This window comes from Klenkia marina (assembly GCF_900101025.1).
GTDB lineage: Bacteria > Actinomycetota > Actinomycetes > Mycobacteriales > Geodermatophilaceae > Klenkia > Klenkia marina.
Map to the genome: position 1 here is coordinate 1 of NZ_FMUH01000009.1, position 55,008 is coordinate 55,008.

Consider the following 55,008-nt stretch of genomic DNA (forward strand, 5'->3'; position numbering starts at 1 on the left):
GAGATGATCCCGAAGAACGGCAACGCGATGATGTAGACCTCGGGATGGCCGAAGAACCAGAACAGGTGCTGCCACAGCATCGGCCCACCGTTGGCCGCGGAGAACACCAGCGCACCCAGGTGCCGGTCGGCCAGCAACGCCATCAACGCAGCGGTCAGGATCGGGAACGCCAGCAGGATCAAGATGCTGGTGACCAGCGAGGACCAGGCGAAGATCGACATCCGGAACATCGTCATCCCCGGCGCCCGCAGGCACACGATCGTGGCGATGAAGTTGACCCCACCCAGGATCGTGCCCAGCCCCGACACCGCCAGCCCGGCGATCCACAGGTCCCCACCGGCCCCGGGGGAGTTCGTCACGTCCGACAGCGGGGAGTAGGCATACCAGCCGAAGTCTGCGGCGCCACCGGGGGTGGCAAATCCCGAGATCATGATCAGGCCGCCGAACAGGAACAGCCAGTAGGAGAAGGCGTTCAGCCGCGGGAACGCCACATCCGGGGCACCCAGCTGCAACGGCAGGATCAGGTTCGCGAACGCGAAGAACAACGGCGTCGCAAAGAACAGCAACATCACCGTGCCGTGCATGGTGAACAACTGGTTGTACTGCTCGTTGGACAGGTATTGCAGGCCGGGCTGGGCGAGCTCGCCGCGCATGAGCATGGCCATCAGGCCACCCACCACGAACCAGGTGAACGAGGTGGCCAGGTACATCAGGCCGATGGTCTTATGGTCGGTGGTGCGCAGCAGCAGTGAGAGCCGGGAGCCCTTGCCAGCTGCCATGGGAGGGCTGGGGCGGCTCACGATGGGAGCTGGAGCGATGGTCACGGGACCTCTTCCTCGGGCTTGTGGGCCGGCGGTCTGCGGACCACACCCTTACCTGCTATCGGACTTAGTAGATGATGGCACGGCGACCGGGTGTCGGGTCGACCCACCGTCGGCACGGTCCCGGCACACTGTGTGGAGACCGCTGGATCAGTGGGACCCGGCAGTCCTGCTGCCGTGGACGACATCGAGCCGAGGAGGACGACGGTGGTCAGACCTTTCGGCGACCTGGAAGCCGCGGTCATGCAGGTGCTCTGGGACGGCGACCAGCCGGCCACGGTGCGCGACGTGCTGGGGCGACTGCAGACACCCAAGCCCCTGGCCTACACGACCGTGATGACCGTGTTGGACAACCTGCACCGCAAGGGCGAGGTCGTCCGCGAGATGCACGGGCGCGCCTGGAGCTATGCCCCGGTTCGCTCGCGAGCCCAGCACTCGGCGGCCTTGCTGCAGGACGTGTTGCAGCACGCCGGTGATTCCCAAGCGGTGCTGATGCATTTCGTGGCCGATCTGGGCCCCGATGAGGTCAGCCAGCTCCAGCAGGCCGTGCAGGCCGCTCAACGGTCGACCCCGTGACCGCGTCCTGGGTCCTCGTCGGGCTAGGAGTGGCCCTGCTGACCCTGGGCCCGCGGCTTCGGGGGATGGCCTGGATGGACAACTCCCCACGCCTGGGCATCGCGATGTGGCAGGCGCTGTGCCTGTCGGCGGTGACCGTTCCTGTACTGATCGGGCTGACCCTGCTGATTCCTGCGACTGCTTGGGTCGCCGGCCTGGCAGCGCTGATGCATGCGTGCGCTCTGAGCCTGCAGCAGGCCTACGGGTTCCACGGCGATGCTCTCGAGCCCACGCTCGGCTTGCTGCTGGTGGGCACGGTCGTGGCGTGGACGGCCACCCGGTTGGCCTACGACGCGTGGAGCACCCACCGTGAGCGCGATCGGATGCGGAACTCGCTGGCCAAGGTCAGCGCCGCCCACCCGACGCTAGGGGTGCACGTCGTGGATTCCCCGGCAGCGGCGGCGTTCTGCATTCCCGGCCGCTCTTCCCGGGTCCTGGTGACCGCTGGCGCCATGGCGGCACTGAGCCCGGAGGAGCTCGGCGGTGTGCTGGCCCATGAGCGTGCCCATCTCCGGGCTCACCACCACCTGGCGGTGTTCGTGGCCGGGTCGCTGTCCCGCGCTTTCCCCGGGGTGAGCCTGTTCGCCACCGCGGCGAGCCAGACTGCGCGCTTGGTAGAGCTGGCCGCCGACGACAGCGCCGCACGGACGGTGCCTCGCGTCGTCGTGGCCTCGGCCATCGTGCGGCTGGCCTCGATGCGGGCACCGAGCCCCGCTCTGGCCATGGCCGATTGCTCGACACCAGGGGTGACGGTCACCCGCGTGGGTCGCATGCTCAGCCCCGAACACCCGCTGCAGAGCCGCCGCCTGGGCCTGGCGGTCAGTGCGCTAATCCTGGTGCTGAGCACACCGGTCGCCGTGGCCATGGCGCCGGCGGCAGCCGCGGCCATCACCCACTTGTGCACCGGGGTCAGCTGAACCACCAGCTGCACCCTGTCCTACTGTGACTAGTAGAAACGGAATCGGTGGACAGGGGTTGGTGATGAGCCGCGTGGTGCTGACCCGAAGGTCCTGGTTGGCTGCGCTCGCGCTGGGTGCGCTGACCCCGGCACTGGGGGCATGCTCCGGTGGAGCTGACCGCTCGGCAGGCTCGCAGGCCGCCGGACGGACCACCCGAACCGCCGCGGTGAGCACCGCCCCCGATGGCACGCAGGACGTGGTGGTGACCGTCGGGGACGACTACGTGTTCCTGCCCGATGCCTTCACGGTGTCCCCTGGTCTGGTGCGCCTGACACTGGTCAGCCAGGCCGCCCAGCTGACGCACAACTTCGTGTTCAGCGAGGGTCAAGGGCCTCGAACCATCACCGAGCAGATCCCGATCCTGGCGCCCGGCGACGAGGCGACCATCGAGTTCACGGTCACCGATCCGGGCGAGTACGGGTACGAGTGCTCCTTCCATGTGGCCCTGGGCCAGGTCGGCGTGATGACGGTGACTGGATGAGCGGCGGGAGAACCGGACCGTCAGGCAGGTAGCTCGACCCCGCGTTCGGCGAGCCACAGTGCTGGGTCCAGCCGTGATCCGTTCATGCCACCCTCGTGGACCTCGAAGTGCAGGTGGGGGCCGGTGGACTGGCCACGGTTGCCCAGCAACGCGATCGGGTCTCCCGCCTCGACGATGTCGCCGGCTTGCACCTGGATGGAGTCCATGTGCCCGTAGACGGTCACGTCTCCGTTGTCGTGCTGGATGTAGACAGCCAGTCCGAATCCGCTGGCCGGGCCGGCGCGCAGCACGACCCCATCGGCGGCGGCGACTTCCTGGGTGAGCATGGGGGCAGCGAAGTCCAGCCCGTAGTGCCTGGTCCCCCACCGTGGGCCGAAGCTGCTGGTCAGACGCCCCTGGACCGGTAGGACGGCCTGGTTGGCCGCCTCGGCGCGGGCGGCCCGGGACGCAGCGACCGCCTGCAGCCGGGCGGCTGCTTCCGATTCGCTGATCTGCACCCTGGCCTCGGCCGGCGCTTCCTCGTCGACGTGCGCCAGAGCATCGGCGACAGCGCTGACGTCCTGGACCCGAGGTGGGGAACCAGCCGCGCCGGCGCCCAGGGTCAGGTTGGCCGCCACGGCGCCGGCGATGACGGCGACGAGCAGTGCTGCTGCTCGGTTGCCGGTCGGGGGGCGCGGGCCGGTACGCCGGGGGCGACCAGAACCGACCGACCGACGAGAACGACGGGGTCGCCGGTCTCCTGCGCTGGACGGTGCGGCCGGATTGGAGTCCCCGATCGCCATCCCGGCCCTCCCACCTTCTATCTACGATGTAGGTTAGGAGACTAGGGGCGTTGGCGGCCCAAGACGAGCACCTGCGGCTCGACACGCCACGAGACGGGGGTGCTGGTGGCCATGCCGACGGTCCCGGGCGTATCCGCGGCCCACACAAGGTCTCCTGGGCACCCGCGCGCTGCCCGGGGAAGGTGGCGCGGTACGTCGACGAGTCGCCTCTGGGCGTCAGCCGCGCCTGTGGTGCTGGCCGCCGCCGGCGGGGCACTGCTGTGGTTGGCCTTCCCCTCGTGGAACTTGTGGCCGCTGGCGGTGGTCGGGCCGGCATTGCTGTCCTTGGCGTGTCACGGGCGATCGCTGATCCGGGCCTCGGCTCTGGGCGGGGTGTTCGGGCTGACGTTCATGCTGCCGCTGCTGAGCTGGTCGGGGATCTTCGTCGGCAGCTGGCCCTGGATCGCGCTGTCGGTGTCCCAGGCGGTCTTCTACGCCGTCTTGGCGGCGGGGCTGGCCGCGGTGGGCAGCCTGCGGGCCGCCCCGCTGTGGTCGGCGGCGTTGTGGGTGGCCATGGAGGCCGGCCGGTCCCGGTGGCCGTTCGGTGGGCTGCCGTGGGGGCGGCTGGGGTTCAGCCAGGCCGACTCTCCCTTGGCGCAGCTGGCGGCTTTCGGTGGTGTGCCGCTGACCAGCTTCGCCGTCGCGGTCACCGGTTCACTGCTGGCCTCGGTCATCCTCCAGCGCCGGCGACCCCGTTGCGTTCCCGACGTCTCGGTGTGGCCGCGGGGAGGGCGAAGCGCCGTCCTGGCGACCCTGCCGTGGCTGGTGAGCACCCCCCTGTGGGCGGTGGCCGTCCTGCACGACCCGGCTTCGGGGGTCCGGCCGCAGGCCTCCTCGGTGGGCGTCGCGGTGATCCAGGGCAATGTCCCGCGGGCGGGGCTGGACTTCAATGCCCAACGTCGCGCCGTGCTGGACAACCACGTGCGGGCCACCGTGGACCTGGCGGCAGAGGTAGCGGCCGGACGGCAACCGGCCCCCCAGCTGGTGATCTGGCCGGAGAACAGCTCCGACATCGACCCCCTGGTCAACCCCGATGCCCGAGCCGAGATCGACCGGGCCGCCCAGGCGATCGGGGTGCCCATCCTCATCGGCGCCGTCCTGGAGGGCCCTGGCATCTTCCTGACCAACGCCGGCATCGTGTGGGACCCGGCCACCGGAGCTGGCCAGCAGTACGCCAAGCGACACCCGGTGCCCTTCGGTGAGTACATGCCGGCCCGGTCGTTCTTCCGGTTCTTCAGCGACCAGGTGGACTTGCTGCGCAGGGACTTCACCGCCGGTCAGGACCCTGGCGTGCTGGACGTGGGAGGCGTGACCGTCGGCGACGTCATCTGCTTCGAGGTGGCCTACGACGGGCTGGTCGCCGATGTGGTCCGCGGTGGCGCGGAGCTGATCGTGGTGCAGACCAACAACGCGACGTTCGGCTACACCGACGAGAGCCCACAGCAGTTGGCCATGGGCCGCCTGCGCGCCATCGAGTTCGACCGGACGGTCGTGGTGTCGGCAACCAGCGGTCTGTCGGCGGTCATCGACGCTGACGGGTCGGTTCGTGCCCGCTCGGACCTCTTCACCTCCTGGACGTTCAACGACACCGTCGCCCTGGGCGGCGGAACCACACTGGCCACCCGCGTGGGTGCGGTGCCCGAGTACGTCCTCAGCGCCCTGGGCGTGGGGGCTGTGGCGTGGTCGTTGGTTATTCGCCGCCGGCCAGCTGCTGCGCCCCCTCCGCCCCCGCCCCTCACGTCCTCGGTGAAGGCCGCGGGCACCGTTCCCCAGGAGATGACCGACCTGTGACCCCCGACGTCCTGGCTCAACTGTCCGATCGGCTGTTCACCACCGCAGTGGTGGCCTACGCCGTGGCCGCACTGGCTTTCGCCGCCGAGCTGGCGTTCGGCCATCGCCGGGCCGCGACTGAGGTGGAGGCAGTACCTGCGCGCTCGGCGGCACCGGTGGGGGTGGGGGTGGCTGCCGCAGCGCCGGCACCGGGCCACGGTGCATTCGGCGACGGCGACCGGGATGACCGTGGCGCCCATGGTGGCCCTAGCGATGCTGAGCCTGGCCATGATGACCCTGGCCAGGGTGGCGCTGGCCATGGTGGCACTGACGAGCGTCCCCAGCCAGCGGCCGCCTCCGTCCCACGGCATCGACGGTGGGCGTGGAGCAGTCTGGGGTTGGCGCTGAGCGCGCTGGGTGCGGTGCTGCAGATCGGGGTGCTGGGGCTGCGCGGGTTCGGGACCGGTCGTGCCCCCTGGGGCAACATGTACGAGTTCGGCACCGCGGCAGTGCTGATCGGGGTGCTGGCCTACCTGGTGACAGCGCTGCGGGTACCGGTGATGCGCCACATCGGCTTGTTCGTCATCGGACCGGTGATGGTCAGCCTGGTGCTCATCGGCTTCTTCCTGTACGCCGAGGCCGGGCCGCTGATCGCTGCGCTGCGATCGGACTGGCTGGTCGTGCACGTCTCGGCGGCCATCTTGTCCTTCGGGGTCTTCCTGGTCAGCGCGACCTCCAGTGCGCTGTTCTTGGTGCAGCGCCGACGCGAGAGCCGGCCGCCGCGGCCAGAGCCGGGGCTGTGGGACCGGATGCCCTCGGCGGTGGCGCTGGACCGCGTCGCCCACCGCGCCGCGGTGTTCGCCTTCCCCATCTGGACGTTCGCCGTCGTCGCTGGGGCCATCTGGGCCGAGAGTGCGTGGGGGCGGTTCTGGGGGTGGGACCCCAAGGAGACCTGGGCGTTCATCTCCTGGGTGGCCTACGCGGCCTACCTGCATGCTCGGAGCACCGCTGGGTGGCGGGGAGCTCCTGCGGCGTGGATCAACCTGGTCGGCTTCGGTTCCCTGGTGTTCAACCTGCTCTTCGTGAACCTGGTCTCCACCGGTCTGCACTCCTACGGCGGTGTGTGAGACCGACGGCGTCCCTGGCCGGCGCCGGCTGCATCCACGGCGCCTGGTTCGGGGTGCCGTCGCTGCCGGTGTGCTGGTCGCGGTGGGTGCCGTGGTGGCGCTGGCGGTGGTCGATTCCCACCCGGTGGCACCCCTGGGGCCCGGCGGAGGGCCGGCCGCGGGGGTGCCGGGCGGGTGGTCGGTCGGCTACGTGGTGGGGTGGTCGATCGCCGGTGTCGGGGCCGCCTTCGCGGTGGGCGTGGCGCTGCTGGCACGACGGTGGTGGCACCGCCGGCGGGAGCAGCAGGTGCGGCAGCTGCGGCGCTCGCCCATCGCACCGCCGGCGCCGCTGACGACCACCGCGTTGCACCTGGTACCGGGATGCGACATGGACACCGACCTCGATGAGGACGCGGCTGTCAGACGACCGAGGTCCCCAGGCCGGTCGTGGCCAGCCACGCACGGGCCCAGATCATGATCGCGTCCCAGGAGCCGGTCACCATCAGCAGGCCGAGAACGATGAGAACTGCTCCGCCCACCCGGGTGACGGTGCGGGCATGGGTGCGGGCGAACCGGGACAGGGTCAGTGCCCGGCGTGCGCCGCTGGCGATGAACAGGAACGGCATGCCCAGGCCTAGGCAGTAGGCCAGGGCCAAGATCGCGCCGCGGGTGGCCGATGCCTCGCTGTAGGCCAGCGCGTTGACCGCCGACAGTGTCGGCCCCAAGCACGGTGTCCAGCCCAGACCGAACACCATGCCCAGCAGCGGGGCGCCCGCAAGGCCCGCGGGCGGGCGGCGCTGCACTCGTCGCTCGCGCTGCAGCCAGCTCAGTCCACCCAGGAATGCCAGCCCCATGAGGATCGTGACCACGCCCATGGCGCGGGTGATGACCGGGGCCCATTCCAGCAGCAGGCGCCCCAGGCCCCCGAAGGCGGCACCGAAGGACATGAACACGACGGTGAAGCCGGCGACGAACAATGCGGCGCCGGTGAGGACTCGCCCCCTGCCCGGGCTGATCGGAGACCGGGGGCGGTGTCGTGGTGGTGCGACCTGGGCCACCGGGCTTCCCGCCGGCTGCGCCGGGGCCGCGGCCGCTGCCCGGTGCCCGGGATCGGTGGCCGCGGTGGCGTGGGTGCCACTGAGCCCGGCCACGTAGCCCAGGTAGCCCGGCACCAGGGGCAGCACGCACGGTGAGGCGAAGCTGATCACCCCGACGAGGGCCGCGACGGCCACGGCGACGACCAGTGAGCCGTCGGTGACCAGGTCGGCGAACACCGCACCGATGTCAGTCATCGGGGGCACTCGGGGTGGGGGTGGTTGGCGGAGCTTCCTCGAGCAGTTGCTGCAGGATCGCGCGCAGGTCTTCCTCGGTGACCGCGGACACGTAGACCCCGGCCACCCTGTTGTCCCGGTCGATGAGGATCGTGGTCGGGACGACGTTGGCGGGAAAGCCGCGGAAGGCCAGAGCTACTTCCCCGGAGGGGTCGAACAGCGAGGGGTAGGTGATGGCGAAGTCGGTGACGAAGGCCTGGGCGAGCTGGCGCTGGTCGCGGACGGCGACCCCCAGGAAGGCCACGCCGGCCTCGGCGACATCGGCGGAGACGGTCTGGAACTCCGGGGACTCGACTCGGCACGGGGCGCACCACGATCCCCAGAAGTTCAGCACCACGATGTCCCCGGCCACCGACGCCGAGGTGAAGTCGGTGCCATCGAGCAGTTCACCGGCGTAGGCCGGTGCGGTCTGCCGGGACTCGGCGGGGATAACCGCCCCTGCAGGGGTGGCGGCGGTGAAGTCGAAGTCACCACCTCCCCCGGCGCTAGAGGTATCGGTGTCGGTGGAGCACCCCGCCATCGCCACTACGGCGAGGGCTGCCGCTGCTGCCCTCAGCGCGGTACGGCGGGTCCAGCTGCGTGCACCGGGCTCAGCCAAGGGTGGTGCTCCAGAAGGTCCAGAACCGCACGGTGATCAGTGCGGCGATGCCCAGCAGCCACACGGTGACCACGATGGTCTGCCGCCGGTGCAAGGCGGCGACCACGGGCTGGATGGCTGGGGGCAGCCGGTGGGCGACTGCGGTGAGGTTGCGGGCGGTGACGGCGGTGAACAGGGCGATGACGACGACCCACACGACCACGCAGTAGGGGCACAGCGCCCCAATGCGGTAAAGGCTGGCCTCGATCAACCAGTGCACGAAGATGACGCCGGCGACCACGCCCAGCTGCAGCCCGGCCCAGAACCAGCTGGGCAGGGCTGCACCGCCGGTGAGGGCGGCGCCGACGACGAGGACGGCGGTGAAGCCGATGAGCCCCAGCAACGGGTTGGGGAAGCCGAACACTTCGGCTTGCGGGCTGCTCATCACCGACCCGCAAGACAGCACCGGGTTGATGCTGCAGGTGGGCACGTAGTCCGCTTCGGTGAGCAGGCGGAACTTCTCCACTGCCAGCACGAACGCCGCCAGCAGCCCTAGCGCACCACCCACGAGGAGGCCTGCCCCCAGCCGCCGGTCCCGCCCGGCCAGCACCTGCGCGGTCCCCTGAGGCTCGTCCCCGGGCAGGGCGGCGCCGGCGGCTCGGGTGTCGGTCCAGGCCGTCACCGGATCACTCGTTGACCGCGGCGTCGACGGCGGCGATCAGCTCATCGGCCGAGCCCACCGTCAGTTGCTCCCCGTTGAGGAAGAACGTGGGCGTTCCCTGCACGCCCAGTGCCAGACCGTCGTCCCGGTCGGCCAGAACCCGGTCCAACGTGGCGGGGTCGGCGACGGCGTCGTCGTAGGCATCCATGTCCAGCCCCAGGTCGCTGGCGAACTCCCGGAACAGCAGGGCTCGCGAGCTCTGTTGCTCCCCCCACTGCGGCTGGGTCGTATACATCCGCTGGTACATCGCCTCGAACTGGCCCTGCTGCGCTGCGGCCTCCACGGCGACGGCTGCGTTCTGGGCGTTGAAGTGCCCGTCAACCGGGAAGTACCGGGCGACGAACGTGACCTGGCCGGCGTAGTCCTCGCGCAGCTGCTCGACCACCGGGTAGGCCGCCAGGCACGACTCGCACTCGAAGTCCAGGAACTCCACCAGGGTGACGTCACCGCTGGTGGCGGTGTCCAGCCGGTGGCTGTCTGCGCGGACGACGCGACTGTCGGCATCGGCGGACGATGTGTCTGATCCGCTGCCGAAGATGAGTACTGCACCGGTGACGACGGCCGCGAAGACGGCTACCAGCAGGACCGAAATCTTCGTGTTGGACCGCAGGGTGACTCCTCCATCGGGAACGACCGCGCACCACGGCCAGCTTCTACTATGCAGGTTAGGAAATTGCCGATCAATACCCATGTGCCAACACATGTTGTTTTGTTGTAGCGTGCGGTGCATCCGGTCCGCCCTCCTCGGACCCGTTGAGAGGATTTGCCGATGTCCGCGGACCACTGCGATCTGCTGTGCATCGACCTCCCCCATGCCGAAGCCGTGCGGGCCGGGCTTCCTGACATCGAGCAGACCGAGGGCCCAGCCCTGCGCTTCAAGGCCCTGTCGGACCCCCAGCGGTTGCGGATCGCGGCAGCGCTGCAGGTCGGCGGGGAGTTGTGCGTGTGCGATCTGGCCTGGATCGCCGGGGCCAGCCAGAACCTGGTGTCCCACCACGTGCGGGTGCTGCGCACCGCAGGGCTCGCCGCCTCCCGCAAGGACGGCAAGCTGATGATGTACCGGCTGACCGACACCGGGCGCCAGTTGCTCGCCGTGGCCGGGCTGGGCGGCGACAACGGGTCGCTGGCGAGCTCGTCGGCCACCGGGTTCGCATCGTCCACGGCGCGTGGGCAGGTGCCCGGTGTCTGATTCGTGCTGCGGTGGCACCGGCGAGCAGCCGACAGGCGAGTCCACGCGACCAGGCACGGCCGAAACGGTCTGTGGTTCCGCCGCGACCTCGGCGACGGCGCTGCCGGTGGACGCCGGCTGCGGTGCCGACTGCGGGTGCTGCTCCCCCACACCTGACACCGGTCGGGCCGTGGTCAGCGTCGGGGATGGCTGCGGGGACCCCACGTGCTCCTCCCCGGCCAGCTCACCCGATGAGCCCGCCCAACCGCTGTGGCGGGCCCGGTCGGTGCAGCTGGCCGCTGCCGCCGGCGTGCTGTGGGCGGCGTCGACGATCACCGACTGGACCGGCGGATCCACCGTGGTGTCGTGGGTGTTGGCGCTGGGCGCCGTCGCCGCCGGCGGGGCCACCTTCGTCCCCGGCACGCTGCGTGCCCTGCGCCGCCGCCGGCTGGGTGTGGGCACCTTGATGACGGTGGCGATGGTCGGGGCGATCGCGCTGGGCGAGGTGCGCGAGGCCGCGATGCTGGCGTTCTTGTTCTCCCTGGCCGAAGCGCTCGAGGACTACGCCGTGGACCGCACCCGGCGGGGACTGCGGTCCCTTCTAGACCTGGTGCCCACCCGGGCTACCGTCCTGCGCCCGGGGCCCACCGGGCTCGTGGAGTCCGAGGTGGATCCGGCCGACCTGCGGGTCGGGGATGTGCTGGTCGTCCGTCCCGGGGAGCGGTTGGCCACCGATGGCACCGTGACCGAGGGTCGGTCGACCTTGGACACCTCGGCGGTGACCGGGGAGTCGGTGCCGGTGGAGGTGCAGCCCGGTACCGAGGTGTTCGCCGCCTCGGTCAACGGCGGCGGGGTCCTGCAGGTCACGGTCACCGCCACCGTCGCCGACAACTCCTTGGCACGCGTGGTGCACATCGTGGAGGAGGCCCAGGACCGCAAGGGCGCAGCCCAGCGCCTGGCCGCTCGTATCGCCGCACCGCTGGTGCCCGCGGTGTTCATCGCCGCCGCCGCGATCGCCGTCCTGGGTTCGGTGCTGGGTGACCCCGGGGTGTGGGTGGAGCGGGCACTGGTGGTGCTGGTCGCTGCGTCCCCGTGTGCGTTCGCGATCGCCGTCCCGGTCACCGTGGTGGCCGCCATCGGCGCAGCGACCCGTCAGGGCGTGCTGGTCAAGGGCGGTGCGGCCCTGGAGTCCCTGGGCTCGGTGCGCACCATCGCGCTGGACAAGACCGGCACCTTGACCCGCAACTCCCCCGCCGTCGTCGCCGTGCTGACCACCGACGGCCACGATGACGCCCAGGTGCTCCGTGTCGCCGCGGCGCTGGAGGCCCGCAGCGAGCACCCTCTCGCCACCGCCGTCCTGGCCACCTGGTCAGCCCAGCAGGGCCAGACTCCTGCCCCGGAGGCCATCGACGTGCAGGCGCTGGTCGGCCAGGGCCTCACCGGTCTGGTCGACGGGCGACCCGCCAGGTTGGGCAAGCCCGGCTTCATCGACCCGGGGCCGCTCCAGGAGCAGGTGGGCGTCCACCAGGACGCCGGCGCCACCGTCGTCCTGGTCGAGTACGACGGGAGGCTGTTGGGTGCGCTGGGCATCCGGGACGAGCTGCGTCCCGAGGCGGCCGAGGTCATCACCCGCCTGACGTCGATGGGGGTGCGCACGGCGATGTTGACCGGCGACAACGCCCGCACCGCAGCCCATCTGGCCCGCGCCGCCGGCATCACAGAGGTGCACGCCGAACTGCGCCCCGAGGACAAGGCCACTCTGATCGACACCTTGCGCGCCGGTCACCGAGGTGGGGTGGCGATGGTCGGGGACGGCATCAACGACGCCCCCGCGCTGGCCACCGCCGATGTCGGGATCGCCATGGGGGCCATGGGCGCCGACGTCGCGATCGAGACCGCCGACGTCGCCCTGATGGGCGAGAACCTGCACCAGCTGCCCGCCACGCTCGCCCATGCCCGGCGAGCCCGCCGGATCATGCTGCAGAGCCTGGCCCTGTCCGCGGCGATCCTCATCGTGCTGATCCCGCTGGCCGCACTGGGGGTCTTGTCCCTGGCGGCGGTGATCGTCACCCACGAGGTGGCCGAGGTCTTCGTGATCGCCAACGGGATCCGGGCTGGCCGGACCCGTCCGGCCCGTCAAGGCCTTCCCGCCCAGACGGCTACGGCCATCGACGAGCAGCGTGTGGGTGTCGGCGTGGGGTCATGAGTGTGCTGATCTCGGCGGCGCAGGCCGTCGGGTTGTTCCTGGTCACCAACATCGACGACATCATCGTGCTGTCGCTGTTCTTCGCCCGGGGAGCAGGCACCCGCCACCTCACCGCCAGGATCACAGCCGGGCAGTACCTCGGTTTCGGGGCGATCCTCGCGGTGTCCGCGCTCGTGGCCGCCGGCGCTTCCACCTTTCTGCCCACCGAGGCCATTCCTTACTTCGGACTCATCCCGCTGGTACTGGGGTTGTGGGCGGCGTTCCGGGGTGGCGACGACGACGATGACGACGACCGGACCGTGGGGGTGTTGGCCGTCGCGGCGGTCACCTTCGCCAACGGCGGGGACAACATCGGCGTCTACGTTCCCGTCTTCCTCACCGTCGGCACCGCCGGGATCATCGCCTACTCGATCGTCTTCCTGCTGCTGGTCGGACTGTTGGTCCTGGCAGCCCGGTTCATCGCCACCCGCGAGCCCGTGGCGAAGGTGTTGGAACGCTCGGAGCGCGTGCTGTTCCCCCTGGTACTGATCGTGCTGGGGATCGTGATCCTCATCGAGGGCGGAGCATTCGGACTGTGAACTCGACTCCCAGGCGACGGCTGGCCGTGGTGGCTGCGGCCGGCACGCTGGTTGGTGTCGACCTGGCCGCCAAGGGCGCGGTCGAGCGCTACCTCCCAGATGGTCAGACCCTCGACCTGGGCCTGGTGGACCTGCGGCTGGGATACAACACCGGGGCCGCGTTCAGCATGGGCAACGGCCTACCCGCCTGGGTGCTCGTCGCGGTCACCGCCGCCATCACCCTGGCCGTCGCCGGTTACGCCTGGCGCATCGCCGGGCGACCGGGCTCACCTGCGGCAGTGCTGGTCGGTCTGACCGCCGTGCTGGCCGGCGCGCTGGGCAACCTCATCGACCGCGCCGGCGACGGCCGGGTCACCGATTACCTGTACACGGGCTGGTTTGCCACCTTCAACCTCGCGGACGTGTCCATCACCCTGGGCGCCATCACCGTGGCCGGCGTCAGCCTCCTGGTTGCCGATCCCGGTCCCCAGTCCCACTCGACTGACTCACGGCCGACCCGGGCCCCTGAGGGGCCCCCACCCCCCAGCGGTGAGAAGTCCTCACCACTGGAAATTGCCGTCGTCGAACGTGGAGGACGACCAGACCGTCGGCGTCTTCGAGGCCCCGGGACACGAACCCCCAGGTACAACCGGGGTTCGCACCCGCTGTGACTCAACATAAGAACGCCTGTCGGTATGTCGGGAGATGGGCTGCTGGGCATTTCGGCTCACGACCGCACCAGAGACGGTGCCAGCTGCACCGGGGCTGGCAATGGGCACCCACCCGGGTGTCGGCCATCGTGGGCCCACCACGCGGGTCGACCCGCCACAGTGGTCGAGGAGGTCGACGTGGACATCACGCTGCAGTACTTCGACGGATGCCCTAACTGGCAGGTCGCTGACCGGCGGTTGCTGAAGGCCCTGGAGCTGGCCGGCCTCGGCGCTACGGCGGTGGACCGCCGGCTGGTCTCCACTCCCGAGGAAGCCGAGGCTGTCGGCTTCCGAGGCTCGCCGACGATGCTGATCGCTGGCGTCGATCCGTTCGCCGACCCAGACGCACCCGTCGGCCTGTCCTGCCGGGTCTACCGCACAGACACCGGGCCGGCCGGATCCCCCACCGTCGAGCAGCTGCTGGCGGTGCTGCGGTGATGTCTTCAGCTCCTGACACCCAACCAGAGCTCGTCACCTGCGGTTGCTGCGGCCGCAAGCGACCTCGCACGCGAGTCCACTACCTGGGGGCGACACCTGGCGTCGCTGTGTGCTGGCGCTGTGCGCTGTGGATGGGTATCCGAACCGTCCTCGGCCGCGGGTGACCTAGTCATCCTCGTGACTGCGAGGCGACGCTCTCCCCTCGCGTGCGAAAGCCGGTCCGCTCGTGCAGTGCACCAGCTGCAGACGGCCGATGGTGAACTGTGCGTACCCTCCTGGGGTATCCGAATCGGTGGTGGAGGTGTCGTGCGGGCTCGCCTGCTGTGGACGCTGCTGCTGCTGGCGGCCGTGTTCTCCATGCACGGTCTGAGCTGCGTAGCCGCCGACTCGGAGATGACGGGCATGTCGATGACCGGCATGTCGATGACCGGCCCCTCGGTCTCCGCTGGCGGGCCAGAGTCCGCTGCGGTGGGCATGGTGCTGGCGCTCGAGCACGGTGCACCCGCGGCCCTGTCCGATGCCGGGCACTCCACGGGCGCCCCCGACGGCACCGCGGCGCATGCCCTGATGGTGTGCCTGGCCGTGCTGGCCGGCGGGGTCGGTGTGGCGCTGGCGGCCCTGGCCGCCTGGTTGGCCCGACGTCGACTCCTGACCGTCTGCACCCGGGTGACCGGCGCTGTGCGGATCGTCGTCGACCGCGCCGTGGCCTGCGCGCCCACTCCTGAACTCAGTCGCCTCTGCGTGCTGAGGGTCTAGGCCGAACCACCTGACACCCGTGGCCCCCATGTGGGCCGGTGTCGCGTGCTCGACCATCCACGACCCCTCGCGTCCGCCTATGCCGGGCGCGGCACCCCTCAGGAGACCCTGTGCTCAACACGCGTGTCTTGACCCGCTCACCCCGCAGTTCTCATTCCACCCGCGCCGCCGGAATACTCGGCGCCCTCATCGCCGCCTCGGTAGCCCTGTCGGCCTGCTCAGGCAGTGAGGACACCGCAGCCCCGGGGTCCTCGACGTCGATCCCGGCCGATGCGACGTTCAACGCCGCCGACGTCACGTTCGCCCAGTCGATGATCCCGCACCACGAGCAGGCCGTCGAGATGGCCGACCTGGTCGCCGACCGCTCCACCGACCCCGACGTCCAAGACCTCGCTGCCCGCATCCAGGCCGCCCAGGAACCCGAGATCGACACCCTCAACGGCTGGCTGAACAGCTGGGGCGCCGACAGCGCCGACAGCGCCGACAGCGAGATTTCTGGCATGGATCACTCGGACATGGGCGGCATGATGAGCGAGGAGGACATGTCCTCCCTGGAGGACGCCAGCGGTGTGCAGTTCGACCGCCTGTGGCTTCAGATGATGCTCGAGCACCACACCGGCGCCGTCGGCATGGCCCAGACCGAGATCGACGACGGCGAGGACCCCGAGGCGATCGCCCTGGCAGAGCAGATCAAGTCCTCCCAGGGCACCGAGATCACCGAGATGGAACAGCTCCTGCAGAGCCTGGCCACCCAGTAGCCGCAGCGCGTGGGGCTGCGTCGAATCCGACGCAGCCCCACCCCTGCAGGGGCTCCGAGTAGGCCCGCGCAGCGGCGGTCGCCACTGACCCCCCGCCGCGCTGCCCACGGTCCCCGATGGGCGATCGACGCACAGCACCTCAGCGGCACTGCATCTGCGTGCAGACGTGATCTGTGTGCAGGCACGCCGCCCTTCTGCACTCAGCCGGCCTGGGCCGTTGGGCCTCTCGCGCCCAGCTGCTGTCCCGAAGACCCCGCACCTCACCCGGGCGGCTCACGACGAGCCGCCCCAACCCCCAGGGATGACAACGACATGGACATGAACACGATGGGCGCCGCACTGCCGGAGTGGCTGACGCCGCTGGCCTGGACCTACGGCGTCCTGGCGCTGCTGAGCGCGGCGGTGATCGCCACCGACGTGTGGGCCCGCGGCCACCGGCACCGCACCCTCACCGCCGAGATCAGCTGGGTCGCCTCAGCCCTTTTCCTGGCACCAGCCGCGCTCGTGCTCTACCGCCGCTACGGCCGACAGACCCAGACCAGCGGCGCAGGCACCGACACCAAGCCGATCGTCGTGGACAGCCTGCCCGGCGGGAGCGCCTCCGCCCTGGCCCACCTCGTCGGCGTCCCGCTGGTCATCGCCTCCGGACTCACCATCGCCGGCACCGACCTGTGGGTCATGATCGCCGTCATCGCGGTCCTAGCCATCGCCCTGCTCGCCGTCTACGAGCGCACCAATGACGGCACCAACACCCCGACCGCATTCACCCGCGCCACCGTCACCGTGCTCGCCTTCGACATCGGGATGGGCGGCTGGATGCTGCTGCTGCACTTCAACGACCTCATGCCCCCGGCCACCGACGTCCGGTTCTGGTTCCTCATGCAGATCGGCATCCTCGCCGGCCTGCTCACCGGCGCACCGGCCGTCGCCGCGCTGCGACGCACGGCACCCCGCCTCCCTGCCACGGCCGCCTGAGCCAGCCAGCACCGCGGCACTCAACCCGGGCACCGGCGCACCACCGATGTTCCACGGATTGCTTCGTATACCCCCGGGTGGTATCCATGACTCATGCAGGGGTACCCCCCGGGGGTATCAAAGCTATTCGTGAGGAGAGCTCGATGCCCGACCAGCCACTTGATCCCCCGACCCCGCAGGGCAGCAACGCCCCAGCTGGGATCACCACCCACGCCCACGACGGCGGGCAGGACATTCACCGCCAGCACGCCGATGACCGCTCGAGCCAGAGCCATCACGGGGGCCACGGCGAGGGGCACGGCGGGCACGGCGGGCACGGCGGGCACGGCGGGCACGGCGGGCACGTGGCGATGTTCCGGCGGCTGTTCTGGTGGAACCTGCTGCTCGCGGTGCCGACGGTGGCCGCCTCGGGCATGTTCGCCTCGATCCTGGGCTACCCGCTGCCCGACGTCGCCGGCCTGTCGTGGGTGTCCCCGGTGCTGGGGACGGTCATCTACCTGTGGGGCGGTCGGCCGTTCCTCACCGGCGCCGTGGACGAGATTGCCGCCCGCAAGCCCGGGATGATGCTGCTGGTCGCCCTGGCGATCACGGTGGCGTTCGCGTCGTCGTGGGCCTCGACGCTGGGGCTGGTCCCGCACGGGTTGGACTTCTGGTGGGAGCTGGCCCTGCTGGTGGTGATCATGCTGCTGGGCCACTGGGTGGAGATGCGGTCCCTGGCTCAGACGTCCTCGGCGCTGGACTCCCTGGCAGCGCTGCTGCCCGATGAGGCCGAGCGCGTCCAGGACGGCCAGATCGTTCCGGTGGCCCCGGCCGACCTGCAGGTCGGAGATGTCGTTGTCGTGCGGCCCGGTGGCCGGATCCCGGCCGACGGGCGGGTCACCGACGGGTCGGCCGCGGTGGACGAGTCGATGATCACCGGGGAGTCCGCGACCGTCACCCGCGGCGTCGGGGACCCGGTGGTGGCCGGCACCGTGGCCACCGACTCCGGGCTCCGCGTGCAGGTCACCGCTACCGGTGAAGACACCACCCTGGCTGGGATCGGCAAGCTCGTCGCCGACGCTCAGGCCTCGGGCTCCCGCGCCCAGCGGCTGGCCGACACCGCGGCGGGCTGGCTGTTCTGGTTCGCCCTGGGCGCCGGGATCCTCACCGCCATCGTGTGGTCGACCATCGGCGCACCGGAGGACGCGGTCATCCGGACCATCACCGTGCTGGTCATCGCCTGCCCGCACGCCCTGGGGTTGGCGATCCCGCTGGTCATCTCCATCGGCACCGAGCGCGCCGCCCGCGCCGGGGTGCTGATCAAGGACCGGGTGCAGATGGAGGCCATGCGCACCGTGGACACCGTGCTGTTCGACAAGACCGGCACCCTCACCGTCGGCCGGCCCACCCTCACCGACATCGGCATCGCCGACCACCCCACCGCCGACCCCGGCCAGACCTTTGACGCCGACCGGGTACTGGCGTTGGCCGCGGCCGCCGAGACCGATTCCGAGCACCCCCTGGCCCAAGCCATCGTCCGGGCCGCCGCCGATCGCGGCCTGACCATCCCCGCCGCCGAGGACTTCACTTCCTCCCCCGCCATCGGCGTGCGGGCCACCGTGGAAGGCCGCACCGTCGCCGTCGGCGGACCCGGCCTGCTCGACCAGGCCGGCGCGGCCGAGCTCCCGGTCGCCGACCAGTGGCGCCAGCAGGGGTCGATCATCCTGCACGTCCTGGCCGACGGGGTCGTGATCGGCGCCCTCGCCCTGGCCGACGAGATCCGACCCGAATCCCGGGCCGCGATCGACCAGCTCCGCGACCGCGGCGCCCAGGTCGTCATGATCACCGGTGACGCCGAAGCCGTCGCCGCCACTGTGGCCGCCCAACTGGGCATCGACCGGTACTTCGCCGGCGTCCGCCCCGAGGACAAGTCCGCCACCGTCGCCGACCTGCAGGCCGAAGGACGACGCGTCGCGATGGTCGGCGACGGCGTCAACGACGCCCCCGCCCTGGCCCAGGCCGACGTCGGCATCGCCATCGGCGCGGGCACCGACGTCGCGATCGCCTCCGCCGGCATCGTGCTGGCCTCAGCAGACCCCCGGTCGGTGGTGTCGGTGATCGACCTGTCAGCCGCGACCTACCGCAAGAGCGTGCAGAACCTGGCCTGGGGCGCCGGCTACAACCTGATCTCCGTGCCGCTGGCCGCCGGGGTCCTGGCCCCCATCGGGTTCGTCATGCCCATGTCCATCGGAGCGCTGCTGATGTCGGCGTCCACGATCGTCGTCGCCCTCAACGCCCAACTGCTGCGACGCCTCGACCTCCGGCCCGGGCCCTCGGACCCAGACCACCACCGCCCAGATACCGGCGTCTCTGCAGCGTCGGCCCACCGGAACGAGGTCAAGGCATGACCACTCCCAGCGAGTACCGCAACCAGGGCACCCACGAGCCACGCAGGGACGCGAGCGGGGCGCCTGACCACGACGGGATCGCCGGAGAGGCCCGAGCAGACGAACAACCCGCCCTCGAGCGCCCGACCGGGCTCGGGGCATTCGTCCGCGGACTCTTCCGGCCGCACGACCACAACTAGCCCGACTTCACCCGGCTGGTCCCGACGCTCGGCTCGTTCCTTCGGTGGCGGTGCGCACCCAAGCTGCGGGCCTTATCAATCACCGAAACTCACCGCCCGTCCTTTTTCGGAACGAGTTGTGGAACGAAATCCGTACATCCGTATATGGGGGTTTCTGAGTCGCACGACGGAGGGTCAGGCGGTCGCGTCAGCGCGGCGTGGATGCTCGGTCTCAAGTTGCGGGCTCAGGGTGGCAGGGCGGCACCGTCGACCCTCTCGACGGCGCCCTGCCAGACCCAGCAGCGCAGCTTGTCCTCCCCGACCTTGAGCTCGACGCCGACGGCGTCGGAGGTCCATCGCTTGACTTGCACGGTGCAGCGGATGTCGGTGTCACCGAACTTGAGCCACGCCAGGGCCCACATGGGTCCTCGTTCGGGGGCGATCGACACCACCCGGGTGGTCAGCTGCAGCTGCTCGTCGGTGAGGGTCGCCAGCTCACCGCGGCTGCGGGCCTCCTCCAGCCGGCGTTGCTGGGCACGCTGTGCGCCGGCCTCCGGGTAGCGACGGTTGGTGCCCATGCTTTCAGATTCGCACATACGTTCGATGTCCCCGTGTAGGACTCGGGTTGGGTCAGGGCAGCAGCGACAGGCCCAGGTACTTGTGGGCGTTGATGTCCATCGGATCGAGACCGAGCTCCTCGATGTGCTGGGCGATGCGGCGAAGGCGGTGCCGCCCTCACTGGCAGGACTACCCCCGTCGAAGGTGATGCTGACACTGGGCATGCGCCACGGCGGATGACTCCCTCCTCCGAGGGAAAGGCAGGGCAGGGCGGGCTGACGCTGGGCACGCTGTTCCGGTGACCACATCCGGCGACGCTGCTCGAGCTCTACCCGGGCGCTTGTCGGCCCTGCCGGGCCCGGTGCCGGTGGCGTTGTGCAAGGCCGTCGAGCAAGTGCCAGCACCGGACGCGCTGGCCGGTGGGTGTCTGTATGAGCCCAAGTGGGACGGGTTCCGACTGGTCATCGTTCGCGGCGCGACGACGACACTGTGGTCCCGGCAAGGCAAGGACCTCACCGCGCGGTTCCCCGACATCGCCCGTGCCGCGGCCGCGCAATTGCCTGCCGGGTCGGTAGTCGACGGTGAGGTGGTGATCTGGGCCGGCGACCGGTTGGACTTCGGTCTCCTGCAGCGTCGTCTGGTCACCGGGCTCGGTGGCATGCCGGCGTTGGTGCGGGCGCATCCGGCGTCGTTCGTGGCCTTCGATGTGCTCACCGACGCCCGCCGTGACGTGCGCCGCCTGCCGCTGGCTCAGCGCCGGCGACGGCTGAAGAGGTTGGCCGTGGACTGGTCACCGCCGATGCAGCTGTGCCCGCAGACTGGTGACCGCGACGAGGCGCTGTCCTGGATGGCCGACTTCCGGCCCGCCGGAGTGGAGGGCCTGGTGGTCAAGGCCGCCGGCGGTGCATACCTGCCCGGTCGCCGGGACTGGCTGAAGGTGAAGTCCCGGGAAACCACCGAGGTCATCGTCGGTGGGGTCATCGGCCCGCTGCACCGTCCCAGCCAGCTCGTGGCCGGCCGGATGCGGGACGGGGTCCTGCAGGTGGTGGGCCGCTCAACAGGTCTGAACCGGGAGCAGGCTGCCGAGCTCACTGCAGCACTGGTCCCGGCCGGACCCAACCACCCGTGGCCCGATCGGATCGGCAGCGGAGCGTTCGGCGGGAGCCGGCTATCGGTGCCGCTGACCCGCGTCGAGCCGATCGCGGTGGCTGAGGTGTCGGCCGACGCGGCGTTGACCGCGGGGGTGTTCCGCCACCCGCTCCGATTCCTGCGGCTACGCCCCGACCTCTCCCCCGCTGACGTCGACACCCTGTAGGGAACGTCGCCCCAGACTGCACGAGGGCGGGCGGTCGGCTGCCGACGACGCGGATGCGTTCAGTTACCTAACGGTCCAAAATTATCTCGCTCCCGTCAGCTCCCCCCGTGGCTGACGGGAGCCCATCGTTGCAGGTCACCCTCTCGAGCCCGCTTTGCCTGGAACGATCTATTCGGATAGCTATTCGGCTAGATAGGCGTCGAGGGCGGTCGCCACGAGTTCACTGCGGGAACGAGCGCCGTGCTGGGTGGCCAGGTCGTCGAGGGCGGCAATGCTGGTCTCGGTGAGCTTGATGGACACCTGCCGACGCCCTTCAGGACGCACCTGGACGGCGACCCGCTCACCGGCGAACAGGCCCTCAGCGCGGGCCTTGGGCCGCTGGGCAGCGAGCAGGTCCGGCAGCTGGTCGGCGGTGGCCTCGACGGCGTCCAGCGCGAGTTCCTTGTAGGTGACGCCCCGCTGGCGGGCGCTGTCCCGGAGACGATCGGCGGTGCTGTTGGGCAGCTGCAGAATGACCAACCGCGGCACCGGCGACGCAGTGCTGGTGGTCGAGCGGGCCGCTCGAGCGCGGGGCCGGCTGGCCGGCTGCGGCTTGGGCGCCGTTACCTCCGCTCCCCCACCGCTGTCGTCCTGGGACTCGCGAGCCTTTGGCGTCCTCAGCGAGGTCGGTACTGCTGCGGACCCGGTGGCGGGCGCCGGCTCAGTGACCTGGCTGGGCTGCTTGGACGGTTCAGGCGGCACGGCCGGGGCCGACCGGCGGCGGGGGGCGAGGCCGGTGAGCCCTTCGGTGCGATTGCCGAAGACGGCTCCCAGGTCCATGTCCGGGACGCGGCGGGCGGTGCTGTTGGGCTCGGTCACGACTGGGCTCCCTGGAGCTCGTCGATGAGCTCGTTCTCGGCGTCGACAATCATTTGCAGGACTTCCTTGGCCAGGGCGGCGTAGTCCCCGGCCAAGGAGCCGGCGCTGGCGGCCAGGGTGGTGGTCTTCTTGCCCTCGCCGTTGCGCCGGAGTTCGTACCAGCGGGGCTGGGCGGCGACGCTCTTCTCCAGCTCGTGGAGCAGCTGGCCGCGGTTACGGGCGTCGGTGGCGGCGGCCTCGACGTAGCGAATGGTGGCGTCCAGGACCGGGACGACGCCGTTGAGGTCACGGGCGAGGGCTTCGCGGGCCTGTCCGGTGACGCGGGTGGCGGAGATGTTGGTGCCGAACAGCACGACGCCCAAGAGGGCCAGGCCGGGGTTGTCGGCGCGGGCCTCGAGGTAGCGGCGGGCCACGTCGCGCAGGCCGATGCGGCTGGCGTCATCGGAGCGGGTGGGCACGATGACCCACTTGGCGGCGGTGAGGATGAGCCGCTGGAGCACGTCGCCGCCGGGGGGCGAGTCGATGAAGATGAGGTCGTAGTCCTCGGCGATCTGGGCCAGGGAGGCGGCCAAAGCCATGCCGGCGGTGTCGACGCTGCCGCGGCCGGTGCGGACCAGTTCGGACGCGAGGTCGTTGAGGAGATCGCCCCCAGGCAGCACGTCGAGGTTCTCCCGCACTCCCGCGAGCGGGACGGGCGCGGAGCTTTCGGTGATGGCCCTCAGCAGCTCCTGGCCGCTGTCCGAGCGTCCGTCGGCGAGGTAGCCCAGGTCGACTCCGAGGTTGCCCTGAGGGTCGCAGTCGAGGACGAGGACGCGGTAGCCGGCGGCGGCGTAGAGGCCCGCGAGGTTGGCCGTGATGGATGTCTTTCCGACTCCCCCCTTGCCGTTCATGACCGCGATGACTCGCTGCAGGACGCTGCGATCGACGTGCTTCATGGTGGTCGACTCCCTGGTGTGGCGTGAAGTCGAAACTAGAGTCGCCGGCCTTGTCGGCGGGCTAGGCGCGCCGGTGCACTAGTCGCTAGTTGGTACGACGTACAACAATCGGACCCGATCTCTAGTCGGACGCACGTCAACCCAGCTTGTGCCCAAGCTATGTGCTTGGAGCAACAGAAAGCTACCCATACTGATTGCTGCACGGCAGACTGTATGTCCGCCTTAATAAGTAGCCACATAGCTAGTCGGATATCAGGCTAGATAGCATCGCGTGCTGTGTTGTCGGCTGTCGGTCCACGGCGGGTGTGGACGGCGGGCGCGGGTGTTGAGCCGCGCCGGCGCGAAGGGCCGCGCCGGGCAGGGTTGGCAGGGAAGATCCGTCGTGGTCCGTGGTCACGGCTGGTTGCCGATGGCTGTGCGGCAGCTCGGGCAGGCCAGCAGACCACGCAGTGGGGAAGGTCTGTCGCCGGCTGGTGTGCCGTGCGGGCAGGGACGCCCGAACACCAGCAGTCGCTCGTAGATGCGCTGGGCTTCCTCGACCTGGGCCATGTGGGAATCCAGTTCACCCGGCCGGTCCTCGGGGTCCAGCGCCCGGAGCAAGGTGGCCAGGTAGGCCGCGGGCTGCTGGATGTCGCGGGGGAGTCGCCAGCCCCGGCTCGCAAGGGCGTCGGCGACGGCGCGCTCGACGTCACGGGGGGTCCAGCCGGCGGTAGCGAAGCGGTGCAGCGTGGGGGCCAAGCGGCGTGGGGAGGTGCCGCGCAGCCACCCGAGGCGGCGGGCGACGCTGTCGGCCAGCCGTCGGGTGCGTGGGTCGGGACCTGTTGCTCGCGGGGGAGGGCCCTCTGCGCCGGTTGGCAGCCCTGTCAGCCCCTCTGCCGGGGTGCGGACCACCCGAAGGCGCCGTTCAGCCTGATCTTGATCAACCCTCCGGGTGGGCGCAGGCCGCGGAGCGGCCTTCTTCTGTTCGGCTTTGGCTTGAAGATGAGTTGTTCTTAGGTGAGAAGACAAGCGCTCTGGAAGAGCGCTGGGTGGGGTGTCATCATCCACAAGATGCAACCGGCTACGTGATCTTGTAACTGGGCCTGTGGATGCGGCGGGGCGTCGGAAGGCGGCACGGCCGCCACCGGGACCGGTTGCCGTAGGACGCGCGCCTCGGGGTCGCAGGCGGCGGGAGCAAAGCGCGAACTCAGCGGCGATCTGGCGGTGGGATGAGCCCCGTCGCCAGGCGGCTAGGCGTTCGTTGCGGGTCATGATGGATCGGCCGGCGACCAGCTCGACGACCAGGCCGAGGGCCTTGAGAACGCGTCGGGCTCGGTGGACCGTCGACAGCGACACCCGCAGGTCGGCGACCAGGCGGGCGTTGGTAGGACGGCAGTCTCGGCCGGTGTTGAAGTCGGCGTAGGCAGCCATGCCGCGGGCAACGGCCAAGGCGGTGTCGGCCTCGACGTGATGGGCACGGCAGACGTCCCGGTGCTCAGCGAGTGCGTCGCGAACCTCGGATTCGACCCAGTCAGTGGCGCCCCACCAGGCCGGGAGGCCAGCAGTGGCACCGGCGGTCGGGCGGATGCCGACGGACACCCGCCGGGAGGAAACCGGGGGTGGGGGAGGGGTCGCTGAGGTGTGAAGGGCAGCAGTCAGCACCTAAGCCCGGTGAAATCACCGGGCTTGGGCGTGTCGCCACGTAGGAAGGCTGGCCCAAATCTGGACAGCGTCCTACAGTGGGCAGGCAGCACAAAGCCTCCCAATAGCCAGGGTGGGGATGTGTCGCCGGGAGACCAGGTGTTAGCGCACCTGCCCGGCTCTAGCGGTAAGGGCGGTCCCCCTTGGGGGGCCGCCCTCTCGCGTTTAGGCGGTCCTGCCGAGCGGCAGCACCTCCTGGCCATCGGGCTGGGGGAGGTCCGGTGCGTACTGCTCTAGCTGCAGGGCTCGTGCGAGAAGCAGGGCAACGTAGTCGCTCTGCGAGACGCCGGCCGCCTCAGAATCCTGCTTGAGCCGGTCGGCGATGACCCGGTGCGGTCGGGCGTACACGACCACGCGGTCGCCCTTGTGCGGTCGCCCCCGCTTGCTAATCGCAGCCATGTAACTCACCCAACCGGGTGGCTTTCAGAAAAGCAATGGCTGACCCGGGTGTGTCGACATGTTTCTGAAAGAGCTTGGCTGCCACCGGCGCTGGAGGCGACCCAGTGGGGACCCCGCGGTGGGCCGGCCGTGGGGCACACCGCAAGCCACCATCCCGGACCTCAAGGCCATGGTTCTGACGGACGGCCGTCATTGTCGCCCTCCATACTGGGCAGCGTGTAAGCCCCTGAGCTGCAGCGGAGTGGGGCGGCCTTACATAACGATGGTTATCGGCGGCTTCCAGACCCCGTCGTCATGACCTCCTCGGCCCGACCCTCACCCGTCCTCGTAGGAATCACCGGAACAGGGGGAACAACGTCCCTGCTACGAGGGCGCCCATGGCGCCACCGGCAATGACCTGCGCCCAGGTGTGGGCGTCGAGCACGATGCGGGACCAGGCAACGGCGGCCAGCACGGGCAGCCCGAGGAGTGCCCAGGGCCCGAAGAGGACGACCAGGGTGCCTAGGAAACCGCCGGCGACTGCGGTGTGGATCGAGATCTTCCACCAGTGGCTGACGACGAGGACCACGACGAGCCCGGCCAGCTGGGCCAGCACGAGGGCGATCAGGTCACGGGGCGCATTCACCAGCACGAGCAGGACTGCCGCGACCGCGACGGAGGCGGAGGCGATGAGCAGCGGCACCGCGCGTTGGGTGCGTTCGGCGATGTGGTGGTCGGACCACTTGCCGGCCTTGACCCCCTTGGCGACGTAGGCCAGCGGGATCCCGGTGACCAGCAGGGCTGCGAACCCACCCCAGGCGGCTCCTGCGCCGCTACCGGCGCTGTGGATGGCAACCACCAGCAGCCCCGCAACAGCCAGGATGGCCGGCGCGGTGGTCTCGGTGACGACCCGGGCGACCCTGACTCGCGTCGGGTCGGGTGGGGCGGTGGGCGAATTGGTGGGGGCGCTCACGCGGCGGCTCCTGACGTGGTGGGGGTCGTCCGATTCCCGGCGGTCCGGTAGTCGTCGGCCAGGGCATGGATGAAGCGCCGTTCCTCGGCAGTACTGGGGGTAGCAGGCAGGAGCTCGGAGGCCAGAACACCTCGTGGTGTCTGCCAGGTGGTGCGGCTGACCAGCAGCGCGCGGGCGAGTCCGCTGACCGCGTCCGACTCAGTCGGGATCGGGCCGTGGACATGGGCCCGGGCCAGACCTTCGGCGACCTCGAGCAGACGCCGGTGGTAGCGAATCTCGGCTCGGTGGACGGTGGTCGGCGAGCTGGTCGACAGCGTGATGTCTGGGAAAGCGTGCGCGAGGTCGCGCCACAGCGGGTCCAGGCGGTGGGTGGCGGTGACTGCGGTCCGCCAGCGCTGCACGGCGCGCACGCTGCGGGGGGCGAGGATGCCCAGCGCGATGCCGGAGGAGCCGATCAGCGCCGCGGCGGAGCCCGCGGTGTGGATGGCGGTCGGTTCTGGAACGAGAGTCAGGTCGACCAGGACGTAGAGGAGCCGGCTGGCCGAGTAGATCAGGCCCACTGCGCAGCCCCACCCGATCAGGAGCAGGTTCATCTTCCGGCCGGCGTCGTCGAAGCTCCGGCTGTAGCGGATGACCAGCTGCAGGCTCTCGACCAGGGCGACCGACAGGTAGCCGTGGAAGGCCACCCGGTAGATGACGTCGGCGGCTGTCGCGGGGTCCAGCACGTAGGTCGTGGCCATCACGGCGAGCACCACCGCGGCGGTGAGGACACGGGCAGCGATGGCCCGCGGCTGCGGGCGACCGGTGCGCAGCGAGAGCAGGAGGAGCTGGGTGGCCAGCGCGGCCACCACCAGCAGCATGTGCTCGAAGAGGTCGCCCTGCGCAGAGGGCCCTGAGGCGGCGCCGCTGGTGACCTTCCAGGTACAGGCCAGCGCGATCGCGGCGGTCGAGACCACGAACGCCCCGTTGGTGAAGGTGGCCGACTTCCGCCAGGCGTGCAGCCGGAACGCCGCGGCCGACCACAGCAGGGCCACGACGATGGCCACCACCAGGACCCGGATCAGCGGAGCACCTCCACCAGCCGCCCCAGCTCGCCGTCCTCGGGCGGGTCGTCGGTGCTGGCGCCCAGGCGGGCCAGGCTGGTCCCGAACAGCTCGGCCGCGGCCTCGTGGGCGTCGTCGTACCCGGTCCGCCCCAGAGCCAGCACCCGGCGTGCCAGAGCCGGACTGACGTCTGGGGCCAGGGCTTCCAGGAGTCCGTCGGGGGCGTCCTGCAGCTGCGGGGTGTGCCCGAGGAGCAGGTGGCCGAGCTCGTGGCCGACGATCTGCTCGCGCCGCGACGGCGAGGCCGCGGCGTCGATGAAGAGGTAGTCCGTGGTGCCGCTGGGCAGGAACATGCCCGAGCTCGGGTTGCCGCTGCCGGCGAAGTCCCACGGCACCACTGCGATCGGGCGGCCGCGCCGCTCGGCGAGGCGTCCGACGAAGACGTCGATGTCCCACGGGACCGGCAGCAGCTCCTGGATCGCGCCCAGGGCGGCTCGCACGTCGCGACGGGCCTTGCCCCTCATCGCGTGGTCCTCCCTGCTTCGGTGTCGACCGAGCTTAGAGCGAGCCCATCGGCGCAGCTACAGCTAGCTTTGCTGCTCAGCGCCGGTGGCGCCCTCGTCGGCGAGACCTTCTTGCTGGCGGATGTACTCGACCATGCCGGCCACGCCGGACAGGCCCCCGGCCGAGAGGCCCTTGGCGCGGAGCGCGATCTTGCTGATCGCGGAGTCGCGCATGGTCCCGAGAAGCTCGAGCTGCTCGTCGATCCGGGCGGTGACCTCAGGGTCGAAGAAGTAGTCGACGGGGACCTCGAAGAACCGGGCGATGGCCGCGAGGTGGCGGGCCGAGGGGTTGTTCCGCTTCCCCGTCCGCAGCTGGCTGAGGTAGGCGCCAGACAGGTAGACCCCAGACCCGTTGATCGCGGCGGCCGCATCGTCGTTGGTCCACAGCCCGCCCTCAGGGCGCGGCACGGTGGCGAAGAGGTGGTTGAGCCGACCGGCCAGGTCTGGCATCCCCTCGTTCTGCTTCACCAACCGAAGGTCTCCTCACCGGCCCGTCCGTGACCTTCAGACCATAGCCAGTCCTCCGGCGCAATCGAACGATCCTTGACAGCGAATTAGCCAGCGGCATACGTTCCCGCCGTTAGATTTAGCTATGGTTAAACCGTCGGGTGATCCCCCTACTGCCGCATGTCAGTGGCACGCCCCGCCCCGCACCTGTCCGGCCACCGCGCACTGAGGAGGACCGATGCCCACTCGACCGCACCGCCTGCTCGTGACCGCGGCAGCCGCTGCGGCGTTGCTGGCCGGCTGCAGCGCACCCGAGACCCCGCCGGTGGCGTCGAGCGCGACGCTGCCCACCGGTCCCAACGACGTGCAAGCCGACCTCCCCCCGGCAGCCCCCTCGCCGACCGACGACGCCGCGAGCCAGGCGGCAGCCGAGGCCGCGGCCACCGCCACCATGACGTCCTTCATCCAGGTGCAGCTCGGGGCGACCCAGTGGCTCGCCGAGCTCTCCAAGCACCTGACCGCGGCCGCTCATGAGGCCTACGTCGGGACCGACCCCCTCGAGGTGCCCGCCCGGCAGCTCACCGGCCCAGCTCGCTACGCCGGGTCTACCAGCGCCTACCTGGCCACCGTCACCGTCCCCACCGACGTCGGTGACTACCAGCTGCTGCTGGTCCGCGAGGGTCAGGGAGCCCCGTGGCTGGCCGAGACGCTGACCCCGCCAGAGGGCCTGCGGTGATGTCGGCACTGCAGTGGCGACTAGCCGCTGTCCTCGCGGCTCCGCTGGCCCTCGGCCTGCTTCTGATCGGCGTCCTGGTGCTCGCCGACACCGCCCACCAGCCCGTCGCCAACCCGTGCGGTGCGGCCGGTGGCGTCACCGTCGACCCGGCCGCGGTGCCGGGCGAGGTCGCCGGCTACAGCGGCACCCAGCTGGTCAACGCCGCCCTCATCGTCAACGCCGGCCAGGCCCTGGGCGTGTCGGTCCGAGGCCAGACCATCGGGGTGATGACCGCGATGGGGGAATCGTCGCTGACCGTCATCGACTACGGCGACGCCGCCGGACCGGACTCCCGCGGGCTGTTTCAGCAGCGGGACAACGGGGCGTGGGGGTCCTACGCCGACCGGATGGACCCGACCACCTCGGCCACCAACTTCTTCCGAGCCCTCCTAGCCGTCCCCGGCTGGGAAACCCTGGCGCCGACCATCGCCGCGCACCGCACTCAGCGCAACGCCAACCCCGACCACTACACGCGCTACTGGGACCCGGCCGTGGCCGTGGTCAACTCCCTGGCCGGGGTGCCCGTGGTGCCCGGCAGTGGCGGCGGGGCACTGGCCTGCCAGGCCGACCAACCAGCCAACCTCGGTCTCCCGTCGGGCACCTGGACCCGACCGGCCATCGGCCCGCAGACCTCCGGGTTCGGCATGCGGTGGGGCCGGATGCACAACGGGCTAGACATCGCCCCGCCCTGCGGGGACCCGATCTACGCCGCAGCCGACGGCACCGTCGTGCGGGCCGGCCCATCCTCGGGCTACGGCAACCTCATCGTGGTCGACCACGGCGGCGGCGTCGTCTCCCGCTACGCCCACATGTACCCCGGCGACGTCCTGGTCGCTGTCGGCCAGACCGTCGCCGTCGGCACCCAGATCGGCCGGGTCGGCTCCTACGGCGACTCCACCGGCTGCCACCTGCACTTCGAGATCCAAACCAACGGCGCCTTCACCGACCCCGCCCCGTTCATGACCAGCCGGGGCGTGCCCCTGTGACCGACCTCGGAGGCACCACATGAGCGCACCGACCACCCAGGGACCCACGATCGAGACGACCGCGCCAGCAGTGGCCCCGCCCGGGCCGCACGCGCCACAGCCGGGCCTGCCGCCGGTGAGCGGACCCCGGATGTCGACCTTCCCGGCCTCGACCGGTCACCTCTACGTGGTGGGCGCCCACGGTGGCGCCGGGGAGACCACCATCGCCGCCTGGACCGGCGCCCGGGCCAGCAGCGGCCGCTGGCCGGTGTCGGCTTCCTGGCCACCCGGCGGGCAGCCCCGGCCCGACGGCGGGCAGCTCGACGTCGTCCTGGTGGCCCGCACCCACGCGGCAGGCCTGACCGCCGCCGGCTCCGTGCTGACCCAGTGGGCCTCTGGCCGTCTCCCGGCCAACCGGCTGCACGGCCTGGTCCTCGTACCCGACGCCCCAGGACGGCTGCCCAAGCCGCTGGCCGACCTCGCCCTCGTCGTCGCCGGCGGCGCACCGCGGTCCTGGCTCCTGCCCTGGCTGGACCCGCTGCGCCTGCTCGCTGACCCCAGCGACGCCACCAGCGCGGGGATGAAGCTGCCCCGCCCCGTACTGCGGTTCACCCGTGACCTGCAGGGCCTGTCCGCCACCACCACCCCAACCACGTGAGGACCACCATGTTCACCGCCCTGAGCGCCATCACCTCCACCGCCGCCACCGTGCTGGCCGCCGTCCCCGACCCCGGCACCGGCACCGAGCCCCCCGGCGCCGCCGCGATCCTCACCGTCCTCGGCTGGCTGGCCTGGGCGGTGTTCGCCGCCTGCGTGGCCGGCGTGCTGATCGTCGGCATCAAGCTGGCCCTGGCCTTCCAGCGCGGTGAAGGCGGACAGGCCGTCGGCCAGCTCGGCTGGGTCCTCGGCGGGGCCATCCTCGGCTCCTCCGCGGCCGCCGTCGTCGGGCTGGTCCTGGCATGAGCGACCAGCTGCCACCAGCCGGCGGACCCGACCCGGGTTCAGACCCCAGCCCGTTCACCCGTCCAGGCTTCCTGGCCGCCGCCGGCGTCGCCCTAGTGCTCATCGTCCTGGCGGGGTTCCTGGTCTTCACCGGCGGCGACGACGACGACCGGCAAGCTGACCCGGCACCGACGTCGGGCGCAGGCTCGTCCAGCGCAACCGCCGCCACAGCGACGCCGTCCGCCAGTGACTGCGACCTGCCCGGCGGGGACCAGACGGTCCCCGTGACCGCCCCGGAAACCGAGTGGACTCTGGTCGGCACAGTTGCGGCACCCAGCTCAGACGACGCCGGCCCCGCAGTCATCGACCCGGCCACCGGGGTGCGCAGCTGCTACGCCCAGACACCTACCGGCGCTCTGTTCGCCGCAGCGAACTTCCTCGCCGCTATCACCGACCCGGACGCACTGGTCGCTGCGGTCGAGGAGCTGACCGCCGACGGCCCAGGCCGAAACACTCTCCTGGAGCAGGTACGCACTGACCCGGCATCGGCGATCGGCACCGGGACGCGCTACCAGGTCGCGGGCTTCACCTACCTGTCCGCCCAGGACGACGTGGTCACCGTCAGCCTTGCGATCGCCACCACCGGCGGCATGGCGGGCATCCCGCTGACCGTCGTGCGGGAGGACGGCGACTGGAAAGTCGACATCCCGGCCGACGGCAACGTGTCCGCTCAAGCGCAGCCCATCGCCAGCCTGTCCGGCTATGTCCCCTGGGCAGGCGCTTGATGGCCGATGACGGCACAGGAGGCGGCCTACCCTCCGCCGGCGTCATCCGCGAGGAGTGCGGGACCCTCGACCTTGGCTGTCAGGCCGGGCAGGCGGTCGATGACGCCATCGTCGACCTGGCCGAGAAGATCGTCGCCGCCGTCGGTGACCTGACCACCACGCTGGCCACCTTCTGGATCGACACCCCCTCACCGGACGTCGCAACGTCCTCGGCGGTGTCGTTCGTGCAGGGCACGCTGACCTGGTTCGTGCTGGCCATCGCGGTGCTGTCGGTGCTGGTCGCTGCCCTGAAGATGGCGTGGGAGCGCCGGGCGCAGCCCGGTAGCGACCTCGCCCGGTCCCTGGTGCAGCTGCTGATCGTCTCCGGCGCCGGGCTGACCGGCATCGGGTTGCTCGTCACTGCCGCGGACGCCTCGGCCGCCTGGATCATCGACCGGTCGACCGACGACTTCGGCGCCGACCTCGTCCGGCTGCTCAACCTCACCGACGGCGACGTGGCGGTCCTCGCCGTCATCGTGATCATCGTCGTGGGCCTGATCGCGCTGCTGGCCTCGATCGTGCAGATCGCGCTGCTCATTGTCCGCAACGGGTTCCTGGTCGTGCTCGCCGGCATTCTGCCGCTGTCGGCCGCCGCGACGAACACCGCCGCCGGCCGGCAGTGGTTCGGCAAGGCCTGCTCCTGGCTGCTGGCCTTCATCCTCTACAAGCCCGCCGCGGCCATCGTCTACGCCACCGCGTTCCAGCTGATCGGTGAGAACGCCAGCGACGACCGGCTCACCACCGCCCTCACCGGCCTGGTGCTGATGATCCTGGCGCTGCTCACCCTGCCGGCCCTCATGCGGTTCCTGACCCCGCTGGTCGGCGCCGCAGCCGGCGGCGGGGGCGGCGGGGCGGCCGCGGTCGGCGCGGTGGCCACCGGCGCCATCGCCATGCGGACCGCGAAGGGCGCGACCGGGGCGGCAGCAGCCGGCGGCGGGCGCTCTGCAGGAGCTGGCGCTGCAGGTGCCGGCGGCCCCGCCGGTGCCGGCACCGGCGGGCCCACGGGCCCCGGGGGCGGGCGCGGGCCCGGCGGCAGCGGAGGACCTGCCTCACCACCTCCGCCCACCCGTGGCAGCGCGGCCGGCAGCGCAGGGACCACCGCCGGCTCCGGTGGCGGCGGGGTGGCTACGGCGACCCGAACGGCAGCCGCCACGCAGACGGCGGCCAGGGGCGCCGCCCGCTCGGCCGACGGCGGCAACGACCAGACCAGCAACGACACCAGCGACGACGGAGGGGGACCCAGTGGCAACCGCTGAGGCCACGAGGCCGCACCGCACCTACGGCAACTGGCGACGCCCGACGTCCCCAGGTGTGGGCAACCTGGGCCTGCTGTCCACGGTGCTGCTGTTCGCCGGCTTCCTGGCCGTGATCGTCACCCTGTTCTTCGGCGGGATCATCCCCGCCGTTGCCGTCGCCGCCGTCCTGGGCGTGCTGTTCGCCGGGCTGAACACCCGGGACCGCCACCACCGCACCACCCTGCAGCGCGTCGCCACGCGAGGTGCGTTCCTCCGTTCCCGGATGCGGGGCACCCACCTCTACCGATCCGGGCCGATCGGGTGGACCCCGACCGCCCGGCACACCCTGCCCGGGCTGGCCGCCGGCTCGGAGATCTCCGAGGCCGAGGACGCCTACGGACGCCGGTTCGCCTTGCTGCGACTGCCCTCGCGCAACGACTACGCCGTGACGTTCTCCTGCGAGCCCGACGGCGCCTCCCTCGTCGACGCCGAGCAGGTCGACTCCTGGGTCGCCCACTGGGGCACCTGGCTCGCCGGCCTCGCCGACGAGCCCGGCCTGGTCGGCGCGCAGGTGACGGTGGAGACCGCCCCGGACTTCGGCACCCGGCTGCGCCGGGAGGTCGAGGCCAACCTGGACCCCGACGCCCCCGCCGTCGCCCAGGCGATGCTCCGCGACGTTGTGGAGTCCTACCCCGTCGGATCGGCCTCGGTGCGGGCCTTCGTCACCCTCACCTTCACCGGCACCCTGCGCGGCACCCGCCGCGACCCCGCCGTCATGGCCCGCGACCTGGCCGTGCGCCTGCCCGCACTGTCCGAGGGCCTGCACGCCACCGGCGCCGGAGCAGCCCGGCCCGTCACCGCCCGCGAGCTCGCCGAGCTCGTCCGCACCGCCTACGACCCGGCCGCGGCCCGCGCCTTCGACGCCGCCCGCGCCGCCGGGGACACCGTCGCCGTCGACTGGGCCGACGTCGGCCCCACCGCAGCCCAGGCCGCCTGGGACCACTACCGGCACGACTCCGGGATCTCGGTCACCTGGGGCATGACCGAGGCCCCCCGCGGTGAGGTCCTGGACTCCGTCCTGGCCGCCCTGCTGGCACCGCACCCCGACATCGACCGCAAGCGGGTGGCCCTGCTCTACCGGCCGCTGGCCGCCGGCGCCGCCGCGGACGCCGTCGTGGCCGACGTCAACGCCGCCACCTTCCGGGCCCAGTCCTCCCGCCCGGGCAACGCCCGCGCCGCCACCGACCTGCGCAAGGCCGAGCGCTCCGCCCTCGAGGAAGCCCAGGGCGCCGGCGTCACCAACTTCTCCCTGCTGGTGACCGCCACCGTGGCCACGGCCGCGCAGCTGCCGCTGGCCACCGCCGCCATCGACGCCCTGGCCCCCACCGCCCGGGTCCGGCTGCGCGTGCTGCACGGCTCCCAGGACTCCGCGTTCACCGCCGCCCTGCCCTTGGGCGTCGTCGTCCCCCGACACCTGAGGGTGCCCGCCGAGCTGAGGAACGCCCTGTGACCACCCGACCCACCAAGACGCCCCGCCCCGGCGCACGCGGGTTCGGCGGCCGCGGCCGCGGCGCCGTGGACTACCTGCAGCCAGCTGATGAGTACCGCGGCACCACCGTGCAGGTGTGCGGGCTGTGGCCCTTCTCCGCCGGCACCGGCTCCCCGATGGTCGGGGTACCGCTGGGCCGCAACATGATCTCCGGCGCCACGCTGTGCTGCGACCCGGTGTCGTGGTTCCAGCGCGCCAACTTGATCAGCAACCCCTCCGAATTCGTCCTGGGCCTGCCCGGGCGGGGTAAGAGCTCCCTGGTCCGCAGGCAGGCCCTGGGCCTGCTGGGGTACGGCACCCTGCCCCTGGTCCTGGGCGACCTCAAGCCCGACTACGTCGACCTCATCCGCGCCGTCGGCGGCCAGGTCGTCCCCCTGGGCCCGGGCCGCGGGTCGATCAACGTGCTGGACCCCGGCGAGGCCACCGCCGCGGCCGCACGGCTGTCCGGACGGGCCCGCACCGAGGTCCTCGCCGACGCCCACGCCCGCCGCACCACGATGGTCGCGGCACTGCTCACGATCCTGCGCAGCGCACCGCCGACCGACCGGGAGGAGGCGATCGTCGACCGCGCCCTGGCGGTCCTGGACGAGCGGCACACCGGCGTGCCGGTGCTGCCCGACCTGCTGCAAGTGATCCGCGAGGCCCCCGACGCCGTCCGGGCCGTCGCCATCGACCGCGGCGACCGCACCCGCTACGACGAGCTCACCGAGGGCCTGGAGGCCTCCCTGGTCACCCTGTGCACCGGAGGTCGCCTCGGCACCATGTTCGCCCAGCAGAGCACCGCCCCGATGCGCCGGGACACCCCGGTCGTGTTCGACGTGTCCTCCATCGACGACGGCCAGACCGACCTGCAGGCCGCGGCCTTGCTCGCCTGCTGGTCCACCGGCTTCGGCACCGTCAACGTCGCCAACGCCCTCGCCGACGCCGGCCTCGAACCCCGCCGGCTCTACTTCATCGTCCTGGACGAGCTGTGGCGGGCGCTGCGCGCCGGCCGAGGCATGGTCGACCGCGTCGACGCCCTCACCCGGCTGAACCGGAACAAGGGCGTCGGGCAGGCGATGGTCTCCCACACCATGAGCGACCTGGCCGCCCTCCCCACCGAGGAGGACCGGATGAAGGCCCGCGGGTTCGTCGAGCGCGCCGGCATGGTCATCTGCGGTGGCCTGCCCGCAGCAGAGATGCCGCTGCTGCGCACCGCCGTGCGGGTCTCCCGCGCCGAGGAGGCCATGCTGGCCTCCTGGTCCGACCCGCCGGCCTGGGACCCCGAAACCCTGACCGAGACCGCCCCGCCCGGGCAGGGCAAGTTCCTGGTCAAGGTCGGCGGCCGACCCGGCATCCCCGTCCAGGTCCGCCTGTCCGAAGTTGAGCGGTCCCTGCACGACACCAACAAGCTCTGGCACCAGGTATCGAGGATCGGCCAGGTCTCCGACCTCCCACCGGTCGACGCCGACCCCAGGCTGCACGACCTCGCCCACGACGCCGCTCTCGACCTCGGTGGGGTGGCGGCGGCCGCCGACGTCCCGGCATGAGCGCAGTCGACAAGCCCAGCGGCAGCGGGCTGGCCGGCCTGCTGGCGTTGCTGGGCGGCCTGCTCGTGGTCGGCCTCGGGGTCGGGGCCCTCCGGCTGGCAGCAGCGATCGACGGGGTTCAGCCGCTGCCCCTGCACCCCATCCAGGCCCTCGTCGCGCTCCGGCAGGGCGCGGGCATCCCGCCCTCCACCGTGCCGGTCCTGGGCACCGCGGCCGGGGTCCTCGCGCTGCTGGCCGCGTTAGCCGGCTGGGTGGTGCACCGTCACCGGTCCAGGCGCAGCCGGGTCGACCGGGCCGCGGCGAAGATGGGCCGCGGCCGCGACATCGCCCGCCTGGGCCACCGCGGCGGCACCGACACCTCCCGCCGGCTCGGCGTCGACGGGCCCGGCCTACCGATCGGGCGGGCCGTCGCCGGTGGGCAGCGGCTGTTCTCCTCCTACGAGGACGTCTGCATCGACATCTGGGGACCCCGCACCGGCAAGACCACCTCCCGGGCCATCCCCGTCATCCTGGCCGCCCCCGGCACCGTCATCGCCACCTCCAACAAGCGCGACCTACTCGACGCCACCCGCGACCCCCGCGCCGAACGCGGCCCGGTGTGGGTGTTCGACCCCCAGGGCATCGCCGACACCCAACCCACCTGGTGGTGGAACCCGCTGACCTTCGTCACCGACGAGGTCAAGGCCCGCCAGCTCGCCCGGCTGCTGCATTCGGCGGCACGGGACGCCGGCGCCAAGACCGACGCCTACTTCGACCCCGCCGGCATCGCGCTGCTCGGGAACCTGCTCCTCGCCGCCGCCTGCGGCGGCCGGGACCTGGCCCAGGTCTACCTGTGGCTCACCGACTCCACCGACGACACCCCCGCCCTGCTGCTCGAGCAGGCCGGCTACCGGCTCAATGCCGCCAACGTCCGACAGGTGCTGCGGTTCCAGTACAAGCAGCGCGACGGCATCTACGGCACCGCCGAGATCACCGTGTCCTTCCTGACCTCGCGCGCCGCGACCGCCTGGGTGTGCCCCACCGGCCCCGGCGACCGCCGGCCCCAGCTCGACGTCGCCGACTTCGTCACCAGCGGCGGCACCCTCTACCTGCTGTCCAAGGAGGGTGAGGGCTCCACCGGGCCCCTGGTGACCGCTCTGACCAACGCCCTCACCGAGGCCGCCGAGACCATCGCCCGCGAACTGCCCGGCGGCCGGCTGGCCGTGCCGATGGTCGTCGTCCTGGACGAGGCCGCCAACATCTGCCGCTGGTACAACCTGCCCGACCTCTACTCCCACTACGGGTCCCGCGGCATCCCGGTCTTCACGATCCTGCAGTCCTGGTCCCAGGGTGTCGCCGTGTGGGGGCGCGACGGCATGCGCAAGCTGTGGTCGGCCTCCACCGTGCGCGTCTACGGCGGCGGCGTCGCCGAGACCGACTTCCTCCGCGAGCTGTCCACCCTGGTCGGGCAGTACCGGCGCCCCACCGTCAGCACCTCCACCGCCAAGGGCGGACGCAGCACGTCCCGGTCTCAGACCCACGAGCTCGTCCTGGACATCGACGACCTGGCCGACCTCCCCCGCGGTCGCGCCGTCGTCTTCTCCTCCGGCAACCCGGCCACCCTGATCCGCACCGAGCCGTGGCACACCGGGCCGCACGCGGCCGCCGTGGCCGCATCCCAGGCAGCCCACGACCCCGCAGCGCGCATCGACCGCCCCGCCATCGGGCGGCAGGACCCGCTCCCGGATGTGCCCACGCCTATGCAGCTGCGTGAGGACTGGGCAGGGCCCGGCACCCGACGATGACCGCCGACGTCAACGAGTGGGACGAGGACACCTCTGCCCCCAGCTCGGCCGCGGCTGCGGCCGAGGACGATCCCGAGCTCCTGCCGTTGGCCTACCCGACCCTGGTCGCCTGGGTCGAGGGACTGCTGGCGCCGATGTACCGCCGGGCCGTCGACGGCCGGGCCACCACCTGGTGCCCGGACTGGTGGCGTCACGCCGAGGCCATCACCCGTCTGGAGGCGATCTGGCGGGCCTGGGAGCACCTACGCCTGGACCCGGCCACCGGGATCAGCGTCTGGTTCACCATGCACGCCGACCCGAACATGGCCGTCTTGCTGGACCCCGCGGGCCCCTTCTCTGGCTGCACCCCCTCGCGGGGTCACCGCCCGGACAACCTGGCTGCCCTGCCCACCGCCGCGCCACCGGCAGCCCTCTTCACCGCACTGTGAGCGCTCCCGGTCAGCGTGAGGGGCTCTGCACCTCGACGCCGGCCCCGCGACCCCGCGCACGGCGCCGAGCCTTGGGCGCCGCGGCCGGCCGCTGGGCGGCAGCAGCCACGGGCGTCGGATGCGACTGGGCGGCCAGCGCCCGAGCCTGAGCGACGTCGGCTTCCACGCCCGCGTCCTCCAGGTGCGCAGTCAGGGCCGCGACCCGGGAACCCGCGCCATCGGTCCGGGCTTCGCGGTCGGTCACCGATCGCGCGTCGTCCCGGCCGAGGACGGCCACCGCCGTCGGCACATCCCGCGAGGCGCGGTCCCCGGCCACCGCATCAGCCGGCGAACCGGGGTCGACCCCGAACCGGCGGTCGGCCAGGTCCCGGATCCGGTCCCGCTCGGCGGACATGGCCGGGTCGTCCCAGCTCGCCGCCCGCTGCCATGCCTCGGCGAGCTCGTCGAGGTCAACGCTGTCGCCCCGCCGCACGACGTCCTGCACGCTGCGCAGCGCGAGCTGCCGCTCCACGTCCAGCTGAGCCTGCACCGTCGCGGCCCGGGCGTCGGACTCTCGAGCTGCCTCCCGCAACCTGGCCTCCCGCTGCCGAGCGGCCTGCTCGGCGAGCTGCCCGGCGGCGGTCAGCGCGACCCGCACGGTCGTGGCCACGACCTCGCCGGCGTTGTCCTCGGACTCGCTCATCAGCTGCTCCTGTCCCGATCGGGTGCTGCCTCATCTGGTGGGTGCCTCGCGGTCGCGACCGGCACCCGGGGCCGTCGTCGACGCCCGCCCTGGCAGGCGCGAAGGTGCAGGGGCCGACGGCAGGACAGGGCCGACGGCGCGCACCGGCGCCGACGGGGCCCTGACCGTGACGGCCGCCGGCTCAGGTAGCTGACGGCGGACCTGCTCGAGCTGCGTCCGGACGACGGCCTCGATCTCGGCTGCGCGCCGTAGGTCACCCGCGGCCAGGTGCGCGTCGTGGATGGCCTTCGAGGTGTTGGCCAGCTGCCGGAACAGCGCAGCGGTGGCAACCGGCCCGGCGCCGCCATGGCCGATCGAGGCCAGCAGCAGCGCCGCCCCACGGGCGGTGGGTCCCGAGCTGCGGTACGTGGGCCGACGAACTTGGGCCGAGGCGCCCAGCACCTTGGCCGCCGCAGCCAGCGGGCCCGGGGTGGTCTCCGTCTGCCGGGACCAGGCCGCGAACGCACCGGCAGTCTCCGCCGACACCCGCGTCCAGGTGGCGGTGTCCCCGGGCTGCACGCCGCGCAGGTACTCCCGCAGGTCGCGGACGTCGGCGGTCACCGCAGCCCAGTCGGCGGCGGTGAGCTCCACCAGCTCGCGACCTGGTGCGGCCGGTGGCCGGCCCCTGCCCGCGGCGACCCACTCCGCGGCCGCGGCGCTGGCCGCGGCCGGGCTGTCGGGCCACGCCTCGCGCAGCCGAGGCAGGGTGAGGTCTTGGGCCAGGCGGCCGCCACCGAACCACACCGGCCCGCGGCCGGCGGCCCGGTCGGCCGCGGTGGGCTTCATCGCCACCGAGAACCCGACGACGACGTCGGACGTCCCGGTCGCCAGGCGCGGGCGCACGAGCGCGCCGTCGCCGCGCAGCCGGCGGACGAACTCGGCCTCATCGACCGCGGCGGTCGCTGCGGCCCGGACCTGCCGCTCGAGCAGGACCCGGGCGGGCTCCTCCGCCCCTTCGCGCTTGGCGCGCTGCAGCTCCGCCGGCTTCACACCTCGGGTGCCTCGGTCGAGCTCGCGGGACTGCAGGACGTCCAGGCCGTGCTTGTGCTCGAGCTGGTTGGCCAGCTTCTGCACCCGCCAGAAGTCGTGGCTGACGCGGGCCTTCGTCCCGTCCTCCCGGACCAGGGACACCGCGATGTGGATGTGGTCGTTGCCTCCCTTGGAGGCGCCGTGGTGCACCGCGACCCATCGGCAGGGCGCCCGCCCCTCATCGGCGGTGCCCGCGGCCCCGGAGAAGCCCATGCCGTCGACCAGGTCCTGGGCGATGGCCGCCCACCGCTGGTCACCGATCTGCCCTTCCTCGGGGCGCAGGGACAGCGAGCAGTGCCACACGTCCCCGCCGCCGACCTCGACGCCCAGCGAGGCGCGGGGGTGGTCCAGGGTGCGGCCGACCGCCAGTGCCGCGGCCGGGCTGAGCTCGTCGTCGCTGAACCACGCCATGACCGCTGAGTCCCCGGCCACCAGGTGGGGCTCGGTGTGCTCGTTGGCCCGCCCGGGGCCGGCCAGGTAGGCCAGCAGCCCGCGCATGTTGGACCCGCGGGTCACATTCGGCATCATCGCTGATCGCCCTCGTCGGGCTCGGCCAGCGTGCTGGACCAGTCCGTCTCCGGCGCGCTCTCGGGCGTCGCACCCGCCCGCGCCGCCTCCAGGATCTCCCTGGCCCGGACCGGCTCGGCCAGCGCGTCCACGGCGCCGTCGATCCGGGGCACCAGTCGGCGCACCGCGGCCAGCACCGCGGCCGCGTCGGCGGGGAAGTCCTCGGTCGCGTTCGCGTGCCGGGCGACCTGGTTGACGTTGTTGGACACCGCGGCCAGCAGCCGGCGGACGGCGAAGAGCTCCACGATCGCGTCGCGGCGGGCCGAGGCCGTCTCCCGGTCGCCGGCCAGAGCGGACTCCACCAGCAGCCGCGGCACCGTGACGCCCTGCTGCTCAGCCAGCTGCGCCAGCAGGTCACCCTCGGCCGGGGCCACGTAGACGACGTGCCGGCGAGACCGGCCGCCGGAGAAGTTCGCCCGCCGACGGCGGAACTTGCCGGGCGGCGTCGGCTCGTTGGTCATGCCCTTGCCCTCCCGCTCTCGGCCCAGCGCAGCGACCCCGGAACCAGGGACCCGACACCCGTCAGGGTGCGGCACGTTCCGCCCTCTGTCCAGAGGGCGGAGCGGGTTACAGCACGTAAGTGCATAGCTTGCTCCATCGGCCACTGCTTTGGAGGGCCGCTGACGGACCGCATCGGGAAGGGGCGCACGACGGCCTACCGGCCCGGCTACGCCGGAAGAGAGAAGGACTGGCTGCGCCAGCCAATCGATGTCTGGGCCCTCAGCTTCCCGGCGCCCGTCTCCCCGTCCAGGGACGCCAACCATCTTCGAGCGCGGTCGCTGCGCTCCCTTGTTTCGCTCCAAGATCGTTGGCTCTTCGCCCTGGACAGCGAGCCTCGCGGGCGCCTCACCGGCGCTGGCGCGGGCAGGCGGAACTACACCGCCCGCCCCACCACACCGGGCCCCGACCACCACCCGCGCACCGCACCCCCGCGCACCCACAGACACGGGTCGACGGCTCCGCCGCGGTCGTGGACGCCGCCACCACCATCGGGCGATGACCTATCGCAGCGCTGCTCCGCGTGGGTGTCAGGTGCGCAGCAGGTGCACGGCCGCGCCCATCGCGTACCGGGTGGCCAGGAGCTGCAACACGTCCTCGGTAGTCCACTGCTGGCCGATGCGCCCGGAGCGATCGGCGATGGCCTGCACCGCTCGGCGGGCGGCCGCGGGATCGGCGCTCACGATGGCCAGGGCGAACGCCGCCGGGGGCAGCACCTGCAGGCCCGCCGGTAGCGCTGTGGGCGGGAAGTCCTTCAGGTTGGCCGTCACGATCACCGCCGCGCGGGCGGTGACCGCCGCGGCCGCGACGTGCTCGTCGTCGGGGTCGGGCAGCCCGAACGTGCCCTCCAGCGGCTCCCATTCGGTGACCATGGCGTCACCGAAGCCCATCATCATGATCGCGATCAGTCGGGTGGCGCGCTGGGCGGCGTCGGCCGGGTCGGTGCCGCGGGTGACGAGCTTGGCGGCTTCGTGGAACTCCAGCTCGGCCAGTACCGCCTTGCTCCACACCGGCCGGTAGGTGCCCTCGATGGCCAGGGACAGCAGGAAGTCCCGCTGCAGGCTGGGCCACAGCACCGAGGTGTCGAGCATGGCCGTCAGCACGCCGAGCAGTCTCCCGCCCCTACCCGCGCTTCCTGCGCCGACCGGGGCCGGGGTGCCTCAGCTCGTGGTGGTGGCCCGGCGGCGCGCGGCAACGGCCCGGCGGGCAGTGCGCAGCTGGTCGAGCACCACCTCGGGGTCGTCCTCCTCCGCGGTGGCCAGCGCCTCCAGAGCTGCGTACTGCTGGGTCCGGCGGCGTTCGCGGTAGGCCAGCACGTCGTGCAGCAGGATCCGCCGGCGGTTGCCGGCCCGCTCGAACGGCATCTCCCCGTCCTCAAGCAGCTTGATCACCGTCGGGCGGCTAACACCCAGCAGGTCCGCGGCCTGCTGGGTGGTCAGCGTCTTGGACTGCGGGACCACCGTGACCGCCAGGCCCTGATGCATCGCCTCGATCACCTGCCGCAACGCCCGCAGCGTCTCCAGGGGAACCGGCACCTGCTCCCCCGTACCCGTGACCAGGTATTGCTGGTCAGAGCCGGCTGCAGGCACGGCGAGGGCGTCGTGCAGCGGCCCGACCTCGGCGTCGGGCAGGTAGGTCTGCGGGTGCAGCGGCGTCGCGGCCATGACCCTCCTTTATTCGCAATAATCGTAAGCCGGTTGCGGATAGAGCGCTAGGGGCCTTCTGGTGTGTTCGCGCGTCCAGGACGGAGCCGGTAGTGGATGGAGGAGGGCGCGACCCCGGCGGCGCGGGCGATGTCGGAGACCGGGTGGCCGGCGGCCGCGGCGAGCTTGATCAGGTGGACCCAGCGGGCAGTGGCCGTGGCGAAGGCCCGCCGTCGGTCACCCACGTCGAGGCCCGAGTCGTGGTCGGTGCCGTCGGGTTCGGCGACGGCGTCGGCGACGGCGTCGGCGACCCGGATGCGTGCCGCGCGGCGGACGGCCGCCGCAGCCTGCAGCTCGCGGAGCACGCTGCCGGGGGCCAGCTGGGGTCGGGGCGGGTAGGACACGGGCTCGGTCAGTCCCGGGGTGGCCAGGGCGCTAGCGGGGGCAGCGGGTCGCTGGGGAACCCGTCGCTGTCGATGTCGCGGTGCTCGTGGCTGCCGCCGGCGTGGGAGATCGCGGCGAGCAGCAGCTGCAGGTGACGCCGGTCGAGGCCGGAGGCGACGTCGCCCAGGTCGAGGGGCTGGCCGTCGGCGATCGACGCCGCGGCGCGCAGGATCCGTAGCTGGCCGCTGCTGCCTTCGATCCGGCTGGCGCGCAGGGCTGCGTCGAGGTCGGTCCAGGTGATGGCCGCCCAGCCGACCCCGGGAACCTCGCCGGTGGGGGGTGCGGTGGGGTCCTCGTCGGATTCCACCGCGATGAGGTCGGCGGCGGCCAGGGCGGGCAGCCAGTGGCCGGCGTTGGCCAGCAGGAGGATCGCGGCCTCGGCGGTGTAGTCACCGACCGCGGTGCGCAGCAGCGCCGATTCCAGGTCGACCGGGTCCAGGTCGGCGGCGCGGGGTTCGAAAAGCACGGTCCTGGTCCTCCTCGAGACGGCGGCGCGCGGGTGCTGTGTGCGGGGTGGAGTGTGCCCCTCGGCGGGCGGCACCCGGACTGATGTTCACCCCGTGGGGTGGCCGGCCATGGTCGGCGGCCGGGGTTCGTGTCGTGAGCGCGTCGGACCGTCAGGTCCTCCGGACGCGCAGCGGACGGACCGGCGCGCCAGCGACGGGTGCGCGCGACCCCCACCGCCGGCATGCGAACCCGGACCAGGTGGGTTGTGCTGGTCGGGGTGGGTCCCGCCGGGTGCTGCCGGCTGGACCCACCCCTACCCGATCAGACCTCCTCGCCGCCCCCGCTCCCGGTGCGGTCGGGAACGGGCTGGCCGCAGGCGCGCAGCTCGACATCGGCCAGGGCGTAACCCGATGCCTGCAGGTGGGTCAGGTAGCGACCGGTGGCCGGGCGCAGGGTGCGCCAGTCGTCGCGGCTGGTGCGGGCTTCGTAGGCGGCCAGCACCAGGACCAGGGTCAGCAGCAGAGCCCGGGCGTCCCCGGCTCGCTCGATCAGGTCGACCAGGCCACGGGAGCGGCCGTAGGCGCCGGCCTCGACGCCGAGCAGGTCGGCGGCCAGGTGGTTGCCGCCGATGTCGGCCAGCAGGTCGGCGTCGTGGGCGAGGGCGGCGGCCACGAACATGGCGGTGCCCTTGGGGGCGGTCTTGCGGGTCGCCAGTCCCCGCAGCCAGTCCCGGCGCACGGTCTCAGCGCTCCCCCAGGCCTTGTTGGAGTCGATGACGTCGCGGCGCGCGGCGCGGGCGGCGTCCCGCTGCGTGTCGGTCATGTCGGCGGCCGGTGTGCGGTCGTTGCTGGTGCCGCTGGCCCACAGGTCGCGGTGGCAGTGGGCGGCGGGGTCGGTGCAGACCCAGCGGGCGGCGGGCCAGCTGCGCCAGTCCCGCTCCCCCGGCCCGGGCCGCTCGGCGTCATCCTCGTCGGCGTCCTCACCGTCGTCGTCCTGGCCGTCGTCGCTGTCGGGGGTCGGCTGGCCGTCGGCGTCGACGAGCACCCAGCCGTGCTCCTGCCCGACGTAGGCGGCGTGCCCGGGGCATCCGGCGTGGCTGGTCTCGGTGAACCGGGTGCCTTCGGCGTCGGCCAGGCGGTGCAGCTCGCGCGCGCGGTCCTGGGAGGCCGGTGCGTCGATGACGGTCACCCCGTCGGCGCGCAGCCGGTCGGCGACGACGGTGCGGGCGGCCCGGTCGGTGCGCTCGTCGCGCAACCGTTGCGCGACGTGGTCGAACCGGCCGTCCCGGGCCGCGACGACCAGGGCCGTGACGGCGTCGGGGTCGGCGTCGAAGTCGGCCACGACGGCGGCCTGGGCGAGGTCCAGGAACTCGTAGCGGGCGGTGGCGGCGCGGGCGAGCTGGGAGCTGGTGACGGCCAGCGCGGCGGTTACCTCGGCGCGAGTGGCGCGGGTTCGGCGGGCGATCTGGGTGGGCGCGATCCCGAAGGCGGACAGTTGGCCGATGACGTCGGCGCGCTCGGCGGTGGTCAGCCCGGCGCGGTGCTCGTTCTCCGCCCACTGGGTGACCAGCCGCTCGACCTCGGCGGCATTACTTCCGCCAGGGCCGGCGGCCTCGTCGGCGGCCACGACCACCGGCACCGTCGGGCGCCCGGCGGCGACGGCGGCCAGGGTGCGGCGGTGCCCGAACCGGACCCGCAGCGCCCCGTCGGCGGTGCGCACGGCGACGATCGGGACGAGCACGCCGTGGTCGGCGATGCTGGCGCAGAAGTCGTCGTCCAGGCGGGCGTCGTGGCGGATGTTGACGTCGACGGCGAGGGTGGCCGGGTCGACCTGCACCAGCTCGTGCCCACCGGTGCGGGGCTGCCCGGCCCCTGCGCCGGTCGTTGTCTCGGGCTGGGTGGTGGCGTGCACGGTGGTGGCGGCGGCGGTCCCGGCGCTCACCTCGATGTTCTCGGTAGTCGGCTGGGTCTGGGCGGCGGCGGGGCGGGTGCGGGTGCTGGTCATGGCGGGCTCCTGACGGTGGGGGCTGGTTGGGTGAGGGGGGCGGCGGCCCCCGCATGTCGGGTGCGGGGGACGCCGCCTGCGTGCTGCTGGGTGCCGTGTTGCTGGGTGGCGTGCGGCTCAGTGGGTGGGGGTGAGCCCGGCGGTGGGGTCCAGCGCGGTGGCCAGGGCCGGGGGCGCGTCGACGGCGACGATGAGCAGGTCGGTGCCTCGGTCCACGGCGTAGATCCGCACCCGGTAGCCGGCGTGCACGGCGTCGATCCCGTACAGCCCGTAGAGGCCGGCGGCGTGCTCGACGTCGTCGCGGACGTCGACGGCGCCGTTCCAGGCCAGCGCGGTGACCTGGCCCAGCCGCATCTCGGTGATGAGGGTCTTGATGGCTTCGCCGGGGCTGAACGGGGCGCTCAGCGTGCCGTCGGCGGGCAGGGTCTGCCAGGTCAGGGTGTCGATGGCGGTGGTGACGGCGTCGGGGCCGGTGGCGTAGTTGTGGCCTTCACGGGTGGCCCGCTCGCGGTCGAACAGCTGCGCCCCGGTCGACGTCCACGCCCGCAGCAGCCCGGCGGGGTCGGCGGCCGGGACGGACCGGTCCGGTCCGTTGTCGGCCGGGGCGGTGGTCGCGCTGCTGGGCTGGTTGGTGCTGGTCATCGGTGTTCTCCCTGGGTGGCTACGGAGCCGGAGCGGGAGGACGCGAGGTGGGTGGCTGCGGAACTTGTCCCTCAACCGTTCCCCCGGCCCGTCCGGCAGAGAGCTCTGCTCAGGGGCCTGGAGGGTCGGCGGGGGACGAGCGGATCACGATGCTTTGCCGGCGGAGCGCAGCGGAGCCACTCGGGCAAAGGATCCTGATCCGGTCGGGAGGAGGCGGCCTGGAAGGTCCCTACGCTGAGCTGCCGGACGGGCCGGGGGCGCAGTTTGGTGGTCAGCCCGCCGGAGGCGGACACCGGGCGGCGCAGCCGACCCGCGCGCAGCGCGGCCCGTCAGGGCAGAAGGTCCCTGGCCCTGGCTGGGGTGTGACGGTTGTGTCAGACCCCGCCGGGATGGTGCCGTTCATGAGGTTCGGGGAGCAGTGCGAGACGATGTCCTGCACGCAGCGGGGTGCGACGGCGGTGCCGGTCGGTGACGGGGAGCGGCGCTGGGACTTCCTGCTCTGTACCGAGCACGAGGACCAGGTCGAGGCCGGCGACCAGACCCATGTCCTGCGCACCGGCGGCCGCCCGGTGCTGGTCGTCGGTTCGGTGCTGATGTGCGGCGGCGGTGCCTGACCTGGGTCCCTTCGATCCGCCCCGCCCGGCGTGGGTGCGGGTGCCCGCTGCTGGCCGGGAGCGCGCTGACCGGGAGATCGCCGGCTGGGTGCACCAGTGGAAGCGCGGCATGGAGTGGGGGCTGCCGGTGTGGGAGGCCCGGGTGTCCACCGTCGAGCGGGAGCCGTACTGGACGACGTCGGGCAACGTCCGGCCCCGGATCTGACCTGTGGCGTTCGAGGCTGACGGGCGGTCTAGGGCCAGGAGTGGACGTCGGTGGGGTCACCGCTCAGCGGCGTCAGCCCACGGGTGCAGCCTTCGGCCTTGCCCGTCGCCAGGTCGATGAGCTCGACGTTGACGTACTCCAGGGGCCCGGGCGGGTTCGGTCCGATGAGCTCGGCCAGGCTCAGGTTGGCCATGGCCTCGACCCCGCAGGGGCCGCTGCAGTGGGTGCTGATGACGCTGCTGTCGTGCACTCGCCGGAGCTGGTGGGTGGCCCGGATGAAGAACTCGACCTCGGCCGGCGCCGGGGACGAGGCGTCGGCGGGGCGGTCGGGGGTGGGGGTGGTGTCGTCCATGCGGTCACCTTCTCCCCCGACAGGGCCTCCGAACGGCCATCCAGCAGATCTGTGGACAGCCGACGTTGTTGGGGACAACTCCCGGGGGCGACCGCATGGGCCGCCCCCGGGACTCCGGTCAGCGCCGCGGTGCCCGGCTGGGCTGCACCGGCAGCTGCAGGTCGGCGTCCTCGTCGGGCCACAGCACGTCCGCCGCACGGGCCGCTGTTGCCGCGACCTGCTCGAGCGCGGCCAGCGCCAGCTGGTCCCGCAGCACCAGCGTCAGCCCGCCCACCCGCACCGCGACGAATGCTCCCCCGTCCTGGCTGGAGGTCGTGGTGGCCGCGTGCGGTCGCCCGATGTCCTGGGCACCGTGGAGCCGAAGCACGATGCTGGCGTCCTGCCCGTCCCCGACCCGCGCGAGGGCCGGTAGCGGCCTCACTTGCTGGTCGCCGAACGTCTGGGCGCCCAGGGCGCCGGCTTCGCCGGCCGCGATCGCGAACCCGGCGATCGCTGCCCGGTCCAGGAAGTACAGGAGCACTCCGCCCATCCTGGCCATGACGTGTCCGATGCCGGTCCAGCTGGCGTGCGCGGTCTCGAACTCGACGGCACCGGCCAGGTGCACGGTGGCCGAGACGAACTGCTGCCCGCCGGCCGCGGCCGGGCTGACGTCCTTCGTGGTGGTGCTCATGGGGGTCTCCTCCCGCCTGCCCGCCGCTGTGTGCGGCGGGTCGGGAGACCCGGGGGTGAGGGGGTGAGGGTGGGCGGTCCAGGCTCGGGCGCAGCCCGACCGCGCAGCGGCGCCGCAGGCGGCCTTGACCGGTCGGGCCCCCACCCCCTCAGACTGGGTCGACCCGCCGCACCCCCTCACCCGACCACCGCGGCGAAGCCCCAGCCGCAGGCTGGCCACCACCCCGCCAGCGCAGCAGGCCTCGTGCCCACCTCGCCAAGCAGTCGCTGGGGCGCAGGTCATATACCGAGGGCGCCACGACCGGTCACATCGGGCGCGGTCTCGTGCACAATCCCGCCGTGCCCGACCCATCACCGGCGCCCCACGACGAGACCGGCCCGCTGTCACCCGCGATGGCGCACCGCATCACCACGGTCGTCGAGCTGCCCTTCGACAACCTGGAGCAGGCAACGGTCGCGCTGCAGGGACATCTGCGGCACATGCTGACCGAGCGACTCAACATCCCGGCCGGTCAGCCCATGCAGGTCATGGACTGGGACACCCTCACCGTCGACGGTCCCACCCAGCAGACCGACCCCGGCGGCCGCACCTGGTTCACCTACACCGGAACCGCCAGCAGCCGGCTTCTGCGCCCGGTAGACCCAGTCGACACCGGGCAACAGCCGCAGCCCTGACCCAAGGGCCGTCTTGGCCTAGTTCGGGTCTGCCGGTGTCAGTGGGCGGCGTCGTAGGCCTCCACGACAGCACCGGCGATCCGGCCCCGCTCGGACACCTCGTGCCCGTTGGCCTTCGCCCACTCCCGGATCGCCGCCAGATCGGTCCGCCCGCCACCGCTGGCCCGCTTGGGCGCTCCCCCGCTGCCGGCCTGGCGCCGGCCAGACGTGGTGACCTTCCGCGCGGCCGCGGTGTACCGGGACAGCGCCTCACGCATCTCGGCGGCGTTGTCATCGGACAGGTCGATCTCATACGAGGTGCCGTCCAGGGCGAAGGTGACGGTATCACCAGCGCCGTCCTCCAGCGCTTCGCCGGTCAAGTCGTCCTCAAGCATGATCTGCATCTTGCGAGCCACGGAAGTTCTCATTTCGGTTGGTGGTTGCGTCGTTCTTGGCGAACTACAGTAACAATTCACTAACCGTGAGGCGTCCGATAAACATTGCCGGCCCTCGGTTTTGCGGTTAGGGTGAGCTATGCACGACCGGGAATTGACTGAACCGCAGCTGCAGTGGGCTATCGAGCAGCAGCAACTGGTGGTCGAGTCCGCTGATGCCAAGCTGCGGTGGGCCGAGCGGATGCTTGCCCAAGCCAGCACCGAACGCGCTGCGGTCGAGGCGCACAACCGAGCCGACGAAGCGCTTCTCGACGTCGAGATGGCTGAGGAACGCCTGCGCTACCTGGAGCGCCAGATGGCCGCTGTCAGCGCTACCGCACCTCGGACGACCGGCCGTTCCCGCCGCTCCATGCCCGGACAAGCGCCACTGTTCGACGCTGGCTGATCCCTACTCGCCAACGCCCGCACCGACAGTCGACCCGGGGTCATCGCTTCGGCGGCTGAACCAGATCATCACGCACAGCCGAGGCGGCGAGCACTCGGCGCGGAGTCCAGGTGAGCACGGCCTGCCGCAGGCCGTCCCGGTTGGCCTCAAGCCGATAGCCGGTCTTCTTCGTTGGTGTGCTGCCGGACTTGGCCCGATCGACGGTGTCGGCCTCGCCATCGTCCGTCGCGGTGAACTCCTCGAGCGGACCGCGATGGTCGGCGATCAGCCGATAAGGAGGCACCCAGTCAAAGCTAGGGGCACACCCGGCACACAGCCCGGTGATGGCCTACCCCTAGCTGGTCCAGCCGGCTCGGCGGGCGCGCTTGACCACCAGCTCATCGAGGGCGCCATGCAGCAGGCAAGTCAGCCGAACGACGTCGCCCTTGTGCTAGTACTTAGTGGAGTTCGCGGCGCGTTCTCGAGGTACAATGGCGCGGACTAAAATGTCCAGGCAATGCCCGCGCCATCTCCGGAACTTCGGTTTCTTCGGGCTATTTCTGGAAACGTTCACACCAAGCGCGGACGAACCGTGGATACATAGGGTGCAACCCATCTAGGCAGTGTATTAGACGCTGTGGATTAGACTGAGCACGTGACCGACCTCGCTCCCCAGGGCAACCCCACTGGTGTCGCCGTCGCCGATGTACGCAGCGACCTGCAGCGCTTCGAGATCGTCGTCCTCGAACAGCTACGACAAGCCGGGCTCCCCCACGAAGGGATCTTCGTGGAGGTAGGAGAGCGGCACATGTTGCTGAGCAACGTGCAGCCGATCTTGGACGGACTGAGTCCGACCGTGCTCGGCCGGTCGATCTACGTCAGTAAGATGATCGCTGCGGCCAGCGTTGGGCTTTTCGACGCAGCATTGAACTACCTGTGGGACGAACTCGTCCACGAGCTGCGCCGCCGAGTGACCGGCTTCGACCTTAACTACTTCTTCGACGTTGCTGCTGGCGGCAGCGACCTACGCAAACACCTGAAGTCGGAGGAGGACCTCTCCCGCATTGATGACGCCAACCTGTTGCGCGCAGCCAGGGAGATCGGTCTGCTCACCGCCGTAGGCTTTCAGCGGCTGGACCATGTTCGATACATGCGCAATCACGCCAGCGCCGCGCACCCGAACCAGGTTGAACTCACCGGCCTGGATCTCGCGCAGTGGTTGCAGGTATGCATCAACCAGGTAATCACAACCCCACCGGACCACGTCGCAGCCGAGACCGGCCGACTCCTGGGCAACCTCAAGAAGGCACTTCTCGACGGCGACGCAGTTCGCGACGCTGCCTTGTTCTTCGGAGGCCTCGAGTCTCGCGCGGACACCCTTGCCCGCGGCTTCTTCGGCCTTTATCTCGATTCGCAACGAACGCCGACAGTCGCCGACAACGTCCGGCAGTTGTGGCCACCGCTTTGGGAGCACGTCAGCGAGGACGCACGCGGCCGGTTCGGCGTCCAGTACGCCCGACTGCGAGCGAGCGCTGATACTGGGCCAGCCGAAGCTGCTCGGGAGCTACTCGACCTGGTAGGTGGCACCTCCTATCTTCCGCCGGAGATGCGCGCCGCAGAACTGGACGCTGCACTCGACAACCTGATGGCGGTTCATAATGGCTGGAACAACTTCTTCCTGGAAGGCGCGCCAGCGACTGTCGTTGAGCGTTTAGTCGGTCCACAGGGCGACGTCCCGAAGCAGCTAGAACAGAAGTATGTACGCGCCATCGTGGAGTTGTTCCTCGGAAATGGATATGGCGTCGCGTTCAGCGCCGAGGATACTTACCAGCGCCTGGTCGAGAAGTTCACCGTACACATGGCCCGTCGCGCATTGCGTGCTTTCACTAGCGAGAGCATCTCGTCGTTGCTCACATCCACAAGCGCCCGACGCCAATGGAGCCTCCTGGTTGATCTTCTCGAACCTAAGGTCATTTCCAGTAGCGACCGCGAACTAGTTGCCGCGCTGCGCGGATTCTCAGGGACTCCTGATCAGCTGCACCTCGATAGCCAGGTCACCCGACTGGCTAAGGCCCCGGCCTCGACCTGACGACAACTTGCCGACTCAGCGCGGGTCATCCATCTGCATCGGCCACGTCAAGCCTCACCACACGCACCGGGTCGACCGAGGAGCCGGTTGGACGGCGGATGCCCGCGACCTTGGCCGGACACATGCTCGACGGCGAATCCGCATAGGCCGCCAATAGTGCAGGCTATCTGCGGATCGAGTCGTGTGTCGGTTCGAGGCGGAACGTGTCCGGTACAGCCTGCCTCGCAGGGCGAGCCATGGTTTTTCAGTCCGCACGGTCGGCGCTGCCCCGGTACCTACTCGTCGAAAGCACGTTCAAGACGAAATGCTCGTCCGCGAAGAGGAGCTAGTCCGGTGAGGCGGAGGAGGGGTAAGTCGGCAATGCCGCTAGCGCGTCTGTCGGCGCCCCCTCCTCATAATCGACACGCTTGCCTGCCTGCCGGGCGACGTAGTCAAAGCCGTTACGGTCCAGGCTCGTTGTTCCCAGGATCCCTCTCGTCGGAAGACCACGGACGTACTCGTGAAAGTGCGGTCGTTCTCCGCTGAGCTCTGCGATGTACTGCACGAGCAATCGGGCTGCGATCGGCGCAGCGGGATGCAGCAAGGGAGACAGACAGGCGTGCAGCGCTTGAACCTCGGCGAACGCATCCTCGCCGAGTTGGAACAGCTCTATTTCCTCGTCCGACTCGCGAACGTCCCGGCGGACAGCGGCGTTCGCGCGACTCGCTGCAAAGACGTCCTTTTCGAGATACGCGGAGGCTTCCGACTCCGGCCTTGCGTTGGAGCCCTCGGCCAGCCTTGCTGTCATCCGTAGTGACACCAGCCCACGCACTCCATGCTGGAATGCGTTGCGCATCGAGTAGATGATTCGATACCCGAAGCTGCGGTCGTAAACTCTCGAGAAGGCGGCCGCCACCTGAGCCTTTAGGTTGTCATCGCCTGTGCGATTAACCTGCGCTGTCACGTACTCGTGGTACAGCTTGAGCGCCGTGCTGTAGTTGATAATCCGATACTCGATAATCTGTGGCATCCACTCGTTAGGCCTGGGTTGTTCACGCAGTTGTCGCAGCAACTCCTCGCGCGCGTTACGAAGATCGCCCCAGGCGAACGACGGGAAACCGTCGAGTCCACGGGTGAAGCGGTAGATATCACGATGGGCTGCAATTGCCTCATCCCATTCATCGGCGCTCAGCTCGCGGACCTCTATCCATCTCATCTGGCCCGGCTCAGTCCACTCATGCCGGTAGAGGGCACGCACGATCTCCACCTGCGGCTGCCCCTCGCTGTTGGTGGGCAGCATGGCGCGGAAATCAGCCGGCAACTGGGCTAAGGCCTCCGCAAGTGCTGCCGGGACCTCAGCAAGCTCACCGTCGCCGTTCATCCAGCCAGCGTGACATCGGTCGGTGGACAACTGAGCTCGGCGCGTCGACAGCTGGTCCCTGGGGGGTCTACGCGTAGAGCGATCGACCTCGGTAGGCGACGCTCGCCACCGGGCGTCTGGGATAGCTGCCGGCTTGGCAGGGATGCAACATAAAAGACGTTATGTTGTACTCATGGACATCGCGTGGGCGCTCGATGAGCTTGGGATCTTTGAGCGGATGACTGTGCTCACTAACAACAGCCGAGGCGGGTTCGTCACCAGTAGCAGCTCGACCGCCAGTCCCGATGGGGACGTCGCCGCCGCGGCCGCGGTGGTCGAGCAGATCCTCGACCGCGTCATCGCCGACTGGCGGACCACGATCGAGCTCCGGTCGTCGAACCGATGGACCCGACACCGCGAGGCGACCCTTCGTGCCATCACGATCTTGCGCCGCCAGGAGGAGCTTCGCGAGAAGCTCGGGGACAACGCGCCCACCCTGGACGCCAGCCGCCTGCACCCGTGGGCCTGGGACGGTGCCCGCTCGATGTGGGGCAGCCGGCAGTACGCCCAGGCAGTGGTCGACGCTCTGAAGAAGGTCAACGCCGAGGCTCAGCTGAAGGTCGGCCGCCGCGACGTCAGCGAGACCGACCTGTTCAACCAGCTGTTCAGCCTGGACGCCCCGAAAGCGGACAGGCCGCGGCTGCGCCTGATGCCTGATGACGGCAGCGACACCTACTCCAGCGTGCACCGCGGCGCCCGGTCGCTGGCCGAGGGCCTGTTTGCCGGCGTCCGCAACCGGCTCAGCCACGAGGTCACCGAGAGCCCCGCCGAGGAGCAGCACGCCCTGGAGCAGCTGGCCGCGGTCAGCGTGCTGGCCCGCTGGGTCGACGACGCAGAGGTGGTGACGGCGCCGTGAGCGCTGAACTGGCCCCGGCGTTCTCCTCCGCGGTGGTCGTCGCACCGCGTGCAGCTCCGGTGCCGGTCACCCCCGCCGAGGCGACCCGGCTGTCGACGGTCGATGACCTGGTGCGGGGGTTCTTGCTGTCCAAGCGATCGGCCACCACCCGCGCCGCCTACACCGCCGACCTGGCCTCCTGGCTGCACTGGTGCACCCAGCTCGAGCTCGACCCGCTGCGCGCCGGCATCCACCACGCCGACGCCTACCTCCGAATGCTCACCGAGGTCGGCGACCCCCGCACCGGCCACACCCTCGCCGCCGCCTCCGTCGCTCGGCGCACCTCAGCCGTCCACGGCTTCTATCGCTACGCCGCCCGCCACAGTGCTGTCGCCGGCTCGCCGTTCACCGGCATCACCCGGCCCGCGGTCGACGAGGAATCCATGACTTCCGGGCTTACCCGCGACGAGGTCCATGCCCTGTTCGCCGCTGCCCGCGCCCACTCCCCCCGCTCCGAGGCCCTGATCAAGCTGCTCGTGCTCAACGGGCTGCGAGTGTCCGAGGCTTTGGGCGCACGAGTGGAAGACCTGGACCACGACCAGGGGCACCGGGTGCTGCGGATTCGCCGCAAGGGCGGCCGCCGAGCCCGAGTGCCGCTGACCCCCGACGTGCAGCACGCCCTCGCCGGCGCCATCGGCGAGCGCACCGCCGGCCCACTGTTCGCCACCAGCAGCGGCCGCGCCCTGGACCGCACCGCAGCCTGGAGACTGCTGCGCCGGCTCGCAGCCGACGCCGGCCTACCGGCCGCCGGCCGGATCAGCCCACACTCTGCCCGGCACACCTATGCCACCACCGCCCTAGACGCCGGCGTCGCCCTTCGGGACGTGCAGGACTCCATGGGCCACCGAGACCCCCGCACCACCCGGCTCTACGACCGGACCCGCGCCAACCACACCCGCAATGCCACCTACGCCGTCGCCGCCGCACTCGCGGACTAGCCGTGATCTGTCTGGTAGGAAACACGCAGGGCCCCCCGCAATTGAGGTGCGGGGGGCCCTGCTGTTCAGGTGGCGAGGCGGGGCTAGCCCTGCTCGGTCACGCTGGTGCTGGGGTGCCGGGCTGCAGCGGCGCTGGAGATGAAGTGCCCGGTGATGGCGCTGCGGTGGTGGGTGCCGCTGCTGCGGTTGGCCCCGGATCCGCTCTCGGTGACCGAGGTGCGGGGATGCCGGGCGGCAGCGGCGCTGGAGATGTAGCGCCCGGAGATGGCGCTGCGGTGGTGGC

General features: G+C 71.3%; 62 protein-coding genes (1 of these 62 only partly in view). 32 read left to right on the forward strand and 30 right to left on the reverse strand.

Going from position 1 to position 55,008, the window contains the following annotated elements:
* A partial coding sequence (locus BLP29_RS19710) for a cbb3-type cytochrome c oxidase subunit I (RefSeq protein WP_243470122.1) occupies window positions 1–824 on the reverse strand: 824 nt, incomplete at its 3' end.
* A 174-nt stretch (window positions 825–998) separates the two neighbouring features.
* On the opposite strand from BLP29_RS19710, the gene BLP29_RS19715 reads away from it, so the two are divergent.
* From BLP29_RS19715 to BLP29_RS19725, 3 genes are all read left to right on the forward strand, one after another.
* Complete coding sequence (locus tag BLP29_RS19715; protein WP_243470123.1) at window positions 999–1,397, forward strand: BlaI/MecI/CopY family transcriptional regulator; 399 nt, start codon at window positions 999–1,001, stop codon at window positions 1,395–1,397.
* A complete protein-coding gene (locus BLP29_RS19720) occupies window positions 1,394–2,353 on the forward strand; it encodes a M56 family metallopeptidase (RefSeq protein ID WP_092807806.1) in 960 nt (319 codons plus the stop codon). Before BLP29_RS19715 ends, BLP29_RS19720 begins: the two co-directional genes overlap by 4 nt.
* 64 nt (window positions 2,354–2,417) lie before the next feature.
* Window positions 2,418–2,876, forward strand: coding sequence for a plastocyanin/azurin family copper-binding protein (locus BLP29_RS19725; protein ID WP_092807941.1), 459 nt, complete (start codon window positions 2,418–2,420; stop codon window positions 2,874–2,876).
* 20 nt (window positions 2,877–2,896) lie between these two features.
* Here BLP29_RS19725 and BLP29_RS19730 read toward each other — a convergent pair whose 3' ends face one another.
* Window positions 2,897–3,493: a M23 family metallopeptidase gene (locus BLP29_RS19730; RefSeq protein ID WP_243470124.1), complete on the reverse strand. Its 597-nt coding sequence runs from the start codon at window positions 3,491–3,493 to the stop codon at window positions 2,897–2,899.
* A 276-nt stretch (window positions 3,494–3,769) separates the two neighbouring features.
* Here BLP29_RS19730 and lnt point away from each other — a divergent pair, with 276 nt between their 5' ends.
* Together lnt and ccsB are read left to right on the forward strand one after the other, a co-directional pair.
* Complete coding sequence (lnt, locus tag BLP29_RS19735) at window positions 3,770–5,488, forward strand: apolipoprotein N-acyltransferase (RefSeq protein ID WP_092807943.1); 1,719 nt, start codon at window positions 3,770–3,772, stop codon at window positions 5,486–5,488.
* Between the two features lie 377 nt (window positions 5,489–5,865).
* A complete protein-coding gene (ccsB, locus tag BLP29_RS19740; protein WP_243470125.1) occupies window positions 5,866–6,594 on the forward strand; it encodes a c-type cytochrome biogenesis protein CcsB in 729 nt (242 codons plus the stop codon).
* Between the two features lie 398 nt (window positions 6,595–6,992).
* Here ccsB and BLP29_RS19745 read toward each other — a convergent pair whose 3' ends face one another.
* From BLP29_RS19745 to BLP29_RS19760, 4 genes are all read right to left on the reverse strand, one after another.
* Window positions 6,993–7,865 (reverse strand): cytochrome c biogenesis CcdA family protein, encoded by an 873-nt coding sequence (locus tag BLP29_RS19745; RefSeq protein WP_092807947.1) that lies wholly within the window; start codon window positions 7,863–7,865, stop codon window positions 6,993–6,995.
* Entirely contained in the window at window positions 7,858–8,424 is a 567-nt protein-coding gene (locus BLP29_RS19750) for a TlpA family protein disulfide reductase (protein WP_092807949.1), read from the reverse strand. The genes BLP29_RS19745 and BLP29_RS19750 overlap by 8 nt, the downstream gene beginning before the upstream one ends.
* Before the next feature lie 70 nt (window positions 8,425–8,494).
* Window positions 8,495–9,163, reverse strand: a complete 669-nt coding sequence (locus BLP29_RS19755; RefSeq protein ID WP_207798621.1) for a vitamin K epoxide reductase family protein — start codon at window positions 9,161–9,163, stop codon at window positions 8,495–8,497.
* Window positions 9,164–9,167: 4 nt separating this feature from the next.
* A complete protein-coding gene (locus tag BLP29_RS19760; protein ID WP_243470126.1) occupies window positions 9,168–9,893 on the reverse strand; it encodes a DsbA family protein in 726 nt (241 codons plus the stop codon).
* A gap of 78 nt (window positions 9,894–9,971) precedes the next feature.
* Here BLP29_RS19760 and BLP29_RS19765 point away from each other — a divergent pair, with 78 nt between their 5' ends.
* The 9 genes from BLP29_RS19765 (at window position 9,972) to BLP29_RS19805 (ending at window position 19,157) form a co-directional block, all read left to right on the forward strand.
* Complete coding sequence (locus BLP29_RS19765) at window positions 9,972–10,391, forward strand: ArsR/SmtB family transcription factor (protein WP_092807810.1); 420 nt, start codon at window positions 9,972–9,974, stop codon at window positions 10,389–10,391.
* A 265-nt stretch (window positions 10,392–10,656) separates the two neighbouring features.
* Window positions 10,657–12,576, forward strand: a complete 1,920-nt coding sequence (locus BLP29_RS19770) for a heavy metal translocating P-type ATPase (protein ID WP_279385473.1) — start codon at window positions 10,657–10,659, stop codon at window positions 12,574–12,576.
* Entirely contained in the window at window positions 12,573–13,154 is a 582-nt protein-coding gene (locus BLP29_RS19775) for a cadmium resistance transporter (protein ID WP_092807814.1), read from the forward strand. The genes BLP29_RS19770 and BLP29_RS19775 overlap by 4 nt, the downstream gene beginning before the upstream one ends.
* Window positions 13,151–13,804: a signal peptidase II gene (locus BLP29_RS19780; protein WP_207798623.1), complete on the forward strand. Its 654-nt coding sequence runs from the start codon at window positions 13,151–13,153 to the stop codon at window positions 13,802–13,804. Before BLP29_RS19775 ends, BLP29_RS19780 begins: the two co-directional genes overlap by 4 nt.
* A gap of 177 nt (window positions 13,805–13,981) precedes the next feature.
* A complete protein-coding gene (locus tag BLP29_RS19785; RefSeq protein WP_092807955.1) occupies window positions 13,982–14,281 on the forward strand; it encodes a thioredoxin family protein in 300 nt (99 codons plus the stop codon).
* A gap of 306 nt (window positions 14,282–14,587) precedes the next feature.
* Window positions 14,588–15,037, forward strand: a complete 450-nt coding sequence (locus BLP29_RS19790; protein WP_092807818.1) for a DUF6153 family protein — start codon at window positions 14,588–14,590, stop codon at window positions 15,035–15,037.
* A gap of 128 nt (window positions 15,038–15,165) precedes the next feature.
* Window positions 15,166–15,795 carry a DUF305 domain-containing protein gene (locus BLP29_RS19795; RefSeq protein WP_243470128.1) on the forward strand — a complete coding sequence of 210 codons (630 nt, stop codon included), beginning with the start codon at window positions 15,166–15,168 and terminating at the stop codon, window positions 15,793–15,795.
* A 312-nt stretch (window positions 15,796–16,107) separates the two neighbouring features.
* Window positions 16,108–16,770, forward strand: a complete 663-nt coding sequence (locus BLP29_RS19800) for a DUF4396 domain-containing protein (protein ID WP_092807820.1) — start codon at window positions 16,108–16,110, stop codon at window positions 16,768–16,770.
* Window positions 16,771–16,913: 143 nt separating this feature from the next.
* Entirely contained in the window at window positions 16,914–19,157 is a 2,244-nt protein-coding gene (locus BLP29_RS19805; RefSeq protein WP_092807822.1) for a heavy metal translocating P-type ATPase, read from the forward strand.
* Window positions 19,158–19,560: 403 nt separating this feature from the next.
* On the opposite strand, the gene BLP29_RS19815 is transcribed toward BLP29_RS19805, so the two are convergent.
* Entirely contained in the window at window positions 19,561–19,893 is a 333-nt protein-coding gene (locus BLP29_RS19815; protein ID WP_092807826.1) for a hypothetical protein, read from the reverse strand.
* Window positions 19,894–20,171: 278 nt separating this feature from the next.
* Here BLP29_RS19815 and BLP29_RS19820 point away from each other — a divergent pair, with 278 nt between their 5' ends.
* Entirely contained in the window at window positions 20,172–21,188 is a 1,017-nt protein-coding gene (locus BLP29_RS19820; RefSeq protein ID WP_243470129.1) for an ATP-dependent DNA ligase, read from the forward strand.
* A gap of 180 nt (window positions 21,189–21,368) precedes the next feature.
* Here BLP29_RS19820 and BLP29_RS19825 read toward each other — a convergent pair whose 3' ends face one another.
* From BLP29_RS19825 to BLP29_RS19860, 8 genes are all read right to left on the reverse strand, one after another.
* Window positions 21,369–22,046: a ribbon-helix-helix domain-containing protein gene (locus BLP29_RS19825; RefSeq protein WP_092807830.1), complete on the reverse strand. Its 678-nt coding sequence runs from the start codon at window positions 22,044–22,046 to the stop codon at window positions 21,369–21,371.
* Entirely contained in the window at window positions 22,043–22,981 is a 939-nt protein-coding gene (locus BLP29_RS19830; RefSeq protein WP_092807832.1) for a ParA family protein, read from the reverse strand. Before BLP29_RS19830 ends, BLP29_RS19825 begins: the two co-directional genes overlap by 4 nt.
* Before the next feature lie 393 nt (window positions 22,982–23,374).
* On the reverse strand, window positions 23,375–23,719 hold the full coding sequence (locus tag BLP29_RS19835) for a hypothetical protein (RefSeq protein ID WP_092807834.1): 345 nt from the start codon (window positions 23,717–23,719) through the stop codon (window positions 23,375–23,377).
* Between the two features lie 1,107 nt (window positions 23,720–24,826).
* Window positions 24,827–25,060 (reverse strand): hypothetical protein, encoded by a 234-nt coding sequence (locus BLP29_RS19840; RefSeq protein WP_133379317.1) that lies wholly within the window; start codon window positions 25,058–25,060, stop codon window positions 24,827–24,829.
* A 334-nt stretch (window positions 25,061–25,394) separates the two neighbouring features.
* The gene (locus BLP29_RS19845) at window positions 25,395–26,012 is read right to left on the reverse strand and encodes a phosphatase PAP2 family protein (RefSeq protein ID WP_092807838.1); all 618 of its coding nucleotides are present in this window, start codon (window positions 26,010–26,012) and stop codon (window positions 25,395–25,397) included.
* Window positions 26,009–27,058, reverse strand: a complete 1,050-nt coding sequence (locus tag BLP29_RS19850; RefSeq protein ID WP_133379319.1) for an MAB_1171c family putative transporter — start codon at window positions 27,056–27,058, stop codon at window positions 26,009–26,011. Before BLP29_RS19850 ends, BLP29_RS19845 begins: the two co-directional genes overlap by 4 nt.
* A 14-nt stretch (window positions 27,059–27,072) precedes the next feature.
* Window positions 27,073–27,579, reverse strand: a complete 507-nt coding sequence (locus BLP29_RS19855) for a M78 family metallopeptidase domain-containing protein (protein WP_092807842.1) — start codon at window positions 27,577–27,579, stop codon at window positions 27,073–27,075.
* 63 nt (window positions 27,580–27,642) lie between these two features.
* Window positions 27,643–28,086 (reverse strand): helix-turn-helix domain-containing protein, encoded by a 444-nt coding sequence (locus BLP29_RS19860; protein WP_207798624.1) that lies wholly within the window; start codon window positions 28,084–28,086, stop codon window positions 27,643–27,645.
* Window positions 28,087–28,303: 217 nt separating this feature from the next.
* On the opposite strand from BLP29_RS19860, the gene BLP29_RS19865 reads away from it, so the two are divergent.
* From BLP29_RS19865 to BLP29_RS19910, 10 genes are all read left to right on the forward strand, one after another.
* Window positions 28,304–28,801 (forward strand): hypothetical protein, encoded by a 498-nt coding sequence (locus BLP29_RS19865; protein WP_133379321.1) that lies wholly within the window; start codon window positions 28,304–28,306, stop codon window positions 28,799–28,801.
* Window positions 28,801–29,826 (forward strand): M23 family metallopeptidase, encoded by a 1,026-nt coding sequence (locus BLP29_RS19870; RefSeq protein ID WP_092807846.1) that lies wholly within the window; start codon window positions 28,801–28,803, stop codon window positions 29,824–29,826. Before BLP29_RS19865 ends, BLP29_RS19870 begins: the two co-directional genes overlap by 1 nt.
* Window positions 29,827–29,956: 130 nt before the next feature.
* Window positions 29,957–30,463, forward strand: coding sequence for a DUF6668 family protein (locus BLP29_RS19875; protein WP_092807848.1), 507 nt, complete (start codon window positions 29,957–29,959; stop codon window positions 30,461–30,463).
* Window positions 30,460–30,768: a hypothetical protein gene (locus BLP29_RS19880; protein WP_207798625.1), complete on the forward strand. Its 309-nt coding sequence runs from the start codon at window positions 30,460–30,462 to the stop codon at window positions 30,766–30,768. The genes BLP29_RS19875 and BLP29_RS19880 overlap by 4 nt, the downstream gene beginning before the upstream one ends.
* Window positions 30,765–31,532 (forward strand): DUF8175 domain-containg protein, encoded by a 768-nt coding sequence (locus tag BLP29_RS19885; protein WP_133379323.1) that lies wholly within the window; start codon window positions 30,765–30,767, stop codon window positions 31,530–31,532. The genes BLP29_RS19880 and BLP29_RS19885 overlap by 4 nt, the downstream gene beginning before the upstream one ends.
* The gene (locus BLP29_RS21140) at window positions 31,532–32,827 is read left to right on the forward strand and encodes a TrbL/VirB6 family protein (protein WP_092807854.1); all 1,296 of its coding nucleotides are present in this window, start codon (window positions 31,532–31,534) and stop codon (window positions 32,825–32,827) included. Before BLP29_RS19885 ends, BLP29_RS21140 begins: the two co-directional genes overlap by 1 nt.
* Complete coding sequence (locus BLP29_RS19895) at window positions 32,814–34,316, forward strand: SCO6880 family protein (RefSeq protein WP_092807856.1); 1,503 nt, start codon at window positions 32,814–32,816, stop codon at window positions 34,314–34,316. The genes BLP29_RS21140 and BLP29_RS19895 overlap by 14 nt, the downstream gene beginning before the upstream one ends.
* Entirely contained in the window at window positions 34,313–35,884 is a 1,572-nt protein-coding gene (locus tag BLP29_RS19900) for a hypothetical protein (RefSeq protein WP_207798626.1), read from the forward strand. The genes BLP29_RS19895 and BLP29_RS19900 overlap by 4 nt, the downstream gene beginning before the upstream one ends.
* On the forward strand, window positions 35,881–37,668 hold the full coding sequence (locus BLP29_RS19905; RefSeq protein ID WP_092807858.1) for a type IV secretory system conjugative DNA transfer family protein: 1,788 nt from the start codon (window positions 35,881–35,883) through the stop codon (window positions 37,666–37,668). Before BLP29_RS19900 ends, BLP29_RS19905 begins: the two co-directional genes overlap by 4 nt.
* Entirely contained in the window at window positions 37,665–38,096 is a 432-nt protein-coding gene (locus BLP29_RS19910; RefSeq protein ID WP_092807860.1) for a DUF4913 domain-containing protein, read from the forward strand. Before BLP29_RS19905 ends, BLP29_RS19910 begins: the two co-directional genes overlap by 4 nt.
* A 10-nt stretch (window positions 38,097–38,106) precedes the next feature.
* Here the strand turns inward: BLP29_RS19910 and BLP29_RS19915 are convergent, their stop codons facing one another.
* The 9 genes from BLP29_RS19915 to BLP29_RS19955 all read right to left on the reverse strand — a co-directional run bounded on the left by BLP29_RS19915 (window position 38,107) and on the right by BLP29_RS19955 (window position 46,091).
* On the reverse strand, window positions 38,107–38,778 hold the full coding sequence (locus BLP29_RS19915; protein WP_092807862.1) for a hypothetical protein: 672 nt from the start codon (window positions 38,776–38,778) through the stop codon (window positions 38,107–38,109).
* 30 nt (window positions 38,779–38,808) lie between these two features.
* A complete protein-coding gene (locus BLP29_RS19920) occupies window positions 38,809–40,362 on the reverse strand; it encodes a relaxase/mobilization nuclease domain-containing protein (protein WP_207798627.1) in 1,554 nt (517 codons plus the stop codon).
* Window positions 40,363–40,370: 8 nt separating this feature from the next.
* Entirely contained in the window at window positions 40,371–40,874 is a 504-nt protein-coding gene (gene mobC / locus BLP29_RS19925) for a plasmid mobilization relaxosome protein MobC (RefSeq protein WP_092807866.1), read from the reverse strand.
* A gap of 567 nt (window positions 40,875–41,441) precedes the next feature.
* On the reverse strand, window positions 41,442–42,014 hold the full coding sequence (locus BLP29_RS19930) for a PIN domain-containing protein (RefSeq protein ID WP_092807868.1): 573 nt from the start codon (window positions 42,012–42,014) through the stop codon (window positions 41,442–41,444).
* Window positions 42,015–42,071: 57 nt separating this feature from the next.
* The gene (locus tag BLP29_RS19935) at window positions 42,072–42,575 is read right to left on the reverse strand and encodes a helix-turn-helix domain-containing protein (protein WP_092807870.1); all 504 of its coding nucleotides are present in this window, start codon (window positions 42,573–42,575) and stop codon (window positions 42,072–42,074) included.
* 47 nt (window positions 42,576–42,622) lie between these two features.
* Window positions 42,623–42,958: a hypothetical protein gene (locus BLP29_RS19940; protein ID WP_092807872.1), complete on the reverse strand. Its 336-nt coding sequence runs from the start codon at window positions 42,956–42,958 to the stop codon at window positions 42,623–42,625.
* An 8-nt stretch (window positions 42,959–42,966) separates the two neighbouring features.
* A complete protein-coding gene (locus BLP29_RS19945; protein WP_092807874.1) occupies window positions 42,967–43,464 on the reverse strand; it encodes a hypothetical protein in 498 nt (165 codons plus the stop codon).
* A gap of 302 nt (window positions 43,465–43,766) precedes the next feature.
* Window positions 43,767–45,449 (reverse strand): ParB/RepB/Spo0J family partition protein, encoded by a 1,683-nt coding sequence (locus BLP29_RS21890; RefSeq protein ID WP_092807876.1) that lies wholly within the window; start codon window positions 45,447–45,449, stop codon window positions 43,767–43,769.
* A gap of 117 nt (window positions 45,450–45,566) precedes the next feature.
* Window positions 45,567–46,091: a hypothetical protein gene (locus BLP29_RS19955; RefSeq protein WP_092807878.1), complete on the reverse strand. Its 525-nt coding sequence runs from the start codon at window positions 46,089–46,091 to the stop codon at window positions 45,567–45,569.
* A 401-nt stretch (window positions 46,092–46,492) separates the two neighbouring features.
* On the opposite strand from BLP29_RS19955, the gene BLP29_RS19960 reads away from it, so the two are divergent.
* Together BLP29_RS19960 and BLP29_RS21145 are read left to right on the forward strand one after the other, a co-directional pair.
* Window positions 46,493–46,705, forward strand: coding sequence for a hypothetical protein (locus BLP29_RS19960; protein WP_133379325.1), 213 nt, complete (start codon window positions 46,493–46,495; stop codon window positions 46,703–46,705).
* Window positions 46,706–46,745: 40 nt separating this feature from the next.
* A complete protein-coding gene (locus BLP29_RS21145; protein WP_165839466.1) occupies window positions 46,746–46,910 on the forward strand; it encodes a hypothetical protein in 165 nt (54 codons plus the stop codon).
* A 28-nt stretch (window positions 46,911–46,938) separates the two neighbouring features.
* Here the strand turns inward: BLP29_RS21145 and BLP29_RS19970 are convergent, their stop codons facing one another.
* Entirely contained in the window at window positions 46,939–47,262 is a 324-nt protein-coding gene (locus tag BLP29_RS19970) for a hypothetical protein (RefSeq protein WP_092807885.1), read from the reverse strand.
* Between the two features lie 118 nt (window positions 47,263–47,380).
* Window positions 47,381–47,932, reverse strand: a complete 552-nt coding sequence (locus BLP29_RS19975) for a hypothetical protein (protein ID WP_092807887.1) — start codon at window positions 47,930–47,932, stop codon at window positions 47,381–47,383.
* 392 nt (window positions 47,933–48,324) lie between these two features.
* Here BLP29_RS19975 and BLP29_RS19980 point away from each other — a divergent pair, with 392 nt between their 5' ends.
* Window positions 48,325–48,606 (forward strand): hypothetical protein, encoded by a 282-nt coding sequence (locus BLP29_RS19980; RefSeq protein WP_092807889.1) that lies wholly within the window; start codon window positions 48,325–48,327, stop codon window positions 48,604–48,606.
* Between the two features lie 38 nt (window positions 48,607–48,644).
* Here the strand turns inward: BLP29_RS19980 and BLP29_RS19985 are convergent, their stop codons facing one another.
* Window positions 48,645–49,001 (reverse strand): histone-like nucleoid-structuring protein Lsr2, encoded by a 357-nt coding sequence (locus tag BLP29_RS19985; protein WP_092807891.1) that lies wholly within the window; start codon window positions 48,999–49,001, stop codon window positions 48,645–48,647.
* Between the two features lie 118 nt (window positions 49,002–49,119).
* Between BLP29_RS19985 and BLP29_RS19990 the strand changes: the two genes are divergently transcribed.
* A complete protein-coding gene (locus tag BLP29_RS19990; RefSeq protein WP_092807893.1) occupies window positions 49,120–49,425 on the forward strand; it encodes a hypothetical protein in 306 nt (101 codons plus the stop codon).
* A 40-nt stretch (window positions 49,426–49,465) separates the two neighbouring features.
* Here BLP29_RS19990 and BLP29_RS20815 read toward each other — a convergent pair whose 3' ends face one another.
* Window positions 49,466–49,708 (reverse strand): hypothetical protein, encoded by a 243-nt coding sequence (locus tag BLP29_RS20815; RefSeq protein ID WP_133379327.1) that lies wholly within the window; start codon window positions 49,706–49,708, stop codon window positions 49,466–49,468.
* Window positions 49,709–50,059: 351 nt separating this feature from the next.
* On the opposite strand from BLP29_RS20815, the gene BLP29_RS19995 reads away from it, so the two are divergent.
* Entirely contained in the window at window positions 50,060–51,493 is a 1,434-nt protein-coding gene (locus BLP29_RS19995) for a hypothetical protein (RefSeq protein ID WP_207798628.1), read from the forward strand.
* A 325-nt stretch (window positions 51,494–51,818) separates the two neighbouring features.
* Here the strand turns inward: BLP29_RS19995 and BLP29_RS20000 are convergent, their stop codons facing one another.
* Entirely contained in the window at window positions 51,819–52,853 is a 1,035-nt protein-coding gene (locus tag BLP29_RS20000) for a hypothetical protein (RefSeq protein WP_092807895.1), read from the reverse strand.
* 172 nt (window positions 52,854–53,025) lie between these two features.
* On the opposite strand from BLP29_RS20000, the gene BLP29_RS20005 reads away from it, so the two are divergent.
* A complete protein-coding gene (locus BLP29_RS20005) occupies window positions 53,026–53,748 on the forward strand; it encodes a TIGR02391 family protein (protein WP_207798629.1) in 723 nt (240 codons plus the stop codon).
* Window positions 53,745–54,725 (forward strand): tyrosine-type recombinase/integrase, encoded by a 981-nt coding sequence (locus BLP29_RS20010; protein WP_207798630.1) that lies wholly within the window; start codon window positions 53,745–53,747, stop codon window positions 54,723–54,725. The genes BLP29_RS20005 and BLP29_RS20010 overlap by 4 nt, the downstream gene beginning before the upstream one ends.
* Before the next feature lie 83 nt (window positions 54,726–54,808).
* Here the strand turns inward: BLP29_RS20010 and BLP29_RS20015 are convergent, their stop codons facing one another.
* A protein-coding gene (locus BLP29_RS20015; protein WP_207798631.1) for an ABC transporter ATP-binding protein crosses the window boundary here: on the reverse strand, window positions 54,809–55,008 show its 3' portion. The gene runs 37 nt beyond the window's last position; 200 of the gene's 237 nt are visible here — the last part of the coding sequence; the start codon falls outside the window, past its right edge — the gene reads right to left on this strand; it ends in the stop codon at window positions 54,809–54,811.

Coding starts and splice junctions, on each gene's coding strand:
- BLP29_RS19885 (WP_133379323.1), top strand. CDS start 30,765: ATGAGCGACCAGCTGCCACCAGCCGGCGGACCCGACCCGGGTTCAGAC.
- BLP29_RS19975 (WP_092807887.1), bottom strand. CDS start 47,932: ATGAGCACCACCACGAAGGACGTCAGCCCGGCCGCGGCCGGCGGGCAG.
- BLP29_RS19875 (WP_092807848.1), top strand. CDS start 29,957: ATGTCGACCTTCCCGGCCTCGACCGGTCACCTCTACGTGGTGGGCGCC.
- BLP29_RS19725 (WP_092807941.1), top strand. CDS start 2,418: ATGAGCCGCGTGGTGCTGACCCGAAGGTCCTGGTTGGCTGCGCTCGCG.
- BLP29_RS19915 (WP_092807862.1), bottom strand. CDS start 38,778: ATGAGCGAGTCCGAGGACAACGCCGGCGAGGTCGTGGCCACGACCGTG.
- BLP29_RS21140 (WP_092807854.1), top strand. CDS start 31,532: ATGGCCGATGACGGCACAGGAGGCGGCCTACCCTCCGCCGGCGTCATC.
- mobC (WP_092807866.1), bottom strand. CDS start 40,874: ATGACCAACGAGCCGACGCCGCCCGGCAAGTTCCGCCGTCGGCGGGCG.
- BLP29_RS19750 (WP_092807949.1), bottom strand. CDS start 8,424: ATGGCGGGGTGCTCCACCGACACCGATACCTCTAGCGCCGGGGGAGGT.
- BLP29_RS19970 (WP_092807885.1), bottom strand. CDS start 47,262: ATGGACGACACCACCCCCACCCCCGACCGCCCCGCCGACGCCTCGTCC.
- BLP29_RS20005 (WP_207798629.1), top strand. CDS start 53,026: ATGGACATCGCGTGGGCGCTCGATGAGCTTGGGATCTTTGAGCGGATG.
- BLP29_RS19865 (WP_133379321.1), top strand. CDS start 28,304: ATGCCCACTCGACCGCACCGCCTGCTCGTGACCGCGGCAGCCGCTGCG.
- BLP29_RS21890 (WP_092807876.1), bottom strand. CDS start 45,449: ATGACCAGCACCCGCACCCGCCCCGCCGCCGCCCAGACCCAGCCGACT.
- BLP29_RS19815 (WP_092807826.1), bottom strand. CDS start 19,893: ATGGGCACCAACCGTCGCTACCCGGAGGCCGGCGCACAGCGTGCCCAG.
- BLP29_RS19990 (WP_092807893.1), top strand. CDS start 49,120: ATGCACGACCGGGAATTGACTGAACCGCAGCTGCAGTGGGCTATCGAG.
- BLP29_RS20000 (WP_092807895.1), bottom strand. CDS start 52,853: ATGAACGGCGACGGTGAGCTTGCTGAGGTCCCGGCAGCACTTGCGGAG.
- BLP29_RS19800 (WP_092807820.1), top strand. CDS start 16,108: ATGGACATGAACACGATGGGCGCCGCACTGCCGGAGTGGCTGACGCCG.
- BLP29_RS19910 (WP_092807860.1), top strand. CDS start 37,665: ATGACCGCCGACGTCAACGAGTGGGACGAGGACACCTCTGCCCCCAGC.
- BLP29_RS19960 (WP_133379325.1), top strand. CDS start 46,493: ATGAGGTTCGGGGAGCAGTGCGAGACGATGTCCTGCACGCAGCGGGGT.
- BLP29_RS19840 (WP_133379317.1), bottom strand. CDS start 25,060: ATGGCTGCGATTAGCAAGCGGGGGCGACCGCACAAGGGCGACCGCGTG.
- BLP29_RS19760 (WP_243470126.1), bottom strand. CDS start 9,893: ATGGGTATTGATCGGCAATTTCCTAACCTGCATAGTAGAAGCTGGCCG.
- BLP29_RS19805 (WP_092807822.1), top strand. CDS start 16,914: ATGCCCGACCAGCCACTTGATCCCCCGACCCCGCAGGGCAGCAACGCC.
- BLP29_RS19745 (WP_092807947.1), bottom strand. CDS start 7,865: ATGACTGACATCGGTGCGGTGTTCGCCGACCTGGTCACCGACGGCTCA.
- BLP29_RS19765 (WP_092807810.1), top strand. CDS start 9,972: ATGTCCGCGGACCACTGCGATCTGCTGTGCATCGACCTCCCCCATGCC.
- BLP29_RS19955 (WP_092807878.1), bottom strand. CDS start 46,091: ATGACCAGCACCAACCAGCCCAGCAGCGCGACCACCGCCCCGGCCGAC.
- lnt (WP_092807943.1), top strand. CDS start 3,770: ATGCCGACGGTCCCGGGCGTATCCGCGGCCCACACAAGGTCTCCTGGG.
- BLP29_RS19935 (WP_092807870.1), bottom strand. CDS start 42,575: ATGGCCGCGACGCCGCTGCACCCGCAGACCTACCTGCCCGACGCCGAG.
- BLP29_RS19905 (WP_092807858.1), top strand. CDS start 35,881: ATGAGCGCAGTCGACAAGCCCAGCGGCAGCGGGCTGGCCGGCCTGCTG.
- BLP29_RS19870 (WP_092807846.1), top strand. CDS start 28,801: ATGTCGGCACTGCAGTGGCGACTAGCCGCTGTCCTCGCGGCTCCGCTG.
- BLP29_RS19980 (WP_092807889.1), top strand. CDS start 48,325: ATGGCGCACCGCATCACCACGGTCGTCGAGCTGCCCTTCGACAACCTG.
- BLP29_RS19830 (WP_092807832.1), bottom strand. CDS start 22,981: ATGAAGCACGTCGATCGCAGCGTCCTGCAGCGAGTCATCGCGGTCATG.
- BLP29_RS19855 (WP_092807842.1), bottom strand. CDS start 27,579: ATGAGGGGCAAGGCCCGTCGCGACGTGCGAGCCGCCCTGGGCGCGATC.
- BLP29_RS19775 (WP_092807814.1), top strand. CDS start 12,573: ATGAGTGTGCTGATCTCGGCGGCGCAGGCCGTCGGGTTGTTCCTGGTC.